54 protein-coding genes, 9 tRNA genes and 1 pseudogene (2 of these 64 running past the window's edge) are annotated in these 55699 nt (G+C 67.1%); 27 read left to right on the forward strand and 37 right to left on the reverse strand.

Annotated elements, in window-relative coordinates:
- From ACFCV3_RS35340 to ACFCV3_RS35370, 7 genes and pseudogenes are all read right to left on the reverse strand, one after another.
- Nucleotides 1-938, reverse strand: partial view of a putative PEP-binding protein gene (locus ACFCV3_RS35340; RefSeq protein ID WP_376038009.1) — the beginning only. It extends 955 nt beyond the left edge of the window; only the first 938 of its 1893 coding nucleotides appear in the window; it begins with the start codon at nt 936-938; its stop codon lies beyond the left edge, outside the window.
- A 63-nt stretch (nt 939-1001) separates the two neighbouring features.
- Nucleotides 1002-1403: pseudogene (gene dhaM, locus ACFCV3_RS35345) on the reverse strand (dihydroxyacetone kinase phosphoryl donor subunit DhaM); the annotation flags it as partial.
- Nucleotides 1400-2017, reverse strand: a complete 618-nt coding sequence (gene dhaL, locus ACFCV3_RS35350; protein WP_376037859.1) for a dihydroxyacetone kinase subunit DhaL — start codon at nt 2015-2017, stop codon at nt 1400-1402. The gene dhaL and the pseudogene dhaM, both read right to left, overlap by 4 nt.
- Nucleotides 2014-3018 (reverse strand): dihydroxyacetone kinase subunit DhaK, encoded by a 1005-nt coding sequence (gene dhaK, locus ACFCV3_RS35355; RefSeq protein WP_376037861.1) that lies wholly within the window; start codon nt 3016-3018, stop codon nt 2014-2016. Before dhaK ends, dhaL begins: the two co-directional genes overlap by 4 nt.
- Nucleotides 3019-3057: 39 nt before the next feature.
- Entirely contained in the window at nt 3058-3234 is a 177-nt protein-coding gene (locus ACFCV3_RS35360) for a hypothetical protein (protein ID WP_376037863.1), read from the reverse strand.
- Nucleotides 3231-3365 (reverse strand): hypothetical protein, encoded by a 135-nt coding sequence (locus ACFCV3_RS35365; protein ID WP_376037866.1) that lies wholly within the window; start codon nt 3363-3365, stop codon nt 3231-3233. The genes ACFCV3_RS35360 and ACFCV3_RS35365 overlap by 4 nt, the downstream gene beginning before the upstream one ends.
- 109 nt (nt 3366-3474) lie before the next feature.
- The gene (locus ACFCV3_RS35370; protein WP_376037868.1) at nt 3475-4035 is read right to left on the reverse strand and encodes an RNA polymerase sigma factor; all 561 of its coding nucleotides are present in this window, start codon (nt 4033-4035) and stop codon (nt 3475-3477) included.
- A 58-nt stretch (nt 4036-4093) separates the two neighbouring features.
- On the opposite strand from ACFCV3_RS35370, the gene ACFCV3_RS35375 reads away from it, so the two are divergent.
- Nucleotides 4094-5824 carry a serine/threonine-protein kinase gene (locus tag ACFCV3_RS35375; protein WP_376037871.1) on the forward strand — a complete coding sequence of 577 codons (1731 nt, stop codon included), beginning with the start codon at nt 4094-4096 and terminating at the stop codon, nt 5822-5824.
- A 180-nt stretch (nt 5825-6004) separates the two neighbouring features.
- Here the strand turns inward: ACFCV3_RS35375 and ACFCV3_RS35380 are convergent, their stop codons facing one another.
- The 4 genes from ACFCV3_RS35380 to ACFCV3_RS35395 form a co-directional block, all read right to left on the reverse strand.
- Nucleotides 6005-6733 (reverse strand): hypothetical protein, encoded by a 729-nt coding sequence (locus ACFCV3_RS35380; RefSeq protein WP_376037874.1) that lies wholly within the window; start codon nt 6731-6733, stop codon nt 6005-6007.
- Between the two features lie 117 nt (nt 6734-6850).
- Entirely contained in the window at nt 6851-7558 is a 708-nt protein-coding gene (locus ACFCV3_RS35385) for a hypothetical protein (RefSeq protein ID WP_376037876.1), read from the reverse strand.
- A 43-nt stretch (nt 7559-7601) separates the two neighbouring features.
- Nucleotides 7602-8015 carry an NADAR family protein gene (locus ACFCV3_RS35390; protein WP_376037879.1) on the reverse strand — a complete coding sequence of 138 codons (414 nt, stop codon included), beginning with the start codon at nt 8013-8015 and terminating at the stop codon, nt 7602-7604.
- A gap of 24 nt (nt 8016-8039) precedes the next feature.
- Entirely contained in the window at nt 8040-9467 is a 1428-nt protein-coding gene (locus ACFCV3_RS35395; RefSeq protein ID WP_376037882.1) for a family 43 glycosylhydrolase, read from the reverse strand.
- Between the two features lie 139 nt (nt 9468-9606).
- Between ACFCV3_RS35395 and ACFCV3_RS35400 the strand changes: the two genes are divergently transcribed.
- From ACFCV3_RS35400 to ACFCV3_RS35465, 14 genes are all read left to right on the forward strand, one after another.
- Nucleotides 9607-9831: a hypothetical protein gene (locus ACFCV3_RS35400; RefSeq protein WP_376037884.1), complete on the forward strand. Its 225-nt coding sequence runs from the start codon at nt 9607-9609 to the stop codon at nt 9829-9831.
- A 69-nt stretch (nt 9832-9900) separates the two neighbouring features.
- Nucleotides 9901-12588: a hypothetical protein gene (locus tag ACFCV3_RS35405; protein WP_376037886.1), complete on the forward strand. Its 2688-nt coding sequence runs from the start codon at nt 9901-9903 to the stop codon at nt 12586-12588.
- Nucleotides 12589-12852: 264 nt separating this feature from the next.
- Entirely contained in the window at nt 12853-13086 is a 234-nt protein-coding gene (locus tag ACFCV3_RS35410; RefSeq protein ID WP_376037888.1) for a hypothetical protein, read from the forward strand.
- A 119-nt stretch (nt 13087-13205) separates the two neighbouring features.
- Nucleotides 13206-14543, forward strand: a complete 1338-nt coding sequence (locus tag ACFCV3_RS35415; RefSeq protein WP_376037890.1) for an FGGY-family carbohydrate kinase — start codon at nt 13206-13208, stop codon at nt 14541-14543.
- Entirely contained in the window at nt 14540-15145 is a 606-nt protein-coding gene (locus ACFCV3_RS35420) for a histidine phosphatase family protein (RefSeq protein WP_376037892.1), read from the forward strand. The genes ACFCV3_RS35415 and ACFCV3_RS35420 overlap by 4 nt, the downstream gene beginning before the upstream one ends.
- Nucleotides 15146-15257: 112 nt before the next feature.
- On the forward strand, nt 15258-16049 hold the full coding sequence (locus ACFCV3_RS35425; protein ID WP_376037894.1) for a DeoR/GlpR family DNA-binding transcription regulator: 792 nt from the start codon (nt 15258-15260) through the stop codon (nt 16047-16049).
- A 12-nt stretch (nt 16050-16061) separates the two neighbouring features.
- Nucleotides 16062-17510 (forward strand): FGGY family carbohydrate kinase, encoded by a 1449-nt coding sequence (locus ACFCV3_RS35430; protein WP_376037896.1) that lies wholly within the window; start codon nt 16062-16064, stop codon nt 17508-17510.
- The gene (locus tag ACFCV3_RS35435; RefSeq protein ID WP_376037899.1) at nt 17510-18538 is read left to right on the forward strand and encodes a 2-hydroxyacid dehydrogenase; all 1029 of its coding nucleotides are present in this window, start codon (nt 17510-17512) and stop codon (nt 18536-18538) included. Before ACFCV3_RS35430 ends, ACFCV3_RS35435 begins: the two co-directional genes overlap by 1 nt.
- A 64-nt stretch (nt 18539-18602) precedes the next feature.
- Nucleotides 18603-19478: a carbohydrate ABC transporter permease gene (locus ACFCV3_RS35440; RefSeq protein WP_132408210.1), complete on the forward strand. Its 876-nt coding sequence runs from the start codon at nt 18603-18605 to the stop codon at nt 19476-19478.
- The gene (locus tag ACFCV3_RS35445; RefSeq protein WP_376037902.1) at nt 19475-20290 is read left to right on the forward strand and encodes a carbohydrate ABC transporter permease; all 816 of its coding nucleotides are present in this window, start codon (nt 19475-19477) and stop codon (nt 20288-20290) included. The genes ACFCV3_RS35440 and ACFCV3_RS35445 overlap by 4 nt, the downstream gene beginning before the upstream one ends.
- A gap of 2 nt (nt 20291-20292) precedes the next feature.
- The gene (locus ACFCV3_RS35450; RefSeq protein ID WP_376037904.1) at nt 20293-21597 is read left to right on the forward strand and encodes an extracellular solute-binding protein; all 1305 of its coding nucleotides are present in this window, start codon (nt 20293-20295) and stop codon (nt 21595-21597) included.
- The gene (locus tag ACFCV3_RS35455; protein ID WP_376037907.1) at nt 21594-22268 is read left to right on the forward strand and encodes a glycerophosphodiester phosphodiesterase; all 675 of its coding nucleotides are present in this window, start codon (nt 21594-21596) and stop codon (nt 22266-22268) included. The genes ACFCV3_RS35450 and ACFCV3_RS35455 overlap by 4 nt, the downstream gene beginning before the upstream one ends.
- Nucleotides 22269-22311: 43 nt before the next feature.
- Complete coding sequence (locus ACFCV3_RS35460; protein ID WP_376037908.1) at nt 22312-23505, forward strand: Gfo/Idh/MocA family protein; 1194 nt, start codon at nt 22312-22314, stop codon at nt 23503-23505.
- A gap of 107 nt (nt 23506-23612) precedes the next feature.
- Nucleotides 23613-23948 (forward strand): VOC family protein, encoded by a 336-nt coding sequence (locus ACFCV3_RS35465; protein WP_376037911.1) that lies wholly within the window; start codon nt 23613-23615, stop codon nt 23946-23948.
- Here the strand turns inward: ACFCV3_RS35465 and ACFCV3_RS35470 are convergent.
- Entirely contained in the window at nt 23945-24355 is a 411-nt protein-coding gene (locus ACFCV3_RS35470) for a hypothetical protein (protein WP_376037913.1), read from the reverse strand. The two genes, ACFCV3_RS35465 and ACFCV3_RS35470, sit on opposite strands and share 4 nt — an antisense overlap.
- Entirely contained in the window at nt 24352-25020 is a 669-nt protein-coding gene (locus tag ACFCV3_RS35475; protein ID WP_376037916.1) for a GntR family transcriptional regulator, read from the reverse strand. Before ACFCV3_RS35475 ends, ACFCV3_RS35470 begins: the two co-directional genes overlap by 4 nt.
- Nucleotides 25021-25152: 132 nt before the next feature.
- On the opposite strand from ACFCV3_RS35475, the gene ACFCV3_RS35480 reads away from it, so the two are divergent.
- The 8 genes from ACFCV3_RS35480 to ACFCV3_RS35515 are packed head-to-tail and all read left to right on the forward strand — an operon-like array spanning nt 25153 to nt 36878.
- Nucleotides 25153-27864, forward strand: coding sequence for a UxaA family hydrolase (locus tag ACFCV3_RS35480; protein ID WP_376037919.1), 2712 nt, complete (start codon nt 25153-25155; stop codon nt 27862-27864).
- Nucleotides 27865-27875: 11 nt separating this feature from the next.
- On the forward strand, nt 27876-28766 hold the full coding sequence (locus tag ACFCV3_RS35485; RefSeq protein ID WP_376037921.1) for a fumarylacetoacetate hydrolase family protein: 891 nt from the start codon (nt 27876-27878) through the stop codon (nt 28764-28766).
- Nucleotides 28763-30214 carry an aldehyde dehydrogenase (NADP(+)) gene (locus ACFCV3_RS35490; protein WP_376037924.1) on the forward strand — a complete coding sequence of 484 codons (1452 nt, stop codon included), beginning with the start codon at nt 28763-28765 and terminating at the stop codon, nt 30212-30214. The genes ACFCV3_RS35485 and ACFCV3_RS35490 overlap by 4 nt, the downstream gene beginning before the upstream one ends.
- A complete protein-coding gene (locus ACFCV3_RS35495) occupies nt 30211-32070 on the forward strand; it encodes an IlvD/Edd family dehydratase (protein ID WP_376037926.1) in 1860 nt (619 codons plus the stop codon). Before ACFCV3_RS35490 ends, ACFCV3_RS35495 begins: the two co-directional genes overlap by 4 nt.
- Complete coding sequence (locus tag ACFCV3_RS35500; RefSeq protein ID WP_376037929.1) at nt 32070-33365, forward strand: DUF2088 domain-containing protein; 1296 nt, start codon at nt 32070-32072, stop codon at nt 33363-33365. The genes ACFCV3_RS35495 and ACFCV3_RS35500 overlap by 1 nt, the downstream gene beginning before the upstream one ends.
- Nucleotides 33359-34231, forward strand: a complete 873-nt coding sequence (locus tag ACFCV3_RS35505) for a U32 family peptidase (protein WP_376037932.1) — start codon at nt 33359-33361, stop codon at nt 34229-34231. Before ACFCV3_RS35500 ends, ACFCV3_RS35505 begins: the two co-directional genes overlap by 7 nt.
- On the forward strand, nt 34228-35601 hold the full coding sequence (locus ACFCV3_RS35510; protein ID WP_376037934.1) for an FAD-binding oxidoreductase: 1374 nt from the start codon (nt 34228-34230) through the stop codon (nt 35599-35601). The genes ACFCV3_RS35505 and ACFCV3_RS35510 overlap by 4 nt, the downstream gene beginning before the upstream one ends.
- Nucleotides 35598-36878, forward strand: coding sequence for an alpha-L-fucosidase (locus ACFCV3_RS35515; RefSeq protein WP_376037936.1), 1281 nt, complete (start codon nt 35598-35600; stop codon nt 36876-36878). Before ACFCV3_RS35510 ends, ACFCV3_RS35515 begins: the two co-directional genes overlap by 4 nt.
- A gap of 361 nt (nt 36879-37239) precedes the next feature.
- Here the strand turns inward: ACFCV3_RS35515 and ACFCV3_RS35520 are convergent.
- From ACFCV3_RS35520 to ACFCV3_RS35565, 10 genes are all read right to left on the reverse strand, one after another.
- Nucleotides 37240-37323: transfer RNA gene (locus ACFCV3_RS35520), tRNA-Tyr, on the reverse strand.
- A 4-nt stretch (nt 37324-37327) separates the two neighbouring features.
- A tRNA-Ser gene (locus tag ACFCV3_RS35525) sits at nt 37328-37416 on the reverse strand.
- A gap of 39 nt (nt 37417-37455) precedes the next feature.
- Nucleotides 37456-38652: an RtcB family protein gene (locus tag ACFCV3_RS35530; RefSeq protein ID WP_376038010.1), complete on the reverse strand. Its 1197-nt coding sequence runs from the start codon at nt 38650-38652 to the stop codon at nt 37456-37458.
- Nucleotides 38653-38680: 28 nt separating this feature from the next.
- Nucleotides 38681-38773 (reverse strand) — tRNA-Ser (locus ACFCV3_RS35535).
- Nucleotides 38774-38805: 32 nt separating this feature from the next.
- Nucleotides 38806-38878: transfer RNA gene (locus ACFCV3_RS35540), tRNA-Gln, on the reverse strand.
- A 33-nt stretch (nt 38879-38911) separates the two neighbouring features.
- On the reverse strand, nt 38912-39358 hold the full coding sequence (locus ACFCV3_RS35545; protein ID WP_376037939.1) for an HNH endonuclease: 447 nt from the start codon (nt 39356-39358) through the stop codon (nt 38912-38914).
- 64 nt (nt 39359-39422) lie between these two features.
- Nucleotides 39423-39496, reverse strand: a tRNA-Leu gene (locus ACFCV3_RS35550).
- A 35-nt stretch (nt 39497-39531) separates the two neighbouring features.
- Nucleotides 39532-39605: transfer RNA gene (locus ACFCV3_RS35555), tRNA-His, on the reverse strand.
- Between the two features lie 2 nt (nt 39606-39607).
- Nucleotides 39608-39681 (reverse strand) — tRNA-Arg (locus ACFCV3_RS35560).
- A 58-nt stretch (nt 39682-39739) separates the two neighbouring features.
- A tRNA-Pro gene (locus ACFCV3_RS35565) sits at nt 39740-39815 on the reverse strand.
- A gap of 530 nt (nt 39816-40345) precedes the next feature.
- On the opposite strand from ACFCV3_RS35565, the gene ACFCV3_RS35570 reads away from it, so the two are divergent.
- Nucleotides 40346-40421 (forward strand) — tRNA-Thr (locus ACFCV3_RS35570).
- A 1200-nt stretch (nt 40422-41621) separates the two neighbouring features.
- Here the strand turns inward: ACFCV3_RS35570 and ACFCV3_RS35575 are convergent.
- The 5 genes from ACFCV3_RS35575 to ACFCV3_RS35595 all read right to left on the reverse strand — a co-directional run bounded on the left by ACFCV3_RS35575 (nt 41622) and on the right by ACFCV3_RS35595 (nt 47410).
- Nucleotides 41622-42395: a histone deacetylase gene (locus ACFCV3_RS35575; protein ID WP_376037942.1), complete on the reverse strand. Its 774-nt coding sequence runs from the start codon at nt 42393-42395 to the stop codon at nt 41622-41624.
- A 934-nt stretch (nt 42396-43329) separates the two neighbouring features.
- The gene (locus ACFCV3_RS35580) at nt 43330-44220 is read right to left on the reverse strand and encodes a hypothetical protein (RefSeq protein WP_376037944.1); all 891 of its coding nucleotides are present in this window, start codon (nt 44218-44220) and stop codon (nt 43330-43332) included.
- 125 nt (nt 44221-44345) lie between these two features.
- Entirely contained in the window at nt 44346-44870 is a 525-nt protein-coding gene (locus tag ACFCV3_RS35585) for a hypothetical protein (RefSeq protein WP_376037947.1), read from the reverse strand.
- A 568-nt stretch (nt 44871-45438) separates the two neighbouring features.
- Nucleotides 45439-46911 (reverse strand): competence protein CoiA, encoded by a 1473-nt coding sequence (locus ACFCV3_RS35590; RefSeq protein WP_376037950.1) that lies wholly within the window; start codon nt 46909-46911, stop codon nt 45439-45441.
- 223 nt (nt 46912-47134) lie between these two features.
- Nucleotides 47135-47410, reverse strand: coding sequence for a hypothetical protein (locus ACFCV3_RS35595; protein ID WP_376037952.1), 276 nt, complete (start codon nt 47408-47410; stop codon nt 47135-47137).
- Nucleotides 47411-47483: 73 nt separating this feature from the next.
- Here ACFCV3_RS35595 and ACFCV3_RS35600 point away from each other — a divergent pair, with 73 nt between their 5' ends.
- Complete coding sequence (locus ACFCV3_RS35600; protein WP_376037954.1) at nt 47484-47684, forward strand: hypothetical protein; 201 nt, start codon at nt 47484-47486, stop codon at nt 47682-47684.
- 163 nt (nt 47685-47847) lie between these two features.
- Here the strand turns inward: ACFCV3_RS35600 and ACFCV3_RS35605 are convergent, their stop codons facing one another.
- On the reverse strand, nt 47848-48432 hold the full coding sequence (locus tag ACFCV3_RS35605; RefSeq protein WP_376037957.1) for a putative glycolipid-binding domain-containing protein: 585 nt from the start codon (nt 48430-48432) through the stop codon (nt 47848-47850).
- A 118-nt stretch (nt 48433-48550) separates the two neighbouring features.
- Between ACFCV3_RS35605 and ACFCV3_RS35610 the strand changes: the two genes are divergently transcribed.
- Nucleotides 48551-48703 carry a hypothetical protein gene (locus tag ACFCV3_RS35610; protein WP_376037959.1) on the forward strand — a complete coding sequence of 51 codons (153 nt, stop codon included), beginning with the start codon at nt 48551-48553 and terminating at the stop codon, nt 48701-48703.
- Here the strand turns inward: ACFCV3_RS35610 and ACFCV3_RS35615 are convergent, their stop codons facing one another.
- Together ACFCV3_RS35615 and ACFCV3_RS35620 are read right to left on the reverse strand one after the other, a co-directional pair.
- Nucleotides 48704-49696, reverse strand: a complete 993-nt coding sequence (locus ACFCV3_RS35615; protein WP_376037962.1) for an RNA ligase family protein — start codon at nt 49694-49696, stop codon at nt 48704-48706.
- 238 nt (nt 49697-49934) lie between these two features.
- Complete coding sequence (locus ACFCV3_RS35620) at nt 49935-50945, reverse strand: hypothetical protein (protein WP_376037964.1); 1011 nt, start codon at nt 50943-50945, stop codon at nt 49935-49937.
- A gap of 243 nt (nt 50946-51188) precedes the next feature.
- Between ACFCV3_RS35620 and ACFCV3_RS35625 the strand changes: the two genes are divergently transcribed.
- Nucleotides 51189-51386: a hypothetical protein gene (locus ACFCV3_RS35625; RefSeq protein ID WP_376037967.1), complete on the forward strand. Its 198-nt coding sequence runs from the start codon at nt 51189-51191 to the stop codon at nt 51384-51386.
- A 101-nt stretch (nt 51387-51487) separates the two neighbouring features.
- Here the strand turns inward: ACFCV3_RS35625 and ACFCV3_RS35630 are convergent, their stop codons facing one another.
- The 6 genes from ACFCV3_RS35630 to ACFCV3_RS35655 form a co-directional block, all read right to left on the reverse strand.
- A complete protein-coding gene (locus ACFCV3_RS35630; RefSeq protein ID WP_376037968.1) occupies nt 51488-52330 on the reverse strand; it encodes a hypothetical protein in 843 nt (280 codons plus the stop codon).
- Between the two features lie 361 nt (nt 52331-52691).
- A complete protein-coding gene (locus ACFCV3_RS35635; RefSeq protein WP_376037970.1) occupies nt 52692-53411 on the reverse strand; it encodes a hypothetical protein in 720 nt (239 codons plus the stop codon).
- A gap of 131 nt (nt 53412-53542) precedes the next feature.
- Nucleotides 53543-53857: a tyrosine-type recombinase/integrase gene (locus ACFCV3_RS35640; RefSeq protein ID WP_376037973.1), complete on the reverse strand. Its 315-nt coding sequence runs from the start codon at nt 53855-53857 to the stop codon at nt 53543-53545.
- Entirely contained in the window at nt 53790-54365 is a 576-nt protein-coding gene (locus ACFCV3_RS35645) for an AAA family ATPase (RefSeq protein WP_376037976.1), read from the reverse strand. The genes ACFCV3_RS35640 and ACFCV3_RS35645 overlap by 68 nt, the downstream gene beginning before the upstream one ends.
- Entirely contained in the window at nt 54362-54964 is a 603-nt protein-coding gene (locus ACFCV3_RS35650) for an exonuclease domain-containing protein (RefSeq protein WP_376037979.1), read from the reverse strand. Before ACFCV3_RS35650 ends, ACFCV3_RS35645 begins: the two co-directional genes overlap by 4 nt.
- Nucleotides 54961-55699, reverse strand: the 3' portion of a protein-coding gene (locus ACFCV3_RS35655; protein WP_376037982.1) for a hypothetical protein. It continues 443 nt past the right edge of the window; the window shows 739 of its 1182 coding nt (coding positions 444-1182); the start codon falls outside the window, past its right edge; it ends in the stop codon at nt 54961-54963. The genes ACFCV3_RS35650 and ACFCV3_RS35655 overlap by 4 nt, the downstream gene beginning before the upstream one ends.

The raw sequence follows: 55699 nt of genomic DNA on the forward strand, positions 1-55699 counted from the left end.
AACGAGCCCTTGCGGGCGTCGAACGCGATCACTGCGCCGGCCGGCACGTCCACGTCACCGATCCCCGTGATCAGGGGGATCCCACGCGACCGAGCCACGATCACACCGTGCCCAGTAGCCCCGGCCGCCCGCACCGCAACACCCGCGAACCGCTGTCCGTCCAGCATCGCCGCCGTCGCCGCATCCAATTCCGGTACGACGAGGATCGCGGGCTGGTCGGTCTCGACCTCGATCGGGCTGTCCTCCGTGGTGCCCGTCAGGTGCCGCAACACCCGATCACGCACCGCCCGAACGTCCTGTGCGCGCTCCCGCTGGTACGCATCGTGCAGCGCCTCGAACCGCTCTGCGAGCCGGTCGAAAACCAGCTGCCAGACGTTCACTGCCGACGCCCCGCGATCCAGGACCTCGCGAATCTCCTTCAGTTGCTGACGATCGGTCAGCAGCGCCAGCTGTGCCTCGAAGATCCCAGCGAGGTCCGGACTCGCATCGCGCAGCCTCCGCAGCTCCTGGGCGACCGCCTCGACTGCTGCTTCCAGACGCGCCGATTCGTTGTCCCCGGCAACATACCCGCTCACGTCGACGCTGCCGCTGGCAAGCACGGCAGGACCGAACGCGACGTCCAGGCCGGACCCACCCTTGTCCCCCGCCGCGGGCGTACCCAGGCGCGTCGGGAAGCGGGCAGGCTCGTCGTCCCCGAAGTTCTCGGTGGCCAGATCCTGGATCGCGCCCAGCGCCGCATCCGCCTCCGGACCGTCGGCCGCGAACCGCAGCAGATGCCCACGGATCGCATTCAGCGTCGCGACCATGCTGAGACTGCCGGCGTCGACCGGCCCATGACCGGTGTCCACATCCGTCACCGTGACCCGAGCATCGAAGCTGTTCACCAGCCCGACGAGTCGCGCCGCCGGACGCGCGTGCAGCCCGTGCTGGTTGCTCACGACAACCTCAATGGTTTGCCCGGACTCGACCGCAGCGGCCGACTCCGGCGCGGTGCCGCCGCCAAGGTGTTCTTGCTTCCCCAGCAACCCCCGCTCGGCCTCAACCGCGACCGCGTCCAGCGACGCACCGGTCGCCGCCGTGACGACCGCCGCCACCAAACCCTCGACCAGCGGAGCACTCGTCAACCGAACCCGCGCAGCCACCTCGGGATCGACAAACTCCAGCGCCAGCTCGGCGCTCAGCACCGCACTCCCCAGATCCACCAGCACCAGTACGCCATCCGCCGAATCAGCCGCCGCGATCGCCTCGGACACGGCCACCGCGTCCGTACCGAACGTCGTCTCGTCCAGCCCAGCCGCCACGACGATCGCCGGTCGATTGCCATCGGCAACCATCTCGGACGCCAGCCCGACCGCCGCGGTCGCCAGCGCGTGACTGTGCGACACCACCACGATGCCGATCATGCGAGCGTCCGTGCGGCCGACTCGAGCAGGAGGGTGGTACTCGTCGCGCCCGGATCCTGGTGGCCGATGCTCCGCTCACCCAGATAGCTCGCCCGGCCCTTCCGAGCCTCCAGTGGCACAGTCCCATCCCGCCCCTTGGCGGCAGCCTCGGCGGCAGCGGTCAGCGCGGCCCCGAGATCACCTCCACCCGCGACGGCAGCGTCGTACGCATCGAGAGCAGGCGCCCAAGCGTCATACATGGTCTTGTCCCCCAGTTCGGCCTTGCCACGCGCCAGGATCCCGCCGACACCGGCATGCAGACCCTCGCCGATCGAAGCAGGCGTCAACTCGACACCCGCGAGCGCCGTACCAAAGCGCAGGAAGAACGTCCCGTACAACGGCCCGCTGGCTCCACCGACCTTGCTGACCAGCGTCATCCCAGCCTTCTTCAGCAACTCGTCGACCGAGGTGAACGACGTCTCGTCCAGTACGGCGACCACCGCCGCGAACCCACGATCCATATTGGCCCCGTGATCCGCATCCCCGATCGCCGAATCGAGCTCAGTCAGGTACGCCGCGTTCTCGTGCAGCACCTTCGCGGAATCCCGCAGCCAGTCGGTGAACTTGTCGATCATGTGCCCCACCGTAGACCGGGCGTGTTAACGGGAGCGTCCCAGAGCCGGACGAGCTCGTCGTCGACCTTCAGCAGCGTGACCGAGCAGCCGGCCATCTCCAGCGAGGTGATGTAGTTGCCGACCAGCGAGCGGGCCACGGTGATACCGGCGCGGTCGAGGATCTGGGCGACCTCGTTGTACATCAGGTAGAGCTCGAGCAACGGCGTACCGCCGAGTCCGTTGACGAACGCAATCACCGAATCGCCTTGGGAATAAGGGAGATCGGACAACACCGGATCGACGAGCAGGGAGGCGACCTCGCGGGCCGGGGCCAGTGGCAACCGTTGCCGGCCGGGCTCGCCGTGGATGCCGATCCCGACTTCCATCTCGTTCTCGGCGAGTTCGAACGTCGGCTTACCCGCCGCCGGGACCGTGCACGACGTCAGCGCCATCCCCATACTTCGGCCGTTGTCGTTGACCCGCTTCGCCAGGTCTGCGACCTCCTGCAGTGAGCGCCCCTCCTCGGCCGCCGCACCGACGATCTTCTCCAGCAGCACGGTCACGCCGACACCCCGGCGACCGGCCGTGTAGAGGCTGTCCTGGACGGCCACGTCGTCGTTCGTCACCACCGACAGCACCTCGGTGCCGGCGTCGGCCGCGGCCAGCTCGGCAGCCATCTCGAAGTTCATCACGTCGCCGGTGTAGTTCTTCACGATGTGCAGTACGCCGGCGCCCGCGTCGACCGCCTTCGTCGCGGCCATCATCTGGTCCGGCACCGGCGAGGTGAACACCTCACCCGCACATGCCGCGTCCAGCATCCCCAGCCCGACGAACCCGCCGTGCAGCGGCTCGTGCCCGGACCCACCCCCGGAGATCAGCCCGACCTTCCCTGGTCGCGGCGCCTCCTTGCGATAGACGATCCGGTTCTCGTGGTCCACCCGTAAGCGGTCCGGATGCGCGGCCGCCATACCGGCCAGCGCTTCACTCACAACATCGGCAGGGTCGTTGATGAGCTTCTTCATGCCACCATCTGAGCACAGGACCACCAGGAACGGGAGCCCTCATCGGGGCGGCCGGACCCGCTGCACCACCTTGACCCCGGGGGCGCCGCACCAGCACGTGTAGTTGAGTTCGTGGATCACCTCGCCGCCGAGAGCGACCCAGCGCGTCAGCCCCGTCACCATGCTCAGCGGCAGCAGGCTGCGCCGGTCGCACGCCGAGCACACGATCACGATCATCCGTGCCCCCAGTCGTAGGTGCGCGCCAGATGTAGTCGCACGACCTGCTCGTGCCGGCGCAGGACCTCGCGCGCGTCGTCCAGCCACCAGCGCCACCGCAGGGCGCGGCTCACTCGGAGTCGGTCGGGCATCGCACACCCCCAGTTCTACTGACACGATTGTTTCAGTAGAAACTGTACGGCGGTTCGCCGGAACGCAAAAGCCCCCGGCTTTCACCGGGGGCCCGAGCGGTCGGGAGGGTCAGTCCTTTGGGCGCAGGAGCGGCCGGACGACCTCGCGGGCGTCGTGGATCCGGGACTTGACCGTGCCCAGCGGCGCGCCGACCTCGGCGGCGATCTCCTCGTAGGAGAGGCCGTAGACGTCGCGGAGGACCAGGGGAGTGACCATCTGGGGACGGTCGCGTTCGAGCGTCTCCAGGGCCTCCAGGAGGTCCAGGCGGGTGCCGGCGATCACGGAGGTGGTCCGGGGGTCCGGCTTCTCCATCGTCTCCGGGTTGTGCGCCGCCTGGGCGGTGCGCTTCAGCTTGCGGTAGGTCGAGCGGGCCGAGTTGGCCGCGACCGAGTGCACCCAGGTCGAGAAGCTGCTCCGGCCCGAGAACGAACCGATCTTGGTGGCGATGTTGAGCAGCGCCTCCTGGGCCGCGTCCTCGGCATCCGCGGAATACGGCAGGACGCTGCGGCAGATCCGCAGGACGCGCGGGTGGACCAGCCGAAGGAGGTCGTCCATCGCGTTCTTGTCGCCCGCCTGGGCCTGCTCGGCCAGCTTGGCGAGGTCGTCGGACGGGCTGGTGCTCTCGCTCATCTGCGCCTTTACTGTCTCGGCCCCGGTCAGGGACTCTCTGTACTACATAATGCCTTGTATGGGGGTCCCAACCAGACTAGGCCGTTACGTCGTGCGCCGACGCCTGGGCTCAGGCGGTTTCGCTACGGTATGGCTTGCTCACGATGAGCAACTGGACGCCGAAGTGGCGATCAAGGTGCTCGCCGACAACTGGGGGCACGACGAGACCGTACGCCGCCGGTTCCTCGAAGAGGGCCGGTTCTTGCGCCGCGTCGAGTCCGAGCACGTCGTCCAGGTCCACGATGTGGGCGAGTTGGAGGACGGCAGGCCGTTCCTGGTCCTGACCTACGCCGACCGCGGCACGCTCGCCGACCGGCTCAAGAAGGAGCCGCTGGCACTCCCGGTGGCCGTCGACGTCGTCGTACAGATCGGCCGTGGGCTCCAGGCGCTGCACCGGCGCGGCCTGCTGCACCGCGACGTGAAGCCGGCGAACGTGCTGTTCCGCAGCACCGACGACGACGGCGAGCGCGCGGTCCTGTCCGACCTCGGCCTCGGCAAGTCCCTCGACGAGGTGTCGAGGATCACCCTCCCCGGCGGCACCCCGTCGTACGTCGCTCCCGAGCAGGCGATGGGTGAGCGCCTCGACCAGCGTGCCGACCAGTACTCGCTGGGCGCCGTCGCGTACGCCGCCCTCACCGGCCGCTCGCCGCACCAGGTGGACGGTCTGGGTGCCGCGGGCCGGGTGACTGCCCCGCCGCCCCCGAGCTCGCTCGGCTTCGCACTGCCGGAGCAGATCGACGCGGCGATCCTGCGCGCCCTCGACCCGGACCGGACGAAGCGCTGGCCCGACGTACCGACGTTCACCCGTGAGCTCGTCGGCGGCCTCAACGAGACCACCCACGGTTTCGTCGCGAAGACCCGCGAAACCATCACGATCGGCGAGGCGGACGACGAGGGCGAGGTCACCGCCCTCAGCGACGCCAACCAGCCGACCATAGTGAAGACCGACGCCACCGCCGAAGCGGTCGCTGCCGAGGACGAGACGGCGGTCGTCGCGACCACGGTTCCCGAGAAGCGGTCGAAATCCAAGAAGGCCCGGCCCGCCGAAGCCAAGGTCGCCGAACCGACCTCCGCGCCAGTTGTGTCCGCCGAAACTGCGACCGTCAAGGCTAGTACGACGGGATCCGACACCGCGGGTGGTGACACGGCGACCGTCGAAGCCGCATCGGTGGGTATCGCCGGTGGACTCGGCGAGACCACAGCTCCCGCGAAACCCCGGAAGCGCCGCCGCGCCCGCTGGGCGATCGCCGCCGTACTGGCCCTGCTGGTCGGCGGCGGCGCCGGCTTCTTCGGCCAGCGGTACCTGTCCGCCAACCAGTTGGTCGGCGTCAGCTACAGCAGTTTCACACTCGAGGTCCCGCGCGGATGGCTGAACTCGGTCGCCGAAGAGCCATGGCAGCCGCCCGGCGCCAAGGCGCAGTCCCCAGCGGTCCGGATCAGCCAGACCGGCGACTGGGGATCGAGCGCCGGCGTCTTCGTCGGCAAGGCCGGCGTAAAGGCCGACCAGTTCAAGCTCACCACCGACGACAGCTTCCAGTGCGAGATCAAGGAAGAGCCGACTCCGTGGGGTCAGGGCGACACCGCGTACAGCGAGCAGGTCTGGCAGAACTGCGGCCCGGGCAGGGGTATGCTCCTCCAGCGAGTCGTGGTGACGGGGACCAACGACTCGATGCTCATCCAGGTTCTGATACCGGGTGACGACCGCGAGCTGGCCCGCAAAATCGCCAGTTCGGTCAGGTTCACCGGCTGAGGCCACAGGGGGGATGAGCGCCTTGCCCCATATCGCTCGACCTGTCTGAGGAAACCCCTGTGCGTATCACCACGGAACGGCTCCGCCCGTCCCCTGCCCTGATCCAGTCCACCCGCCGCCGCTTCTACCGGCTGCGCTCCTCGATCTTCCGCACCATCTGGCCCGTCGACTGCTGAGCCGTCAGGACGGCGCGAGCGGTACGTCGCGCCGTACGACGCTCTCCGAGGCGTGGTCGATGACGTCGCGCAGCGCAGCGGCGTCCTGGGGAAGCCCGGTGACGCCCAGCTCGACGGCCACGTCGCCGCTGTCGTCCGCGACCCAGCGGACGATGACGTGGCGCAGGATCGGCAGTGGCTGCAGCTCTTTGGCCGGCACGAAGGTGTAGGTCAGCGTCGCGACGTCACCGTCGTCGACCTGGGACAGGATGGTCATGTGCTGGTTCGCCGGCAGAGCCTTGAGGTGCGCGACCTTTTCCGCCATCGAGGCGGCCGGCGGCCGGGTGAGCGGGAAGCCGCTCAGGATCCGCAGCCAGCGCTTCGTGTTGGCCTCGTTGAAGCGAGCGGTGTTCCTGTCGCTCTGCGGGCTATAGGTCCAGTCGCTCGGGACCTTCAGGGTGATCTTCGACTTGAGCGTGCCCTGCACGTCGAACGTCTGAGTCTCGTAGCTCAGGTCGTCGACGCGCAGCGGCTTGCTGTCGTCCGGCTGGGGCTTGCGGGAATCGTCCGGGGTCGGCTTCGTGGCCGGCGGCGGTGTCACTGCGGTGAGTTGGCCGAGGGGCATGGCTTTGCCGGTGGCCGAGACCGAGCGGTCCAGGGCGGTCAGCCAGCCCACGCCGTACCCGCCGGCGCCGCCGATGGCGATCATCGCCATCAACCCGGACGCCAGCACTGCAGTCCCCCGACGTGCCATGCCTGCCCCACCTCCCCAGAAACCCGTCTACTGGAGAAGACCGCGGACTCCGGCTCAAGGTTGCATCAGCCGCGTAACAATTCCGTGAAACTCCACCCAGTACGAACTGAGATTGTCTCAGTCCAGCGGCCTGACCGACGCGGCCGCCTCCTCGGCGATCCGGTCGAGAGCCTTCTGGTCCTGCGGTAGTCCGGTGATCGACATCTCGACGTTCGCGCCGGCCTGGCCGGAGGTCGCGACGTATTGAACGATCACATTCCGCGTCCACTCCTCCGGAATGTAGGAATACCTCAGCACTGAAACCCGCCGCGACTGGCCGTCGGTCCCGGTGACGGTGTCGTCGGACTGCCCGAGAAGCTTCAAGGTGTCCTCGTACGAGACGTTGGCCTGCACGCTCGGGACCAACTGGTCCCGCCGCAGCTTCGGGGACTGCTTGACCGGGTAGACGGTCGCCAACCGGATCCAGCGCACGCCCTCAGGATCGATGACCTTGATCTCGCCCTTGTTGGTCACCGACTCCTTCCATCCGACCGGCACCCGCATCCGCAACCGCGCCGGTGGCTTGTCCGGCATCTCGACGTCATAGGTCTGCCAATGAAACTTCAGGTCCTCGGGGAGGAGAGCTTCATACCCGTTGTCCTTGGGCGTCTTCCGCGGTAGCGGCGTCGTACTTGGCGAGATCGTCACGCCGCCCAGCGGAGCAGGTAGTCCGGAGGACACCGGGTGCGGCGGTTTGGTCAGCTCGCCGGCGTAGTAGCCCCCGGCAACGCCGAGCACGGTCGCCAGCAGCAACCCGCCGACCAGGACCACCCGCTTCACCCGCACCGAGCCATCTTCTCAGGCACCCCACCCACCGAACCAAACCGACTCATCCTGGGGTGTCGTCCGCCAGCTCCCGCCGTACCTCCATCAACGCAAAACCCAGCAGGTTGAGCCCCCGCCACTGCCCAGGCTGCTCCGCCCGTACGTCGTCCGCCGCCAACCCGATCCCCCAGATCCGATCCACCGGGCTGGCCTCGACCAGCACCCGATCCTTGGTCCCGAGCAAGTACGCGCGCAGCTCCTCGTCCTGGCCGAACTTCGCCCTGTTCGCCGCGACCACGATGTCGAACCGATGCTCCGCCCAGACCACTGTGTCGAAGTTCCGCACCTTGCGCCCAAGGGTCTTGGCTTGTGCGGGACTCGGTACGGCGAGGATCTCTGCGAGCGTCTGCTCATCGCCGAAGGTCCTCGCCTTATCGGCCATCATGAAGTGCTCGGTTGTCGGATACCTGATGATCACGAGGCACCCACCAAGCTTGCCAGCTCAGTAGACCTCGATGCGGTCGAGGCTGATGACGGTGCTGGAGGAGGCGGGGTTCTTGTCGCCGGTGACTCGGATCTTGAGGGTGTGGGGGCCGGGGGAGAGGGCGGGGCTGAGGTAGGTGAGGTGTTCGCCGACGCGGATGGAGCTGTAGTAGTCGACGTGTTGTTCGGGGCCGCCGTCGATGGAGATGGCGGCGATGCCGTTGCCCCGGTCGATGACGCTGAGGAGGGCGACCTGGGTGCCGGTGAAGCGGATGGTGGCGGAGGCGGCGGGGTCGTTGCTCCAGTGGTCGTCGCTCCAGAAGCACTGGTTGCCGCAGCCGGATCCGGAGCTCCAGTTACCGGCGTACTCGACCTGGTTGAGGCCGGTGCCGGTCTGGGTGTCGTTGATCCAGTAGTTGGCCGAGCCGGGGTCGCCGGAGGGCAGGGTCTGGGTGGCGCCGGCGGCCAGTGGGCTGCCGAGGTTCGGCGTACCGTCGGCGTTCCAGCTGATCTTCTGCGCGCGGGAGGTGCGGAAGGCGTAGGTGTAGGTGCTGGTGTTCTTGCCGTGGTAGGCGATCCAGTCCTCCTTGCCGTCCGGCGACTTGAAGAACGAGTGGTGGCCGGGGCCCCAGACGCCGGTGGAGTCGTTGCGGGAGAAGATCGGGCCGGGGTGCTGCTTCCAGTTCGCGGCGACCATCGGGTCGGCGTTGTTGGCCAGGCTCTTCATCCACAGCTGGTAGTCCGGCTTCCCGGTGTCGCAGCTGGAGTACGTCAGGAAGAGACGGTCCTTGCCGTACAACGGTGTCGGCCCTTCACGGACCTCGCTGCAGCCGCCGTCGGCCGGGATCGCCACGCGTTGGCCGAAGGACGTCCACGGGTTGCTCATCCGCACGATGTAGAGCTGCGCCGGTCCGCCCTGACCACGGCCAGGGCCGGTCCAGACGAAGTACTGCTGGCCGTTGACGGTGATCGGCTCACCGTCGATCGCGTACTCACCGAAGTCGGCGATCTTCGCCTTGAACGTGTACGTGCTGAGCGGGTCGTCGTTCTCGGACTCGAGCACGTACATGCGGTGGTTGGCGTCCACGCCGTCGGAGGCGGTGTAGTAGATGTACCAACGGTTCCCGACGTGGCGGAACGCCAGCGCCCACATCTGCGTGTTGCGACTGGTGTTGCTGTCGCGCCAGACCACCTTCTCCGGCTGGACCAGCAGCGTCGCGAGACTGTCCGACGACCAGATGCCGATCCGGTCGCCGCGGGTGGTCGCGACGTAGTACTTGCCGTCGTAGTACATCAGCGACGGATCCGCCGACGGGTTCACCGGGTTCCGGAACGTCTGGGACATTGCCGCGTGCTCCTGGATCTCGGCGGCAGGGGCAGTGCTCGCGACGGTCCCGATCAGGACAGCGCCGAGCAACGTGCTGAGGATGGGGCGGACGAACCTCATGGCAGGACCTCTTCCGAGCCGCTGTGCCAACGTTGTAGAGGCCTTTCTACGATGCTTCTACCAACGTTGTAAACAGTTCACACCACGATCGAACAGTCAGCGCCGGAACCACGCCCCGGCAGCGGGCGTCGAAGCTCGCATGAAGCTCAAGGTGCGGGTCGTGCACTACCGGGAGGACTCCTGGTACGCCGACATCGACGACGCCGACGACCGTCAGCCCGACGATCCCTACTGGTACGCCGACGGCTGCCGCACGCAGGCGGAGGCCATCCGGCTCGCGTGCGCCCAGCTCGCCGTACTGGATCAGGCCGTTGCCGCGGGCATTGTCCTGAACCGGGTCAGTATGTCGATGGCGGCTGCGTAGCCGGATCGATACCTGCGGATGCCCGATGAGCTCTGGTAGCGGATGGTGACTCGCCGTCATCATGGAGCGATGTTGGGGGAATCAGCAGGGACCAAGGGCGAGGCCACGATCGAGCAGATCGGCCGGCGCAGAACCTTCACCAGGACACTGCAGCTCGCGATCGTGCTGGCCGTCGTGCAGTGGCCGATGCGGCACGCGGCCCAGGCCGGCGCCGACTGTGATATCCCGGGCCGGCTGTCGTTGCTGGTCGACGGCACGTTCATCATGGCCTACGTCTATGCGGCGTACCGGGGCTACAAGTACGTCCGGTTCCTGAATCGCCAGCGCTGGCAGACGGTTGCGGCGGTCGGTTCGTGGCTGGTCTTCCTCGCCGCGGTCCTGGATGTCGTCGAGGACGTCAAGCTGTGGTCCGACTTCGGCGCCGGTGCCTGCGCGGACCTGACGACCGGCTTGCTCACCACGGTGATGCACGCGACCTTCGTGGTCGGCTGGTTGATCATTGCGCTTTGCTACTTCGCGACCAGCCGCTTCGGTCAGCAGAAGCTGCACGGTGTCGAGCTCGAGCCGCCGGCCACGTTCTCCCCGAGCCAGGATGGTGGTCCCGACGCCGGCAAGCTGGTGATCACCTGCTCGGGTGGCGGCATCCGGTCCGCGTCCTTCTGCCTCGGTGCGCTGCAACACCTGCGCGAAGAAGGCTTCTACGACAAGGCATCCACGGTCATCGGAGTGAGCGGCGGCGGCTACACCGCGGCCGCCTTTCATGTCCTTCGTCGTGCCGTCCCGGACCCGTTCGCCCAGGGCTCGCCCGAGCTCGCCCGCCTCCGCCGCCAGACGCGCTACCTCCTGCAAGGTGGCCGCGCGGTCTTCCTGGCCGGCTTGTCCGTCCTGTTCGGACTCATCGTCAACCTGCTGCTGATCGGCATCGTGCTGCGCTCGGTCGCGTGGGTGCTCGGCTGGTTCCTCGGCAACCAAGGGGTGATCAGCGAGGGTGGCACCGAGATCCTCGTGACCTGGCGACCGGACGGCTCCTGGAACTTCCTCGCGCTCGCGGTCGGCCTGCTCGGGATCAGCGCTGCCGTCTTCCTGATCGAGAAGGTCTGGGATCGGTGGGCGCGGATGCCCGACGTGGTCCGCACGGTGCTGAACTCGATCAGCAGCGTCTCCCTCCGGTACGGCGTCCCGGTCGCGGTGCTGCTCCTCGGCGTACCAGGCGGTCTCTACCTGGTCGGCCAACTCCCAGGCGACACCGGATTGCCGTCCGAGCTGCTGGCGCTGGTGGATCCGACCAAACAAGGTGTCGCGTCGTTCAGTGCCTTGGTCGTCGTGCTTATCGGTCTCGGCCGCTCGGTGTGGAACGGGTTGGCGACCGAAGGCGCAGAGTCGTCCAAGCTCAGGGACCGGTTGCTCGCGTTCGCGCGGACCAAGCTCGCACCCTGGGCCGGTACGGCGATCATCGTGCTCGCGGCAACTATCGTGCTCCTGCGCTGGACCGGCGGCTACGCGACCGACGAGGACTTCGCGAGGGACTGGAGCGTCGCGGCGATCCTGGCTGCAGTTGCCATAGGCATCAAAGTGTTCACCGACGCGAACCGCACGTCCCTGCACTCGTTCTACCGTGAACGCCTGTCCCGCGCTTTCCTGGTAGAACGCAAGCCCAACGGTTCCGCAGCCGCAATCGACTACTACAAACGCCTCCGCTACTCCGAATGGGCAACCCCCAAGGTGGAAGAGCCGAAGGAAGACGCTCAGGGCGAGCCGGCGGAGCCGAAGGTGGTTGGGCCGCGGCTGGTGATTGCGGGGGTTGCCAATGTTGAGGATGCGGATTTCGTGCCGACGCAACGGGACTGTGTGCCGTTCGTGTTCGATTCGGACTGCATCGGCATCATCGGCGACCGTTCGCTCCCGGATGGCGGCCGGCGCCGGACAGACGACTACGAGCGGGAGGCGGACGTGCTGCTGCGCGAGGTGACGGTGCCGGCCGCGATGGCGATGAGTGGGGCCGCGCTCAGTCCGCTGACCGGTCGCGTGAACGGGCGGACCCGCCCGATCCGGCTACTGCTCGCCGTACTGAATGCGCGCCTCGGTGTCTGGCTGCCCAACCCGTACTGGAACAACCATGTGGACGACGCCTTCCCGCCGGTCACCGGGTTCTTCCCCAAGCTCAGCCGGTACGTCGGCAGTGTCATCGACAAGCCTGGTCCGTACCGGCTGCTGCGGGAGGCGATCGGGTCGCCGTCGATGTACGACCGGCGGATCTACGTCACCGACGGCGGTCACTACGACAACCTCGGTCTGGTCGAGGCGCTCCGCCGCAAGCCGGCCCAGGTGATCGTGATCGATGCGTCGAACGATGCCGAGGACCGGTTCAGCGCCCTGGCCGAGGCGATCGCGACCGCCCGGATGGATCACGGCATCCAGATCGACATCGACCCGTCGCCGATGGTCCGCGGTGCCAAGGCGCGCGCGGACCGGGCCTGGGTCTACGGCATCGCGACCCATCCGCAGACCGAGGACGAGGCAGAGAACAACGAGGATCCGTACAAGACGGAGATCTTCTTCGTGAAGGCGGTGCTCGCGGGTCAGCTCGACTGGGACCTCGAGGTGTACGCCCAGCGGCACACCGACTTCCCTCGGCGCGCGACCAGCGACCAGTTCTACGACGAGTGGGACTTCGAGGCCTACCGCTCACTCGGCTTCGCGCTGGCCGAATCGCTGACCGGCCACCACCGGGTCAAGAGCCGCCTGAACTCGCCCTAGGCAACGGTCTGTTACTGAACCGGTTGGCCCTGGCCACAACCCCACAGCCTGTGGATAAAGCATCAGTTGATCCTGCGGCTGCACGTGCAGTCCGCAGGGTGAGCGATCGCTTGCCGTGCCGCGGTCCTGGTGCTTCGATGTGTGGCTGTGCCGGAAAACTTTACGAAGATTTAGTCGTGACCTCCGGCGCGCCAGGTCGTTGATCAGTCGGACAGTTTGGATCAACGGCACAGATTTGCCTGGGGAATCTGGGAAGGACCGCCCGTGTACCGATTCAATCCGCCACCCGATTGGCCCGAGCTGCCCAGTGACAGCTGGCGGCCGCCGCCAGGGTGGGAGCCGGATCCCGAGTGGCCGGACGCGCCGGACGACTGGGGTTTCTGGCTCGGCTGGACCGGCCGCCCGGCCAGTGGCCCGATCGGTGCCTTCGGATCCGTCGACGCAGGCCGCCTCGAGCTGGCCGCGGTCGACCCGTCGCTCGTCCTGATGCACGCCTGAGTCTTGTTCCAAGCCGGCTCCCGTCTTCCCCCGAGGCGACGGGAGCCGACTCATGCTGTCATCTTATCGCTATCCAGTGTTATCTTCTCAACTGACCTAACAGTGTGAGGGGAGCCCGGGTGGCCTGGATCGGCATCGACCTCGGCACGCAGAGCGTGCGGGCCGTGCTCGCCGGTCCCGACGGTGCCGTCCTGGCCCGGGCGGCCCGGCCGCTGACCAGCGTCCGCGATGGTGTCCGCCACGAGCAGGATCCGCAGCAATGGCTCGACGCCGTCGACGCCTGCCTGGCCGAGATCACGCCGTCCGCGGGCGCTCTGGAGGGCATCGCGATCTGCTCAACCTCCGGCACCTTCCTCCTGACAGACCGCGCCGGCCGCCCGACCACCCCGGCATTGATGTACGACGACGCCCGTTCAGCCGCCCGTCGTGTCCACATCGTGGACGTCGACCCGGACCGCTGGGCGACCTCGATGCAGCCCACCTGGGCCCTGCCGAAGGTCCTCGACCTGGTTGCCGACAGTGATCAACGCGTCATCCACAGTGCTGACTTCGTCGCCGCTCACCTCGTTGGGCACCCGGTCGCGACCGATACGAGCCATGCCCTGAAGACCGGCTACGACCTGGTCGCCGGCAGTTGGCCGTCCGCGGCCTTCGACAAACTCGGCCTGCCGAGCGAGATCTTTCCCGAGGTCGTCCGCCCCGGCACCGAGCTCGGCCGCACGCCGAGCGGTGTGCCCGTGTACGCCGGAATGACCGACGGCTGCGCAGCCCAGATCGCGGCCGGCGCACTGGCGCCGGGCGCCTGGAACTCGGTGCTCGGTACGACGCTCGTCCTCAAGGGCGTGAGTGAGCAGCTGCTCGACGATCCGACCGGTGCGGTCTACAGCCACCTCCACCCGGACGGCGGTTGGCTCCCCGGCGGCGCGTCCAGCAGCGGCGCCGGCGTACTGACCGAGCTCCTGCCGGGAGTCGACCTCGATGCGCTCAAAGCCCATCCTGTCGATGCGGTGATCTACCCGCTGACGAAGCCCGGTGAGCGGTTCCCCTTCGTCGCGCCCCAGGCCGAGCGCTTCACCATCGGCCACGTAGACAGCGATCTGGATATGTACGTCGCAGTCCTGCAGGGCGTGGCGTTCGTCGAACGACTCGCCTTCGAGCACCTCGTCGCGCTCGGGGCCGACCCGGTTCGCACGGTCTCCCTGACCGGTGGCGCAACCCGCAGCGGCTACTGGAACCAGCTCCGCGCCGACACCCTCGGCGTACCGCTTGAGCTCCCGGTGGCCGCAGACCCGGCGTACGGAATGGCTGTCCTTGCTGCCTCCGCTGGGGGCAGCGTCACTGAGACCGCCCGGCGGATGGTTCGCATCGACCGCGTCCTCGAGCCGCGACCGAGCCGCCTCGACGACCTGTACGCCGCCTTCGTGGCGGAGCTCGATGCGCGGGGGTACCGCGGATGAGGACCACGATCGTGCTGGCCCGGCATGGGCGGACCGCCTGGCATCACGGCAACCGCTACACCGGCTCGTCCGACCTGCCGATCGATGAGGTCGGCCGGCAGCAGGCCCAGCAACTGCGGGAGTGGGCGATCGACTTCGCGCCCGATGCCTTGTGGTGTTCGCCGATGCTGCGAGCTCGCCAGACCATCGCCCCGACCGCCGAGGCGCTCGGCCTGGAACCGACGGTGGACGCGCGGTTGCGAGAGGTCGACTTCGGATCGGCCGAAGGGAAGCGACTGGCCGAGCTGCCGCCCGCAGTGGCCGTGGCCTTCGAGCTCGACCCGGTCCGCGATCACTTCCCCGGCGGCGAGGACCCGGCCGCGGCCGCCGATCGGGTGGCCGAGGCCTTCGCCGAGATCGAGGGCGGCAAGGTCCTGGTGGTCGCCCACAACACGCTCATCCGGCTGCTGGTTTGCCGGGTGCTCGGCCTCCGTTTGAACGACTACCGCAGACTTCTTCCTGCACTCGGTCCCGCGGCGCTCGTGCGCTTCCGGCGTCAGGACGGCACAGTGGGACTCGAGGCGTACAACATCCCAGCAGGACGAATGGAGACCCCGTCATGACTGTTCACATTGCCACGCTCCGCGCGGCGGGTCCTGAGGCCTGGTTCCCTTTCTTCCCTCGTCTCTCCAGTCGCTTCGCTCCCTCCGTTCCTCAGTCCAGAAAGGGGGCCTCATGACCACAGAGCTCGACGGTGAGCTGAGTCGTCCCGCGCGCAGGCAGGCCGAGATCGCGGCGTACGTCGTGGAGCACGGCTCGGTTTCGGCCAGTGATCTGGTCGAGGCGTTCGGGGTGAGCGTGATGACTGTGCATCGTGACCTGGACGAGCTCGAGCGCCAGGGGGTGGTCCGCAAGTACCGCGGTGGGGTGAGCGCGCAGCCGACGAGCGTGTTCGAGAGCAATGTCGCGTACCGGCTGAACACCGCGCAGACCGAGAAGGCCGCGCTGGCCCGGTATGCCCGCACGCTGATCGAGCCGGGGATGTCGGTGATGCTGGACGACTCGACCAGCGCGCTCGCCCTGGTCGACCTGCTCGAGGACATCACGCCGTTGACCGTGGCAACGAACTTCCTGCCCGCGATCACCGCACTGACCGGCCGTCGGGACATCACGCTGGTTGCGCTCGGCGGGATCTACTCGGCGACCCACGACTCGTTCGGCGGGATGCCGTGTGCCGAGGCTGTCGAGGCGCTGCACACCGACCTGCTGTTCTGTTCGGTGTCGGCGGTCTCGCCGACGCACGCGTTCCACCAGGAGGAGGAGATCGTTCTGGTGAAGCGTGCGATGCTGCGGGCGGCGAAGACCAAGGTGCTGCTGGTCGACCACGCCAAGCTGCAGCGCACCGCCCTGCACCGGCTCGCGCCGCTGAGCGACTTCGATGTCGTGGTGGTCGACGAGAAGACCCCGGAAGAGCTGATCCGCCCACTGCGCGACCACGGCGTGACCGTGGAGGTCGCCACCTTCTAGAGGGGACCTGGTATGGACGTCGGAGTCGATGTCGGCACCACAGTGACGAAGGCGGTGGCGTTCTCCCCGGATGGACGGCCGCTGGCCGAGGCATCCCGGCCGACGCGGCTGGTGCGACCGTCGGCCGGGCGGTTCGAGCACGAGACAGCGGAGATCGTTGCCTCGGTCAACGAGGTGGTCGGCGAGCTGGCTGCTGCGGTGGGATCCCGGCCGGGCGTTCTCGCGATCACCGCGCAGGGTGACGGGCTTTGGCTGGTTGATGCGGCCGGTGCTGCGGTTCGGCCGGCGATCTCGTGGCTGGACGCGCGCAGTAGCGGGATCCTCGAGCAGTGGACGGCAGACGGTGTTGCCGACCACGTGTTCCGGCGCTCCGGCAACCGCATGTTCCCGGGGGCCTCCGGTCCGCTGCTGGCCGCCGTACTGGCTGAGGAGCCGTCGGTGATCGCGGCCGCCGAGACAGCGGCCTACTGCAAGGACGTGGTGATGCAGGCGCTGACCGGCGTCCGCGCGACCGATGTGTCGGATGCGTCGGCGCCGTTCCTTGATCCGCGGACGGGTTCGTACGACGAAGAAGCCTTGGCAGCAACGGGTTTGGGGGAGTTGCGCCACCTGCTGGCACCCGTGTCGGCCAGTGGACCGGTGGGCGAACTGCGCGACTCCTCGACCGGAATGGCTCCTGGGACGCGAGTCTCCGCGGGTCCTTACGACCTTCCGGCGGCCGCGGCCGGAGCTGGCGTGGAGACGCCCGGCGATGCGCTGCTGACCGTCGGTACGACGCTCGCGTGCCAGGTGGTCACCCGTTCGTTGCCGATGGCCGGCGAACCGGCCGGGTTGTTCCTCGGCACTTGGACGCCCGGGCTCTGGTTGCGCGCCATGCCGGCAATGGTCGGTACGGCGGCCCTCGACCGCATGCTCGCCCTTGTCGGCGCGACCACCGAGCAACTGCCTGCCTTCCTGGCCGAGAGTCCACCCGGCGCTCAAGGCGTGACCGTACTGCCGTATCTGTCCGAGGCCGGTGAGCGCGCGCCGTTCGTGGACACTCGGGCACGCGGCACCCTCGACGGACTCTCGCTGTCCACGACCACGGCCGACCTGATCCGGGCAACGTGCGAGGGGATCGCCTACGCCGCCCGGCATTGCCTGGAAGCGGCCGGGTGGACGGGCCGGGTGACCGTGTGCGGCGGCGGTGCGCGAAGTGCCGAATGGACGCAGATCCTGGCCGACGTACTGAACGCGCCCCTGCACACGACGGCCGCCGAGCAGGTCGCTGCGCGGGGTGCCGTGATCTGCGCCCGCCGTGCGGCGTCCGACGAGGTCGGGCCGGAGTGGATCGCGTCGACCCGGCAGGTCGACCCGGACCCGGGCCGCGCCGCCTTCTATGCCGAGGGATACGCCCACTACCTGCGCCGGATCGACAACGCGCGCGCCCGCTGGTCCGACCCTGCGCCTTTAGGAGCTTGATGAGAACCGTCACCACCTTGCTCGCCGGCGACCACTTCGTCCGGAATTCGCTGCTCTCGTCAGCGCTGCAGTCGCTGGCGGATGTGCGGTTCGACTTCCGGGAAATCACCTTGCCGTGGCCGCTGACGCCGTACGGGGCGGTGGCTGAGGTGGACGAAGCCAGTGACTCCGAGGAGCAGCTGATCGCGGCACTGCCGGGGGTCGAGTTGGCGATCACGCAGATGGGTCCGTTCACCGAGCGGGTGCTGGATGCTGCTCCGGATCTGCGCTTCCTGGTGGTCTGCCGTGGCGGCCCGGTCAACGTCAACGTGCCTGCAGCAATCAAACGCGGCATCACCGTTGCCTCCACCCCCGGACGCAACGCAGTGGCCGCTGCCGAACACGCGGTGGCCCTGATGATGGGGGCCTTGCGCAACCTTCCGCGACTGCATCGCACACTGGAGCTGGGCGAATGGCGCAGCGACCTCTACGCGTACGACGAATGCGGCGCGGAGCTGGATGGCGCAACGGTCGGCCTGGTCGGGTACGGCGCGATCGGGCAACGAGTCGCCCGGGTCATGCTCGCCTTCGGTGCGCACGTGGTGGTCGCCGACCCGTACGTCGATCCGTCGCGAGTCCTGCCCGGGATCGAGGTCGTCGAGCTGGATGAGCTGCTGCGCCGGTCGGACGTGGTCAGCCTGCATGCCCGGTTGACCGATCAGACCCGCGGCATGATCGGTGCGGCCGAAATCGCGCGGATGCCGCGCGGCGGCGTACTGGTCAATACGGCACGTGGCGGTCTGCTCGACTACGAGGCGACTGTGGATGCATTGGAGTCAGGGCAGCTGGGGGCGGCTGCGTTCGACGTCTTCCCGGTGGAGCCGCTGCCGGTCGGCTCACGGTTGCTGACCGCACCTAACGTCGTGATGACACCTCATCTGGCCGGAGCCACCCGCCAGACCGCACTGCGCGCGGGATCCATCGCCGCCGAAGCCGTGGCCGCCTACCTCGCCGGGAAGGATCCGGCAGGACTGGTCACTTCGATGTGAAATTAGCTAGAAAATCACACCGATTCTCTATACCTCACCATGAGTTGGTGATAATTTCACGGGCGTGCAGGAGAATCCGGTAGGTCTGCGGTCGCGGCGGCGACGGGAGTACTGGCTGTTCGCGGCGCTGGTCGCACCGAATCTCCTCGTGATCGCGGTCTTCGCGTACTGGCCGATCGTCTACAACGCGTTCCTGAGCCTGACGGACTGGAACATGATCGCGGCCCGGCCGGCGTTCGTCGGGCTGGCGAACTACGGGCGGACGCTGACCGATCCGGCGTTCCATCGGACGTTGTGGGTGACGGTCGTCTTCACCGGCCTGATCGTGGCCGGGAGCCTGGTGATCGGGCTGGCGCTCGCGTTCCTGTTCAACCTGCCGCTGAAGGGCCGGGGCGCGGTTCGGACGATCGCATTCGCACCCCATGTCCTGTCCGGTGCCGCGGTGGCGACGATCTGGCTGTTCATCTTCGACCCCGGTTACGGCCTGCTGCGCGGGCCGGACTGGATGAACAACTCCGACTGGGCGTTGCCCGGACTCGTCATCGTCTACCTGTGGAAGAACGCCGGCTTCGCTGCGCTGATCTATCTGGCCGGACTGCAGGGATTGCCGAAGGAGCTCGACGAGGCGGCGGTGATGGACGGCGCGAGTACGTGGCGGCGGTTCCACGCGATCAAGCTTCCGCTGCTGGCGCCGATCACGTTCTTCCTGTTGATCACCACGGTGATCGGGACGTTCCAGGCCTTTGACGTGATCGCGGTGATGACCGGCGGCGGACCGGGTGACGCGACCACGACGCTGAGCTGGGCGATCTACAACGAAGGGTTCCAGGCCTTCAACGCGGGCCGAGCCGCCACGTTGTCGATCATCATGTTCGTCATCCTTCTGGTCGTCACCACCGTCCAGGCGCGAGTGCTGGAGAGGCGGGTGCATTACCGATGAAGGTGCGCGCGCTGCAGTACGTCGTACTGGTCGGAGTGGCGGCGGTGTTCATCGGGCCGCTGTACTGGCTGGTGTCGACGGCCTTCAAGCAGCCGGCGGAGATCTACCAGTGGCCGCCTTCGTGGTGGCCCGATCACCTGACCTGGGAGAACTTCACGCTGGCATGGAAGGCCGCGCCGTTCGACCGGTTCTTCGTGAACTCGACGGTGATCACGGTGGCCGGGACTGCGCTGAAGGTGACGAACGCGGTGCTGACGGCGTACGCGTTCGCTTATCTGCGCTTCCCGGGGAAGAAGGTGCTGTTCTTCCTGGTGCTCGGCGCGATGATGGTGCCGGGACATGTGACGCTGCTGCCGAACTACTTGACGGTGGCAACGTTGGGCTGGATCAATACCTATGCAGGGTTGATCATTCCAGGGATCGGGTCGGCCTTCGCGACGTTCTTGATGCGGCAGCACTTCCTGACTCTGCCGTCCGAGGTGACGGATGCCGCGGCGGTCGACGGTGCCGGTCACCTGCGGACCTTGTGGCGGGTCGTGCTGCCGATGTCCCGGCCGATGCTCGTCACCGTCGTCGTGATCACCGCGGTCGAGGAGTGGAACAACTTCGTCTGGCCGTTGATCGTCACCAACACCGCGTCGATGCGGACGCTGCCGGTCGGCCTGCTGATCCTCAAGGACGAAGAGGGGCTGGCCAACTGGGGAACGATCATGGCCGGGACGCTGCTCGTACTCGCGCCGATGCTGGTGATCTTCCTGATCGCCCAGCGCTACATCGTCGGTGGAATCACCCAGGGTGCGTTGAAGGGATGACCATGCGACGCAGGGGATTCCTCGGGCTGACCGCTTTGTCGTTGGCCGGGTGTGGCTACCGATCGGTCGATGCGGTCTATTCGCAGCCGGCCGGGGCGGTGCCGCCGCAGTACGCCGGCCGGGTTCGGGTCGTGTTCTGGTCGTCGTACGGCGGCGTGAACGGGAAGGCCGTTGACGGACTCGTTGCCAAGTTCAACGAATCGCAGGACGACGTGTACGTCGAAGTCCAGTTCCAGGGAAGCTATGACGATGTCGCGCAGAAGGTCGCCGCGGCCCTGATCGCCAAGCAGGCGCCGGATCTCGCCGTACTGTCGGATGTGACCTGGGAGCGGTTCTTCCTGAACGAGGCGCTGGAGCCGTTGAACGGCTATCTCGCGGATCCGGCGGTGTATCAGCCGAAGCTGTTCGGTGAGTATGTGGTGAAGGGGCAGAGCTGGTGCGTGCCGTTCGCCCGCAGTACGCCGATCCTCTACTACAACCGGGATGCGTTCGCTGCCGCTGGTCTGCCAGATCGCGCGCCGCGGACCTGGAGCGAGCTGCAGTCGTGGGGACCTTCGCTGGCCAAGGTGCAGTCAGGCGGGCGTTCTTTGCGGACGCTCGCATTTGCGAAGGTTGATGGGGACTGGCAGTTCCAGGGGAACGTTTGGCAGTTCGGTGGTTCGTATTCGCGTGGGCTGGACGTCAAGATCGCCGAGGCCGGGGCAGTGGCGGCAGGTGAGTGGCAGCGGTCCATGGTCCACTCCTCGAAGCTTGCCTATATGGCGAGCAGCCCGAGTACAGACTTCGCGAACGGGCTGGTGGCAACGATCCAGGAGTCGACCGGTGGACTGAAAAGCATGACCAGTAAGGCGAGATTCCGGGTTGGTGCCGGTTTCGTGCCGGGCGAGATCGCGTCCGGGATCGCCACCGGTGGTGGTGGGATCGGGATGCTGCGCAACATCTCGGCGGAGCGGAAGCAGGCGGCCGCTGCGTTCCTGAGCTTCCTGGCACGGCCGGAGAACGCTGCGTGGTGGACGATCCAGACCGGCTACCTCCCGGTGGTGGAGGCGGCGCGCGAGGTGCCCGAGCTGAAGAAGCTCATTGCCGAACAACCCAACTACGGTGTCGCGATCGCGCAGCTCGCGAACGCGCGGCAACAGGACGCCATCCGGCTCTACGGCCGCAACGCGAACGTTGCCATCTACACCGGTCTGCAACAGATCTACGCCGACAATGCCGCACCCACGAAGGTGTTCGCCACGGTGGCCCGCCGCCTCGAAGCGATCGGAGCCGAAGTACGCCGCCTCTACGAGGAGAAGGTCCTGTGATCATCACCGGTCATCGAGGCGCCCTCGGCACCGAGCCGGAAAACACCCTCCGCTCCTTCCACCGAGCCATCGCCGACGGCTGCGACGAGATCGAACTGGACCTCCGAGTAACCGCCGACGGCCACCTCGTCATCCTCCACGACGCCACCGTCGACAGAACCACCAACGGCACCGGCGAAGTCGCCTCCCTAACCCTCGCCCAGCTACGTGCCCTGGACGCGGGCCACGGCGAGCGCATCCCAACCTGGCCCGAAACCGTCGCCGCGGTCGACGTTCGGTTCCAGGCGGAGGTGAAGGCGGAGGACGCCGTACCACTGCTCGCCGATTCGCTCCGGGCTGATCCTGCGCTGGCTGCTCGTACGCTCGTGACCTCGTTCCATCCCGAGATCCTGCTCGCCGCTCGGCGCGCGTTCCCCGGGGTGACGACCGGGCGGATCTTCGGTCGCACGACTCCCGACGTACTGGCTCTGACGCGGGAGGCCGAGGCGACCTGGGCGTTGTGCGGCATCACCGGCCTGACCTCGGCGTTCGTCGCCGAACTCCACGCCGCCGGTCTGTCCGTCACCGCCTGGCCCGTCCCCGACGCCGCGACCCTGGAACAGGCGGCCGAGCTCGGCGTCGACGGGATCACCACCGACAACCCACACCTGCTCACACGTTCCAACGTCTGAATATGTTCTTCCATGGAACATAAATGTGTGATTGCCTAGTCGCATGGGAATCAGCATCGGTGTGGTCGGAGCCGGCCAGTTCGCTCCTTCGTTCCTGCGGTTGTGGTCCGCGCACCCGGACGTGTCCGGGGTCCGGCTGACCGACGTCCTGCCGGACCGGCTGGCGGAGGTCGCGGCGAAACAAGGCGTCGCGGTCACCTACCAGTCGTTCGAGGAGATGCTCGAGTCCGACGTGGACGCGATCGCGATCTTCACCCAGCGCTGGCTGCACGGCGAGATGGCGATCAGGGCGCTCGAGGCCGGGAAGCACGTCTACTCGACCGTGCCGATGGCGATCGAGGCCGACCAGATCGCGCGCATCATCGAGCTGGTCAAGGCGACCGGCCTGACCTACATGATGGGCGAGACCAGCTTCTACTACCCGTCCTCGGTGTACTGCCGGCAGCGGCTGGCCGCCGGTGACTTCGGCCGGGTGTTCTACTCCGAGGGCGACTACGTCCACGACATGGACCTCGGGTTCTATGCCGCGTACCAGTACAGCGGCGGCGAGGACTGGAAGCAGACCGCGTCCTTCCCGCCCATGCTCTACCCGACGCACGCCGTCGGGAACGTCTTGTCGGTGACCGGTCAGCACGCCACCCACGTGTCCTGCATCGGCGTCCAGGACGACCGCGGTGACGGCGTCTTCGACAAGGAGATCAGCCAGTTCGACAACGACTTCTCGAACGCGACCGCCCTCTTCAAGCTCGCCGACGGCGGCATCATGCGGACCAACGAGATGCGCCGCGTCGGCTACCCGTCCCACATCCGTGAGTCGCGGCTGCGCGTGTTCGGTACCGAGGGCAGCTTCGAGCAGCTCGCCACCACCACGCTCTGGCAGAACAAGCAGGGCGTCGAGGACGTCACCCATCTGATGGAAACCTCAGCCGGGGATCTGACCGACGAGGACCTGGCGAACGTCGACCCGGCACTCCGCGACGCGTTCCGCTCCGGGCTCTCCCCGGTGCACGACCGCACCCGCCTGCCCGCCGAGTTCGACGGCCTGCACAACGGCCACGAAGGCTCCCACCACTTCCTCGCCGACGACTTCGTCCGCGCCGTCGCCGACAAGACCCTCCCGCCGATCAACGCCTGGGTCTCCGCCCGCTACACCCTCCCCGGCATCTACGCCCACCAGTCCGCCCTCCAAGGCGGCGTCCAGTTGGAGATCCCCGACCACGGCGACGCTCCGGCCTGACGCTAACGACACGTACTGGTCCTCCCGCCCGCCGGCGGCCACGCTCAGTCGCGTGCTCCGGAGCCGCGGGAGGCCCACTACTACGTGTTCTTCGCTACCGTTCTGCGATGGACCTGTTCGCCGGAATCTCCGTCAGCGACTACGCCACTGCCATCGCCTGGTACGAACAACTGCTGGGCGCCCCACCGGCCTTCCTCCCCAACGACATCGAAGCCGTCTGGGAACTGGCCGAACACCGCTACCTCTACATAGAGGTGGTCCCCGAACACGCCGGCCACGCCCAGCACACCCTCTTCGTCGAAGACTTCGACGCGACCCTCAACGGCATCGCCGAGCGCGGCCTCGAACCCACCACCCGCGAGACCTACGACAACGGCGTCCGCCACGCCACCTTCTTCGACCCAGACGGCAACGAAATCTCCTACGGCGGCGCCCCGCTCTAGCGGCGCACTGCGATGTCGTCGAGCTGTGGCCAGTGCAGCAGGCGTGCTGACAGTAGGGGTTGCTCGATCAGGTGTGCCTTCAGCAGGCGGTGGATGCCGTCGAGGATGGTGATTCGGCCGTCTTCCCGGCGTACGACGTCGATCGGGTGGCGGAGGTCGGCGGCTATGGTGCGGGCGAACTGCTCGTGGTACCGGTTCGGGTCAGCCGCGACCTCGTACGGCGTGACCTGGAACGGGCGGCCGCCGTACGCCCAGAAGGGAAGATCGAGGTGGTGTGCGAGTTCGGCCACCTCGAACTCGGTCCCCGGCAGGTCGAGGGCGTGCAGCTTCTCCACATCCCAGTGGAAGTCGAGGATGTACGGCCGCAGGATCGGCGGGATCGGCAGCGGGAACGGTTGCCGGTTCACTCGTAGATTTTGCGGAGGCGGGATTCCATGGAGTTCTGGATGTGCCGGGTCATCGCGGCCTCGGCGGCAGTCGGGTCGCCGGAGGTGATGGCTTCTACGAGGGTGCGGTGTTCGGTGAGGACTTCGGGGCCGATGTCGCGCTCGTAGTGCAGGCGGAAGATGTGCAGGTGGCAGTGGGTGCGCTGGAAGGCCAGGCGCACCTGTTCGCTCCCCGAGAGGGTGGCGATGAGCGTGTGGAAGCGGTTGTCGTGGACCGTGAGTGACTTGTAGCCGGCGTAGTCCACCGAGGTGGGTTCGACGGCCGTGGCCAGCTCGGCGCGGAGGCGGTCGCGGCCCTCGTCGGTGATGAGCTCGGCGGCGCGACGGGCGGCCCACGGCTCCAGCAGCAGGCGGAAGCGGTACAGGTCGTCGAACTCGGCCAGCGTGAGCAGCTGCGTCGCCCGATACCCCTTCAGTGGCTCCTTCAGCGCGAGCCCCTCGGACTCCAGCCGCGCGAGCGCCTCCCGCACCGGCGTCGACGAGACCTGGAACTCCCGCGCGAGTCCGTCGATCGAGATCCGGGCACCGGGCCGTACGACGTGGTCCATCAGCATCGTCTTGATCGCCTCGTACACGTCATCGGCCAGCATCTGCCGGCGCAAAACCCGCCGGTCAGCAGTATCCACCCCGTCTTCACCTCCGGATCCTGAGCGCGGCCTTGACCCGGCCGTCGGTCTTCGGCAGGGTGGATCATGCATCATGCACGATCTGGCCCACGGTAGCGCCGGAGTACCCACCTACGGAAGGCGGACACGACGGTGAAGTTCGAAGAGGTCGGCGTCCTACCTGAACCCGAGGACAACGCCGCCATCTGTTCCCGCCGCCTCGACGCGGGCACTCAGATCGAGCTCGACGGCACCACCGTCACCCTCCCGCACACCGTCCTCGAGGGCCACAGATTCGTCGTACGACGAATTCCGCAAGGCGAAGCGATCACCTCCTGGAACACCCCCTTCGCCCGAGCGTCCCGCGACCTCGTCCCCGGTGACTACGTCTGTACGCCGACCAGCCTCCAGGCGGTCACGGCCCGTGGCGTGGAAGGTCTCCCCGCCGAACCCTCCGCCACCAACGAACCCCTCGACCCCTTCGAACTCGACGAGAACGCCCTCCACCTCGGCCAGCAGGTCACGAGCGTCGAGCAGCCCGGCACGTTCCTCGGCTACCCCCGCGCGCAAGGCCCAGCGGGCACCCGCAACCACGTGGTCGTGATGGCGACCAGCTCCCGCAGCTCCGGCTTCGTCACCGAGCTCGCCCGCCGCTTCGACGGAGCGGCTGCCGGCGACGGCGTCGTACCGGTGGCCCACACCGAAGGCGGCGAGGACGAGGTCCCGAACAACCTGCACTTCCTGCTCGCCACCCTGGCCGGCTTCACCTTGAACCCGAACGTCGGCGCCGTGCTGATCGTCGACACCACGGACGACGTCGTCTCCGGTCGCGCGATCCAGGACTTCATGACCGAGCACGACTATCCCGGCATCAAGGTCCCGCACGCGTTCTTCACCCGCGAGGCCGGGTTCGAGCACGACCTCAGCACAGCCGGCGCCCTGCTGGAGCCGTGGCTCCCGATCGTCGACGCGCAGCAGCGGGTCGAGGTCCCGCTCGCCGACCTCAAGATCGCCCTGCAGTGCGGCGGTTCGGACGCGTTCTCCGGGATCTCCGCCAACCCGCTCGCCGGCCTGGTCGGTGCCGAGGTGATCAAGCACGGCGGCGCCGCCGTACTGGCAGAGACCGACGAGCTCATCGGCGCGGAACCGTACGTACTGAAGAACGTCCGGGATCTCGCCACCGCGCGCCGCTTCCTGACCACGATCCGCTCGTTCAAGGAGCGCGTCGGCTGGCACGGGCACACCGCCGAGGGCAACCCGTCCGGCGGCAATGTGTACCGCGGCCTCTACAACATCGTGCTCAAGTCGATCGGCGCCGCCCGCAAACTGCCGCGCGAGGTCCGCCTGGATCACGTCATCGACTACGGCGAACCGCTGCCGGGCAACGGCTACATCTTCATGGACAGTCCGGGCAACGACCTCGAGTCGGTGGCCGGCCAGATCGGCAGCGGCTGCAACCTGATCTTCTTCACCACCGGCAACGGTTCCATCACCAACTTCCCGTTCGTCCCGACGCTGAAGTTCGTCACCACCAGCCAGCGGTACGAGCATTTGCAGGCCGAGATGGACGTGGATGCGGGCCGCTACCTGACCGGTACGTCGATGGCCCAGCTGACCGCGGACACGTTCGACCTGACCGTCCGGGTCGCGTCCGGCGAACCCAGCGCGGGCGAGCGTGCCGGCCACAGCCAGGTGTCGATCTGGCGGAACTGGAAGCAGAGCGGACCGCGCGAGGGCATCTCGATCAGCACCGACGGCCGCCAGAGCCGCGCGCTGGCCGACCTCCCGGCCGACGACCGTGACGCCCCACTCGACGGTCTCCCACTGACCGGCTTGACCAGCCGCACGCGAACCCCGGCCCGGCTGCTGCGAGTCGACGATCGCGACCTACCCGAAGCGGTCGGCCTGATCCTGCCGACCAGTCTGTGCTCCGGTCAGATCGCACTCCGGCTCGCTGGACAGGCCGAGCTGGAGAAGTGGGCCGGCGACGCGGTCACCCGGATGGTCGCGCTCCCGCACACCGAGGGCTGCGGCAGCAGCGGTGGAGCTTCCGAGGAGACCTTCGCCCGGATCATGCTCGGCTATCTCCTGCACCCGAACACCCGGATGGCACTGCTTCTGGAGCACGGCTGCGAGAAGACCCACAACGACTACTTCCGGTCCCGCCTGGTCGAAGCAGGTAAGGATCCAGCGCGATTCGGCTGGGCCAGCATCCAGGCGGACGGCGGTCTCGAGGCTGTCGGCACCAAGGTCAAGGACTGGTTCGGCAGCTTCTCCCTGCCCAGTCCTGTCGAGCGTCAAGGCGATCTCGGTGCGCTGACGATCGGTCTGGAGGCGCGCGGTCCGTTGACCGCCGATACGGCCGAGGCGCTAGGCCTGCTGGGCGGCGAGATCGTTGGTTCGGGTGGCTCGGTCGTGTTGTCCTCGCGTGGCTTGTTGCTTGCCCATGAGGACTTCCGCCGTACGGCGTTCGGTTCCGCCGCCGAGGTCGGTCCGACGATTGCGCACGGTCAGCGGCCCAGCGCTCCGGGATGGCACGTGATGCGGATGCCTGGTACGGACTGGATGGAAACCGCGACCGGCTTCGGGGCATCCGGCGTACAGCAGATCCTTGCGCACGTCGCCGGCGGCACCTTGTCGGCGCAGCGGTTCGTCCCGGTCGTCGAGATCAGCCGGGACCCCGAGACGGTCGCGCGGTACGGCGACGACCTCGACGCCGTCGCCACCGGAGACGCGGCCGATCAGGCGCGGATCGGGCTGGAGACGATCGCCCTGGTCGCGAGCCGGCAGCTCGTCCCCAAGGCAGTTGCCTCCGGCAACGTCGGCTTCCAGATCACCCGCGGTTTGCTCGGCACATCTATGTGAGAGGTGGACTCATGCACTTGGTCCGTTACCAGTCGCCCGCCGGGCGGCCGGTCGTAGGCGTCCGTACCGGTGACACGGTGGCACCGGTCGAAGGAATCGCCAGCATGGCCGAGCTGCTCCGGCTCCCACTCGCAGATCTGCAGACAGCCGTCGCCAAGACCGGTACGGCGGTTCCCGTCGAAGGGCTGACGTGGTTGCCGCCGATCGATGGCCGGGGCGAGGTCTGGTGCGCGGGCGTCACGTATGAGCGATCGCGTGGCGCCCGGATGGAGGAGAGCACCGAGCAGTCCGTGTACGACAAGGTCTACACCGCGGACCGGCCGGAGCTGTTCCAGAAGGCGCCGGCCTGGCGAGTGGTGACGGACGGCGAGCCGGTGGGGATCCGCGTCGACTCGGGACACGACGTACCGGAGCCGGAGCTTGCGGTCGTCGCCAACAGTCACGGTGAGATCGTCGGCTACACGATCTGCAACGACATGAGTTCACGCTCGATCGAGGGCGTGAACCCGCTGTACGTCCCGCAGGCCAAGCTGTTCGCCGGTGGTTGCGCGCTGGCGACCGGGATCCGGCCGGTCTGGGAGGTCGCTGATCCCAAGGACCTGGCGATCGACATCACCATCAGCCGCGACGGCGACGAGGTCTTCACCGGTACGACGTCGACCGCCAAGCTGGTTCGCGAGCTGCCGGATCTGATCGACGTGCTCTTCGTGCCGAACGACTTCCCGGACGGTGTGATTCTGGCGACCGGGACCGGCATCGTGCCTGAATTTGCGTTCGCGCTACGCGAAGGTGATGTGATCAGGATCAGCATCGACCAACTGGGTACCTTGACGAATACCGTGGCCACCGGCCGGGAGCCGTTTGCCTTCCTGGCCGCACAGAACTCTGAGGAGAAGCGATGACCGCCGACACCACCCCCGCCGAGCTCGAGCAGGCCCTGGAGGACGCGGCCGGTGCCGCGGCCGCGCTCGGGTCCGCGGAGCCTGCCGTCCGGGCCGGGTGGATCCGGGCTGTGGCGGACGCACTGGACGCGGCCGCGGACGAGTTGGTGCCGATCGCGATGCGCGAGACCTCGTTGCCGGAGCCGAGGCTGCGCGGTGAGGTCGGCCGGAGCACCGGGCAGCTGCGCATGTTCGCCGATGCCCTGGAGGAAGGGTCATTGCTCGAGGTCGTCATCGACACGGCCGACGCGCAGGCCAAACCGGTGCCGCGGCCGGATCTGCGCCGGGTGCTGGTGCCACTCGGTCCGGTCCTGGTGTTTGCCGCCAGCAACTTCCCGTTCGCGTTCAGTGTCTGTGGTGGTGACACTGCTTCCGCGCTGGCAGCGGGCTGCCCGGTGATCGTCAAGGCACACCCGGGGCATCCGGAGCTCTCGGTGCGGACGGCCGCGGTCATGATCGAGGCGCTGCGGGCAGCCGGTGCGCCGGATGGTTCGCTGGGGTTGATCCAGGGCTTCGACGTCGGTGTCATCGCGCTGAAGGATCCGCGGATCACGGCGGCCGGATTCACCGGCTCGGTCCCGGCCGGCAAGGCACTGCACGAGATCGCGGTCACCCGGCCGGAGCCGATCCCGTTCTACGGCGAGCTCGGCAGCCTCAACCCCGTCTTCGTCACCCAGGCCGCGATCGATGCCCGCGGCAACGACATCGCCACCGGGTACGTCGGCTCGTTCACGCTCGGCGTCGGTCAGTTCTGCACCAAGCCCGGCCTGCTGTTCCTGCCGGCTGGTCATGGCTTGCAGGACAAGCTGGTCGAGGCGGCCGGGGGAGTGGCATCGGCAACGATGCTGAACGACCGGATCAAGGACACCTTCGACTCGGGTCTCGACCGGCTCGGCAAGGTCGACGGGGTTCGCGTCTGGTCGTCGGGCGGCGCAACGCTCTTGCAGACAACGGTTTCCGAGCTGCTGACGCGTCAGGACGAGATCCTCGAAGAGTGCTTCGGTCCCGTGTCGATCGTCGTCGAGTACGACGGTCTCGACCAGCTGCGGGCCGCGATCGCAGCCTTCGACGGCAACCTCACGGCGACCCTGCATGCAGAGGAGTCCGACAACGAGCTGGCGACCGAGCTCCTCCCGCTGCTGACCGCGAAGGCCGGGCGCGTGCTGTGGAACGGCTGGCCCACCGGGGTCGCGGTCTCCTGGGCTCAGCACCACGGCGGTCCGTTCCCGTCGACGGTTGGCTCGATCCACACCAGCGTCGGGGTGACCGCGGCCCGCCGGTTCCAGCGGCCGGTTGCCTACCAAGACGCTCCCGATCCGGTGCTCCCCGCCGTACTGCGGGATACGAATCCGCTCGGGATCACCCGCCGAATCAACGGAGTGGTCAGCAGAGACGAGGTCGAACGATGAGCGACGACACCACGGGGGACCTGCCTCCGACTGCGGATCCGCGCGACATCGACGTACCGGATCCTGCGGGCGTGCCGACACCCGAGAAGGGGGTTGGCGTTCCCTCTGGCGCGCCGAACGGGTTGCGGAGCTACGAGCACTGGTTCGGGGAGGAGGGGCGCAACGGGTTCATCCACCGGTCGTGGATGCGGGCGCAGGGCTTCTCCGAGGAGGTGTTCGACGGGCGGCCGGTGATCGGGATCTGCAACACCTGGTCCGAGCTGACCCCTTGTAACGCGCACCTGCGCCGGCTCGCCGAGTCGGTCAAGCGCGGGGTCTGGCAGGCCGGTGGGTTCCCGTTGGAGTTCCCGGTGATGTCGCTCGGCGAGACGATGCTGCGGCCGACCGCGATGCTGTTCCGCAACCTGCTCAGCATGGATGTCGAGGAGTCCCTGCGCGGGAACCCGATCGACGGCACCGTGCTGCTGACCGGCTGTGACAAGACCACACCCGGTTCGATCATGGGCGCTGCGAGTGTCGACCTGCCGACGCTGGTGGTCACCGGCGGCCCGATGCTGAACGGGAAGTTCCGCGGCTGCGACATCGGCTCCGGTACGGCGGTCTGGCGGTTCACCCAAGATCGGAACGCCGGCCGGATGACCGAGGAGGACTACGCGGCCGCCGAGTCCGGGATGTCCCGGAGCAACGGCCACTGCATGACGATGGGGACGGCGTCCACGATGGCCTGTATGGCCGAGGCGCTCGGGCTCCAGCTGACCGGTTCGGCGGCCATCCCGGCAGTCGACTCCCGGCGGTACTCGCTGGCCCAGCAGGCCGGTCGGCGGATCGTCGAGATGGTGCACGAGGACCTGAAGCCCTCCGACATCCTGACCCGCGACGCGTTCGCCAACGCGGTCAGGGCGAATGCGGCGATCGGTGGTTCGACCAACGCCGTCATCCACCTGCTCGCGATCGCGGGCCGGGTCGGCGTCGACCTCTCGCTGGACGACATGGACGAGTGGGCCCGCGGCGTACCGTGGCTGGCCGACCTGCAGCCCTCGGGGCAGTATCTGATGGAGGACTTCTACTACGCGGGCGGGCTTCCCGCCGTACTGAAGGAGATCCTGCCGCTGCTCAAGGCGGACGCGATCACCGTGACCGGCCGGACCATGGGCGAGAACGTCGCCAACGCCGAGCGCATCGACTGGGTCGGTCAGGAAGGACGGCCGGGTGCTGCGGTCATCCGCCCGGTCGGCAATCCGCTTGGGAGCGGTGCCGGGACCGCCGTACTGAAGGGCAATCTGGCGCCGGACGGGGCTGTGGTCAAGCAGTCCGCGGCATCGGAGCGACTGTTGCAGCATCGCGGGAAGGCACTGGTCTTCAGCAGCATCGAGGAGTACGACCTGGCCGTCGACGATCCCGAGCTGGACGTCGACGAGGACACCGTGCTCGTGCTGCAGAACGCGGGACCGCGCGGCTATCCGGGGATGCCGGAGGTCGGCAACATGACGATCCCGCGCAAACTCGCCGAGATCGGCGTCGACGACATGGTGCGGATCTCGGACGCGCGGATGAGCGGTACGGCGTACGGAACCGTCGTACTGCATGTCACGCCGGAAGCGGCGGTCGGCGGACCGCTGGCCCTGGTGCGGACCGGTGACTGGATCGAACTGGACGTTCCAGGCCGGCGACTGCACCTCGATGTGTCCGACGAGGAGCTCGAGAAGCGCCGTGCCGACTGGCAGCCACCCGCGCCGCCGACGGATCGCGGCTGGGCCCGGCTGTACGTCGACCATGTCACGCAGGCCAACCAGGGCTGCGATCTGGACTTCCTGGTAGGTCGCACCGGCTCCGCCGTAGCGAGACAGAGCCACTGATGGACTGGGGACCGTTCGAGGCTGTGCGTGGGCTCCGCCCAGCCGGCGTGATCCCGCAGGTCACGCCGATTCGCCGGCTGCTGCCGGACCTGCCGTCCGTAGCCGATCCGGCCGTGGCTACCCAGGCGGCACTCGAAGCTCTGCGGGCGCAGATCCAGCCCGGCGCCCGGATCGCGGTCACCGCCGGCAGTCGCGGGATCCATGACCTCGTGCCGGTGGTTCGCGCGGCCGTCGCCTGGCTGGCCGCAGCCGGGGCCGACCCTTTCGTCGTACCGGCGATGGGGTCACACGGTGGTGCGACCGCCGATGGCCAGCGTGAGATGCTCGCCGGGCTCGGGATCACTCCGGAGAGCGTGGGCTGCCCGATCGAGGCCACCATGGACACGGTTGTCATGGGTAAACTCGACGACAGTACGCCGGTCCATCACGATGCGATCGCGGCTGCCGCCGACGGCGTACTGCTGATCAACCGGATCAAGCCACACACGGATTTCCACGGCCCGATCGAGAGTGGGCTGGCGAAGATCCTCGCGATCGGTCTCGGCAATCACGCGGGTGCGGCAGCTCTTCATGCCGGTGGGATTCCTTCGCTGGGTGGCGCGATCGAAGCGGCCGCGCGAGTGGTTGTTGCGCAGGGCAAGATCCTTGGTGGGCTGGGCATTCTGGAGAATGCTCTGGAGCGTACGGCGGCGGTCGAGTTCGTTCCGGCCGACGGGATCGCGGGTGCGGCCGAGCATGCGTTGTTGCAGCGGGCAGGCAGTCTGCTGGGGCGGCTGCCGTTCGACGAGCTGGACGTGCTGGTCGTGGACGAGCTGGGCAAGGACAAGTCCGGCGCCGGGATGGACACGAATGTGATCGGGCGGTGCTGGGTGCACGGCATCCCCGAGTTCGAATCGCCGTCGATTGCGGCGATCAGCGTGCACTCGCTCTCCGAGGCCTCGCACGGGAACGCCTCCGGGCTGGGGCTGGCCGATGTGATGCCGGCCAGGATTCTCGAGCAGATCGATCTGCAGGCCAGCTACGTGAACGCGTTGACCTCCGGTGCCGGTGGAGCTCGCCGTTCGCGGCTGCCGATGGTGATGGAGGACGACGAAGCGGCCGTGCTCGCGGCCATCACGATGTGCGGCCGACGCGACTGGACCGACCTGCGGCTGGCGCGGATCAAGGACACGTTGTCCCCCCACGAGTTGCTGGTGACACCGGCGCTCCTGGACGAGGCCGCGGACCGGTTCGATCTGGAGATCACCGGGGCGGCCTGTGATCTGACCGTCGATGGGGAGCTTGCAGCATGGTGACTCTTCGCGAAGCCCACGCCTTACTCGCCGACCGCGGGTTCCACCCTGGCGGCGCATCCACAGCAACGTTTGCGGACGGTACGCCGTACAAGGTGGAGATCCCGTCGTGCGAGGGACCGCGGGTGTTGGAGGCCGTCCTCGACGAGGCCGCGACGCGTGCGGTGACCATCGATCGGGTGTCACAGGGCAGCGGGGTGATGATGCTGACCGATGCCGAGATCGAGGAGATGCTGTCGCTCGGTGATTCCGCCGGTGTCGAGGTGTGTCTCTTCCTCGGGCCCCGCGGCGCGTGGGACATCGGCGGACAGGCAAAAGTCTCGGCCGCGGTCGGAGGAGTTGCACGCGGCAACGAGATGGTTGCCGCATCGCTGTGCGATGCCTTCCGGGCGGTCGAGCTGGGCGTGCGAAGTCTGCTGGTCGGAGATATCGGCGTACTGGAACTGCTCGGTCAGTTGAAGGTCGACGGGTCGTTGCCTGCCGACCTCGTCCTCAAGACATCCGTGCTGATGCCGTTGCCCAATGCCCCGACCGCGCGGCTGTACGAGCGGTTGGGGGCCACGAGTTTGAACGTGTCGACCGACCTTCCGGTGCCGGTGCTGGCGGAGATCCGGTCGGTGACCTCAGTGCCGATCGACATGTACATCGAGGCGCCGGACGACCAAGGCGGACACGTGCGGTTCTACGACGTACCGGAGGTCGTGAGGCTGGCGGCGCCGGTCTATCTGAAGATGGGGCTGCGGAACGCGCCGAACATCTACCCGGTTGGCGCGCACCTGGCTGCCACGGCCGAGGCGTTGGGGCGCGAGCGGGTCCGCCGGGCCGAGTTGATTCTGCGTCTGCTGGCTGAACAGGATGAGGGCTTATGAGTGACCCGTTCGTTGCCCACCTCCGTTCGGTGCTCGGGGACAACGCAGTCGTGGACGATGTCGACGTACTGGACTCGCATCGCAACGATCAGGCGACCTTCTGCGTGGCCGGCGTACCGCGGGTGCTGGTGCGGCCGTCGACCACGGCCGAGGTGGCTGTCGTCTTGAAGGCCGCGTCGGAGTTCGGCGTACCGGTGGTGACGCAGGGGGCGCGGACCGGGCTGTCCGGTGCGGCGAATGCGACCGACGGGTGTTTGTTGCTGTCGACGGCACGGATGAACCGGATCCTGGAGATCTCTGCCGAGGACCAGGTCGCGGTGGTCCAGCCGGGCGTGGTGAATGCCGAGCTGTCGCGCGCTGTCCTTGAGCAAGGGCTGTTCTACCCGCCGGATCCGTCGTCGTGGGAGATGTCCACCCTGGGTGGCAACATCGCGACCAACGCCGGCGGCTTGTGCTGCGTGAAGTACGGCGTCACGGCGGACTTCGTGCTCGGGCTTGAGGTGGTGCTGGCGTCAGGTGAGGTGGTTCGGACCGGGCGGCGGTCGGCGAAGGGCGTCGCCGGGTACGACCTGACCCGGCTGATCGTGGGTTCCGAGGGGACGCTCGGCGTGGTCACCGAGGCCACGCTGTCGCTGCGGCCCGCTCCTGAGACGGCGCTGACCGCGGCGGCCACGTTCCTGTCCATCGAGGACGGGATCGCCGCGGCTGCCGCGGTGATGGCGGCCGGACTGCGGCCGTCGCTGCTCGAGTTCATCGACGGACCGACCGCACGCGCGATTCAGGACCACCGCGACATGGGCCTGCCGGCAGATGTCGGGTCCCTGCTGATCGCGCAGTCCGACCGGGGCGCGCGGGCCGCGGAGGACGTGGCCCGGATCGCCGCCATCTGCACGGCACACGGTGCAGTCGAGGTCGCCGAGGCTTCGGACGCCGAGGAGTCCCGGATGCTGCTCGAGGCACGCCGGTTGGTGCACGCGGCGCTGGAGCCACTCGGTACCTCGCTGGTCGATGACGTGGCGGTGCCGCGGTCGAAGCTGGTCGCGCTGCTGCGCGGGATCGCCGAGATCAGCACGAAGTACGACGTACCGATCTACTGCGCCGGGCATGTCGGTGACGGCAACATGCATCCGAATGTCATCTTCGAGCCCGGTAATCCGGCCGCTGAGGCACGGGCGATGGAGGCGTTCGGCGCGGTGATGGAGCTCGGACTCGCGCTCGGCGGGACCATCACCGGCGAGCACGGGATCGGCACGCTGAAGGCACGCTGGCTCGAGGACGAGCTCGGTCCGGTCGGGCTCGAGCTGCACCGGCGTGTCAAGAAGGCCTTCGACCCGGCCGGATTGCTCAACCCGGGCAAGGTGCTGCGGTGATCGACCCGTCGGCGGTCCGACCGTCGGCCCGCCAGCTCGCGTGGCAGCAGCAGGAGCTGACGGCGTTCGTGCACTTCGGTGTGAACACCTTCACGGATCTCGAGTGGGGGACCGGGCTGGACGACCCTGCCGTCTACAACCCTCAGGAGCTGTCCTGCGACCAGTGGGTGCGCGTGCTGGTGGATGCCGGGTTCAAGAGCGTGATCCTGACGGCCAAGCACCACGACGGCTTCTGCCTGTGGCCGAGCCGGTACCTGACACACACGGTCGCTGCGAGCCCCTCCGGGCGTGACGTAATGGCCGAGCTGTCTGCAGCTTGCGCCAAGCACGGGTTGGGGCTGGGCTTCTATCTGTCGCCGGCAGACCTGTACCAGGAGAAGGCGCCCGGCGGGTACTACGGGAACGGCAGCCCGGTGGTTGCTTCGGAAATCCAGCCTGGGTTCACCTACGAGGTGGACGACTACAACCGCTTCTACCTGAACCAGCTGTACGAGCTGCTGACGCAGTACGGACCGATCGCCGAGGTGTGGCTGGACGGGGCGAACCCGACGAGTACGGCACAGGAGTACGCGTTCGACGCCTGGTTCGACCTGATCCGTCGATTGGCGCCGGAGGCAACGATCGCGGTTGGTGGGCCCGACGTTCGGTGGGTCGGCAACGAAGACGGGTTCGCCCGCGAGACCGAGTGGAGCGTCGTACCGTTCGCCGGCGGTCGGATGGTGGCCGAGCAGAGCGCTCCCGAGGTGGCCGGGCCCGCGCAACTGGCCGCCGCCGACGAGCTGCGGTGGTATCCCGCCGAGGTCGACGTGTCGATCCGGCCAGGCTGGTTCTACCACGCGTCCGAAGACGACCAGGTGAAGTCGCTGCCCGCGCTCCTCGACATCTACCGCAAGTCGGTCGGGCGGAACGCCGTCCTGCTGCTGAACATCCCGCCGGACCGGCGCGGCCTATTCGCGGATGCCGACGTACAGGCGTTGTCGGCCTTCGGCGCGGCGATCCGCTCCTACTACGACACGGCCGTTGAGCTGCCAGGATCCTTCAACGTCGTGGGCCTGCGCGAGGACATCGCGGCCGGCCAACAGGTCGAGTCGTTCGCCGTCGACGCCCTGGTTGGCGGCTCGTGGACCGAGATCACCACCGGCACCACCATCGGCCACCGTCGCCTGATCCCGATCGACCATTCAGTGACGGCCGACGCCGTACGGGTCCGTCTCCTTGCGACCCGATCGGATGCTGCCGTGACGCTCACCGTCCACCACGATCCGACGCTTGCTTGAAGTCCCCCTGCCTGGAGTCGAACCAGGAACCGAGCCTTCGGAGAGCCCGGCGTACATCCGTTACCAGAGGGTCCGGCGCCACCATCCACCTGAATGACGGCGCCGTTCGCTTTACTCCTCCACCGAGACAACCCGCATCCAGTCGGAGCATTCGCCCTCACACCAGACATGATCACCACGGTGCGCCAGCCGATCCCGCTGCACGTGCCCACACGCCAGCAGAACCCGCCGCAACGCATGCCCCTGACTGACCGGAGAACCGGTCCGCCCACCAGGCACTCGCTTCCTGTTCCTGAGTCCCGCCATAGCCGGTCCTCCTCTCATCTCGTTTCTGTTGCCCCAGGCACCTTTGCCCGAGTTGTGCAGGAGGCAGGATTCGAACCTGCTCAGCCCGAAGGCACCGGGGTTACAACCCGGCCCACCTCTCCCACGGTGGCGCTCCTGCCCGGCGGTGAGAGTGAGATTCGAACTCACGGACCGGCCGAAGCCGATCGACGGTTTAGCAAACCGCTGCCCCTACCAACAGGCGAACCTCACCTCGGGAGCTGCCGTGTCCCCTGAACACGGCAGTCCCCTGTCAGCCCTTGACGCAGATGACCTGCTTGAGGTGGGCGACGACCTCGACCAGGTCGGACTGGGCGGCGATGACCGACTCGATGTCCTTGTACGCCGCCGGCAGCTCGTCGAGCACACCGGCGTCCTTGCGCGACTCGACACCCGCCGTCTGGGCGATCAGGTCGTCGACCGTGAACCGGCGCTTCGCCTCGTTGCGGCTCATCCGCCGGCCTGCCCCGTGTGAGGCCGAGTAGAAGGACCGCTCCGAGCCGAGCCCACGCACGACGTACGATCCCGTGCCCATCGATCCCGGGATCAGCCCGAGGTCACCGGCGCCGGCCCGGATCGCACCCTTACGGGTGACGAGCAGGTCCAGCCCGTCGATGGTCTCCTCGGCCACGTAGTTGTGGTGGCACGAGATCGGCTCGTCGAACCGGACCTCCTGCGGGAACGACTCCCGGATCGCCCGCATCACCAGCGCCAGCATCGTTGCGCGGTTGCGTGACGCGTACTGCTGGGCCCAGGTGAGGTCCCGCCGGTACGCCGCCATCTGCGGCGTACCGGACAGGAACACCGCCAGATCGCGGTCCGGGAGATCCGCGTTGTGCGGCAGCTCCTTGGCGATCGACATGTGCCGCTCCGCCAGTTCCTTGCCGATGTTGCGGCTCCCGGAGTGCAGCATCAGCCACACCCGGTCCTCGTCGTCGAGGCAGACCTCGATGAAGTGGTTACCCCCACCGAGCGATCCCATCTGCTTCTGGGCCTTGCTCTCACGCTGCTGCACGCCCTTGTGCAGCTCGCCGAACGACCCCCACAGCCAGTCCCACGCCCGCGGGTTCAGCCCGAGACGCCGAATACTGACCGGCTCGTCGTGAGCCCGGAACCCAACCGGTACGGCGGCCTCGATCCGGGACCGGATCCCGGACAGGTCGTCCGGCAGGTCCGCCGCCGTCAGTGACGTCAGCACACCCTCCATCCCGCACCCGATATCGACCCCGACCGCAGCCGGCGACACGGCCTGGTACATCGCGATCACAGACCCCACCGTCGCGCCCTTGCCGAGGTGCACGTCCGGCATCACCCGAACCCCGTGCACCCACGGCAGCGCAGCAATGTTCCGCAGCTGCTGCAGCGCCTGCGCACCCACCTCGTGCTCCTGAGCCCACATGAGCGTGGAGCTCTTGGCTCCGCTCAGCTCAACCGGAAACTCCACGTTCATCCCCTCACCCTTCTCGTGTGTGTACATGCGGCAAGGCAGGGACTTGAACCCTGACACCCCGTTGAGGGACAGGCCGTTTTCGAGACGGCTGCCGTTAGACCGAAACTCGGCTTACCTTGCCGGACTGACGCCGTACCGATGCGCGTCAGGACGCTGCCAGGGCAGGGCTCGAACCTGCGGGACCTCGGGTCAGAACCGAGGGTGGGTCACCGTCGCCCACCTGGCATCGCGCTCCAACGCGACACCGGGTGGTGTCACGTCAGAGCGATATCTCCGCACGCGAGGGGATCCACGGCTGCCACAACAGCGGCATACCGGCTTCCTCGGGCGTGCGTGAGCCCTTCTTCTCGTTACACGACGCGTGCGCGGCCACAGCGTTCAGCCACTCACCACGTCCACCACGAGAGCGCGGTACGACGTGGTCCATCGTGGTCGCGCCCTTCAGACCGCAGTAGGCACAGGTGTGCTTGTCACGCCGCAGTACGCCGGCCCGCGTGTACTGGAGGCGCCCGGATGCGTAACGCCACTTGGTCACGACGTAGCGCACCAGTCGCAGCACCCGGGGAAGAGGGAACGGTCCGATGCTGGCGCCGTCATGTGCTTCCTCGACGACGGCCACCTCACGGACGAGCATCCTGATGGCGTGCTGAATCGACACGACATGCAGCTGCTCGTACGACGCGTTGAGAACGATCACACCGCTCATGTGTTCCCTCCTCCCTTCCAGTGTGCCCGACCGCGCCACGCGAGGTCAGGTGTTTCGGTGTCGGTGCGGCCCCAGGGAGTCGAACCCTGAACCTCCTGGTTCTAAGCCAGGTGCCTCTGCCAGTTGGGCCAGAGCCGCAAGTACTACGGTGAGTGGCGGTACGGCGTACAGAGGGTGTCCGGCGGGACTCGAACCCGCTTCCTCCGGGGTCACATCCCGGTACCTCGACCACTTCGGCCTCGGACACAGCACGCTCGGCAGGACTCGAACCTGCAACCTCCTGCTTCGTAGGCAGGCGCTCTCTCCACTTGAGCCACGAGCGTTCGTGCAGTGCACGTTTGGGGCGCCCGCTCGGCCGGTAGCAAGCATCCTGCGGGCGCCTGGTCCAGCTGGAGGGACTCGAACCCCCGTCTCCCTCAACCCAAATGAGGTGGCCTGGCCACTGGCCCACAGCTGGCGAACAATGCAATTGTCAATTCTGCGAACGGGCATCCGTAAATACCCGAAGAATGCATCGGCGCCGGGAATCCCAAGGCACACCGAAGATTGGTCCGTATGTGGACAAAACAAAAGAGCCGCCTACGGCCGGTTGCCCGGCCCAGACGGCTCCTGAGGTGTCTCCCTCGCGGGATCACCCAGGCGGACCGCCCGAACGCAGGCTCTGCTCACTGCCGAGTTCGTGATAGAAGGCATCGATACGCACGGTTCGCAGGCACGACAGCAAAGCCATGGGGCTACGCCGCCACGCCTTCCTCGCGTTCTGCTTCCCGGTCACGATCGTCTCCTAGTCAGTAGTCCTTGCGGGGAATAGTCTCACCCAACCCACTATCCCAAGTCAACGCATTTCCCACACAATTTCTTCCCACCCATTTACCCGCCCATTCCCCACCCCGCCGCACCCCACGTGCCGCACCCCACACCCCGACCCCGGTATCCGATTCGAACTCACCCCCCACCTCCCGCTACACTCTTCCCTCGGTACCACCCGCCGCCTTAGCTCAGTCGGCAGAGCGTCTCACTCGTAATGAGAAGGTCGTCGGTTCGATTCCGACAGGCGGCTCCAGCAAGGCCCCTCTGACCAGGCAAAACGCCTCAGTCAGGGGGGCCTTCGTCATGTCCCAGAAGTGGCAGGTACACACAAAAGTACACAAAGGCGTTTGAGGCCCCGCAGGTACCGGTAGACCGGGAGACCAAAGGGGCGCCCTCGAACGGTGCACACGGAGCGCACCTCAGGACCGCGGTTGGAGTGCTCGAGGCAGGATCGCTGCAGGTATGTGGCCAGCGCCGCCGCCTCGGAAGATCAAGTCTCGGGTCCGCCCTGGAGGTTGATGGGATCCGTGGACGGTCGTGGCGGCCGTTGGCAGCCATCTGTCGAGGTTGGGATGCGCTGGATGGCCGCCGGAGGTGACAGCCTGTGCGCCTTAGGTCTCGACACCACTCCCGCGAGCGGCCGAGCGTGAGGCGAGGCAGACCAGTTCGGTGCTTCCGACGGCCACTGGGGCACAGTGACTGCCGAGGTGTTCGCCGATCGATGGGTTCCTGCCGGCGACGAGACAGACGAGATGAAGCCGTCGGTGTGGCCCGGGCTGTGAACCCTGCCAGATCTGGTCCATGTGTGGTCTCGCGGCAGACGCTCGGTGGACCCTGCCCTCACCACCCGGAGCCTCAGCGGAGCGGGGTGCGAGCATCAGAGTCGTTGGTGGTCCCGGGATGGCCCGGCAGCGGCCTTGTGAGAGTCAAGTGAAGCCGTCAGCAAGACCGCGCGGAGCCCAGGAACAGTCCTGGTCTGGAGGTGGTCTCGCGGCAGACGTTGAGAAGACCCGACAAGCGACACCGTGCGGCCGCGGCAGCGCCGCCTACAAGGTCTAGATTCCCCGGTGGGTCAGTCAGGTCGACCTGTCAGCAGAGGCAGCCGTGCTTTGCCGTACACCGCATCGCAGGTAGTGAGATCGACTGCTGCACGGCCTGCAGGCCGTTGCGCGTCCTGCGCGGACATGGCCAGGGATAGGCGCCGTGTTTCCGGCTGGCTGCGACCGGTGACTCGCTCAGCTCGACACTCAGCTACTGGCCACGTCTGCGTCTGACCTTAGTCGTCAGGCAGACGAAGAGAACTCGTTGCCAGCGGCGACCAAGTTAGTCCAGACCGTTGTGTCGAACGAGTGACTTGCGCCTTGCTGCAAGCGGCAACTGCAACTGGTGCCGTGGCGTCCAACCGCGAGCGGTCGAAGCCGGCCGCAGGCCGCGTTACGACTCGGCTCGTCGGTCACCGTGCGGGAGGATCCTGCAGGGCGGCGAGCAGGGTGTGGGATGTCCAAGTGGGTTGTACTCCGGGCCGGCCAGCGAGGTAGTCCGCGGCGCGAGCCAGTGTCCAGCCGTGGGCGTCGCACAAACCGGAGGCCAGCATGGCGAGGTAGGCCGTTGACGGGGCCAGGGGTGCGACATCGGCGGCGGTCCAAGGGGCGGTGAAGGTGAGGACGGGGTGGCCGTCGAGGTCGCCGGTGTACAGCAAGGTTTCGTAGCGGCCTGGTCCGAGCTGGGTTCTGCCGGTGGCCAGGACCATGGTGAGGTCGAGATCGTCGCCAGGCTCGCGGTACATCTCCTGGGCGACGATGTCAGCGAACTGGCCGCTGGTGATCAGATATGCACGCGCCGGTGCGGTGCCCGGCAGCGCGGGATCGTAGAAGGCTCGGCCACCGCCCCAGACCTGAGACTCGGTCGCGAAGTAGATCCCGCCAGACAACGAGTGTCCGCGCGTCGCGGCCGCGGCGCGTGGATCCCGACACCCGGGGTAGGCCCGGGATCCTCCCTCGGGGGTACCGCCCGCCAGATAACATCCGAACCGGCCGGCGTTCATGTTCGAGCCGTAACTGACGCACCAGACCCACTCCGGCCGGGAGGCAGCGAGACGACCTACTCGGTGAACGGCGGCCTCATCCTTGCAGAGGACGCGGCGCCCCTGGACCTCCTCGGCGGCCCGACCGTCACCGTCCAAGCCGGTCCGCGCCTGCTTGCCGTCGTTCTCGTCATTGGCCGTCACGAGCTCCAGTGTGAGCCATCCCGTAAGTAATGCGATGGCGGTCAGGCAGCACACGACGCGGCGACTACTGATCTCGACGATCACCGGGAGCGCAGATGCTGAGCCGGCAGCCCGGGCCATGGGGATCCGCGGAAAGAGCAGTAGATGCCTCGGCAGTTCAATCTCAGGATATCTATCCGACCTGACGGCGGCCCAGATCAGCTGCGAGTGTGGTCAGGTCTAAGCCGCAAAACGGCAGATCCACACCTGATGATGCCGGCCAAGCCGGGCTCGTCAACCGTCACTTTCACGCCTGGCAGCTGGGCGCCGGAGACTGTCAAGGCACGAGTGATCGTCTCCGGCGTCATCGGACCCCTCCAAGACAGCTTCCAGCTGTTCTCCGCCCCCGACAGTTCGAAGTCCGTCAGGTTTGCACAACAGCCATAGCTCCAGGCCGCGTGGCGAGCGAAGAAGAACTGCCCGAGATCCCAGCGGTCATCGGGCGTCCGGCCGCTGCAGCGGGCAAGGAGACCTGCGAATAGCCGTTTTGTGTCCTCGCTCATCGGAGCCGCATCCTCGAGCGCCCTTCCCGTTGGGCCGCATCGGGGGGGGCAGCACCCAGCGAAGTCGAGGATCAAACCACGATATGGAGCAGGCAATGGGGGGCGTTTCTCTTGCCAAGCCAAGCTGCTGCCGCAGGTGGCCGGGCGCGGCGAGATCGGCGGCCTCGGCGGGGCGCCGGCTCGGCGAAGTCGCCGTGCTGGAGGACTCCCCTGAAGCACCTGCTACCGCCCACCATCACCGTGAGGTGGTCGCTCTGCACGCGCCACAACTGGTCGTGGTCGCCATCGGGCGGAGGCGGCCCGTCCGGCGTCCGCGCCCAGCTGTAGACCAGCCCAGGCCGCAGCTGGACGCAGCAACGACCAGCACCCGGGCCGCCGTACGCAGCTGTTGTTCAGAACAACGTGCCCATCAGCTTCTCGACGGCCTTGACTAGGAGCCCGCCGACCTCGGAAGTAGCGCTGCTTCCGACTCCTTTGGCCAGACTCTTTAAAACCGGTACGACTTTCTTCTTCATAACGCCCGGCTTGGCGGCCAGGGCTTTGAGCTCGTCGGCCGCTGAGTCCGCAGCCCGGGCCGATTCCGGGTCCAGATTGAGCAGGGCTTTCATCTGCTCGTACGCCGCCACCAGCTGCAGCAGTTCCTGCTGCTGCGCGGCAGTGATGGTCGTTGTCACCGTCTGGGCGACATCCCCCACACCGGCGACCGCGACCTGGTTGCCGTCGCCGTTGACCACGTTGAACACCGTGCCTGTGAACGGTGACGCGGCGTCGTTGACTGAACGGCCGGACTCCACCCGGTCCTCCCCCTTGGCGGAGATGTGCGCAGCCCAGATGATGCCGCTGCCGTTCGGCTGTCCGCCGATATAGCCCCGCTTGTGGAGCCACTTCTCGGCATCTTCGCGTTCTTCTTCGGTGAACGCCGAGCCGTAGAACGTCCGTGCAGGCTGCTGGAGGGTACGGACCTTACGGTCGTACAGGTCGAGCAGTGCGACGTCGCGGGGGGCCTGCCGGCGAGCCAGAGCGTTGCCTTGCTGAGCAAGCAAGCCTGCGACCTCCGCGACCCCTTCCGGAGTCAGCTCGCAGCTGTACTGGTTGAAGTCGAGGAGCGTGACCAGGTTGCCGATCCAACCGCGATCCTCCAGCTGGATTAGCTGGTCGTGGAGATCGCTTCGGCTGGCGTCGTCAGGCTGCTGGGCGAGTAGCGGCCCGAGCGCGACGCTTGAGTACGGCTTGCCATTCGCGCCGGCTAGATCCGCGCCGCTAGGTCGAACCTGCGCAAGCACTGCTCGCCGAGCAAGTAAGGCTGTTCCATGACCGATAAGACTATCGCCGACGCCTCCCGGTTCCCGGCCTGAACAACGGAAGACCGCCGTCCTCCACAGGCGATCACCACGAGAGGTGATCCGCCTCAGGCCTGCAGCGGTGGCCAGGGCGCTGGCGTCCATGGCACCTGGTTGAGTCGCTCCAGGACGGCTTCAACGGACCGCTCGGTGGCATCGGCGTTGCCCTGCAGATCGCGTGCTGGCAGCTCGCCTCCGACCTTCTGTGCCCACCGCTCACCGCTGTCAGTGCGGTCTGGAGAGTGGCGGGTTAGGTACTTCTGCTCGAACAGCCATCGACCCAGCAAGACCGGGATGGTGTCCCCGTTCTTGTCTGGGTTCCCGCGCAGCTTATCCACCGCACCTACCGAGTGGACATCAAGGATCGGTGCAGGTGCGTCGGCCGGCCGGTGGACGCGTACGGAGACGAACATGCCAACCGGCGCGTCGCTGGGTAGCCAATCGGCGAGCACCACCCAGCAGCTGATGTCGGCCGGCACCGGCGCGAACGGCGACGACGTCCACGCGAGGGCGCAGCTTCCCTGGACGAACTCGATCGGGAGCCGCGCGGGCTCCTCCCGCACATCAATCTCGGTCGCGATCCCAAGTTTCATCGCAGCCTGGCCTTCCTCGAAAGCGTCACATGGATGCGCCGCAGTGTGCCCGCCAATGCTTGCAGCGCTATACCGCGCCGAAGCCCATCGAGCAGTGTCGCGGTGTCCTCAGCCGACCACGCCGAGCCGGCACGGCGCGGTCCTGACCCGGCGCCCTTGTTCCAACTGTCAGTGGTCACGTCATAACGTTATCGACAACCGGCGACCGAATCTGCAGGTTCCGCGAGTCCACGAGCCAGCAGCCCGCCTGGAGTCTTGTGTGTCTGCTGCCCACGACGATAGACATCGCGAAGTTCCCCCTGTCCCCCCGGGGTGCGATGAAACGATTGCGCAAAGCCGCTTATCGCCAGTGGCTCCGAACCAGCTGAGGGGGACTCGACCGGCTCCACGGCGCTTTGCGAGAAGGGTTTCCCTCCCAGGTGATCCAGGTTGGCCAGGCATCCGATCCATATCGACTGTTTGCACCCCGTTGCAGGCACTGATCTACGCGCGTCGCCGCCTATAAGTGCGGTGGCTGGATGATCTCGCATGCGCCACGAGGCTGGATCGATCGACTCGGTAGCAGCGACTAGAGCAGCGAGAGCTGTTCGTCGTCAGGGAAGTCGAAGTGGACCATCTGCTCGGTCATGACCTTCCCCGTTTCGAGAAGCAGTTGTGCTTCGCGAGCGTTGAGCACGAAGACTCGGAGCTGACCAGGTAGGCGTTGCATTGAAGTAGGACTCGGGCGGACTACTCCGTACAGCCGTGTGCCTAGTTGGATCGCTGTGCCGTAGGCGTGTTCTTTCTTCGGACCGTCCGTGTCGATGGTCGCGGTCTTGCCCATCTCGTTACGCCACACGTATTCGATGATTTTGTTGTGAAGCTCGTGGGTGCGAGTCTCGGAGACCTTCTCAATCCACCGTGAAGCGGCGTCCGCTTCGGCTTGGTCCAGACGCTGCCGCTCGTGCTCAGCCGCTTCGGCTGCGGATCGGCGTTGTTGCTCCACGGCCTCTTGACGCAGCCGGTCCTGCTCGAGCCTTGCGTGAAACCCCCGCCACCAATCTTCATCACGTTGCGCCTGCTCTTGTTGTCGCCGGGCCTGCTCTGCCGCATGTTCGGCTTCATGCCGGCGTTTGTCATCCTCGCGCTGCCTCCGCTCGGCCGCCTGCTGCGCTGCCTCGGCCTCTTGCTGACGTTGTCTCCAGGCGTCTTGCCGTTGGCGCATGAGTTCGTGCCGGCCCTCGGCCTCGACGCTTGCTGCCATGGTCCAGAGTCTGTGGCGCCAGGCGTAGCGAGTGGAGTCAACCTTGATCTGCCGGTATCGGGACAAGACATCATGGACGACGACCGAACCGTCTTGAACACCCTGCACGAACTCGGTCAATGTCAGACGATCCGGTGTTTGCCATCGGCCTCTCGTGAACTGAAAGCCCGCAGCGCCGTCGATGATCACGGCTTCGGCCGCTTGTTCGGCGACGCGAATCGCTGGGACTGATCCGAGCCAGGTAACAGAGTTCGGGGTGACCCAGCAGACCTCGATGCCGTCTGCTTCGTAGCGTGCGGTGCGGTAACGGATGTCGTCCTCGCTGATCGGCGAGAGCTGAGCCTCCCAGGCAATCGAGCGAGCCTGGTCTGGCGAGGTCGCAAGAACGTCGGCGCGCCAACTGGCGTTCGGCCCAGTGACTTCCAGTTCGGCTTGCCAGCCGGCCGACCGTGCGGCGTTGGCCAGCGCGAGCTTCAGTTGGTGATGCTCCAGGGACTCGTTGAGCCAGGCGCAATCGGGCGGCCGACCCGGGTCGTGAGCAAAGTGGCGCATGCCGCGGCTCGACACACGAGCGTGTACTCCGTGGCCGCACTCCGGGCACCGCAGCACGACACGCGGCCGTACCTTGTGCACCTGGTCCCAGGTCAGGCCGCAGCCGAGATCAGGCAAGGTCGCGTCGACGCGACCAGCATCAGCATGCATCGCGGAAAAGGCCATCACCGGCTCCAGCGGCGTGGGGACATCGGGTTTCCTCCATGGGACGGTGCGCGATGACACCATCACATACAGGTGCGACATTTCTTGGGCGTGGACGCCTCGGTCCTGGATCCTGCGGGTCGGTCCTGCCCGGCGGCTTGTGTTGAGGACAACTGATACGAGGCCCGCTTGGTCAAGGTCAGGACTCAGACGTCGGCAGGGATGGGTCGTTGCGCTGGAGCAATTGCTGAGAGGTCTGTGGCCGCGCCCCCTCGGCGTCGCTCTGCAGTGTCGGATGCAGCGCGGCGTTCTGACACTGGGCTGATCAGTCGGTCGGCAGCGTCTCGACATCGGAGACAGCAAGGTCGCTGCGATATCGCAAAAACCGCACCTGATGGCGATAGTGACCGTTCTCCTCCACCGCAGCGTCGGCTTCGACCTCGGCCACGATCTGCGGCCGGACTTTCACAATCGGGGTCTTGCTCTGTCCCCAGTGAGTGCTGAGCTGATCCGGCCATGGGTGCCTGGTCCCGGCAGGCTTCAGTAGCTTGCCGATCCCCCGTGACTGCGCGGTGGTCAGTGGCCCCGTTCGGCCCACCACCTCAAGAGTCTTGCCACGATACCGGCCTACGACGAGGACCTCGGGGTGCTGCAGCGACCTGGTAACTGCACCGATGATCGCCTCGACGACGGTCGTACAGGTCGAGCAGTGCGACGTCGCGGGGGGCCTGCCGGCGAGCCAGAGCGTTGCCTTGCTGAGCAAGCAAGCCTGCGACCTCCGCGACCCCTTCCGGAGTCAGCTCGCAGCTGTACTGGTTGAAGTCGAGGAGCGTGACCAGGTTGCCGATCCAACCGCGATCCTCCAGCTGGATTAGCTGGTCGTGGAGATCGCTTCGGCTGGCGTCGTCAGGCTGCTGGGCGAGTAGCGGCCCGAGCGCGACGCTTGAGTACGGCTTGCCATTCGCGCCGGCTAGATCCGCGCCGCTAGGTCGAACCTGCGCAAGCACTGCTCGCCGACGACTTCGCAGCGATCGCCGTCTATGCGCTGACTCGCTGAGCCAGGCCGGGGTAGTTGATAACGAGGCCGTGGGGGTCCAGTTCGAGGTCGGCCTGGAAGTCACTGTCGGTGCTCAGGTAGCGCACGCGTGACGTGTCGAGATGTTGGTAGCGCTGCGGGGAGAGGTGCACGGCGAGATCGGGGAGGGATACCCAGGCCATCAGGAAGTCGACGGTCCCGGGGTGGCGGTCGAGCTCGTGGCGGCGGACCGGCATGAGGTTGGTGAGAGGGGAGTAGGCAAGATCGCAATCGAGCGCGCCTTCGACCATGCCCAGGTCTTCGGTTGGCCTCGGCAGGTCGACGTCGCCTTCGGTTGAGGACGTGGACTCCCAATGGCCGGCGCCGTCCGACCGGAGATCGAGCCGACGGGTCCAGCCGTCACCGGTCGCGGTGAGTTGGAGTCGGCGGGTCACCCAGTGCGCACCGGTCTCGAGTTCGTAATCCACCCGGTAGGGCAGCGGATCAATCCCCAGCTGAGTCCCGCTCGCCGTCAACCGGTCAGCCCCAAACTCCACCCGAGCAACTTCCGCCCGCCACATATCCGTCCCACTCCACACCACCATCATCCGCAGGCTCCCTCCCTCGGTTGACCCGACTTTCGCCCGATGCCGCGATATAAGCCTGCCAGTGGGCGAAAACCCCGCCAGCGGCACCTCGGATTACGGCCTGGAGGACGGTCAGCAGATGGGGTGGCCTTTGCGCCAGTTGGTGATCATTTGGTTGAGGTCGTCGTGGAGGAAGTCGAAGAACTCGGCGGCCTCGGCCGGCCGGCGGCTGCGGCAGCGCCGTGACGACGTCGAGCGGCAGCTGCGCGGCTCCGGTGCCTTGCTCGGCTGATCAGGCCGGCGGAAGTGTTTCGACGTCGCCGGGGTCCATGTCGCTGCGATACCGCAGCAGCCGCATTGGGTGGCGGTAGCGGTCGCCCTGCTTTGCGGTGTCGGCCAAGACCTCGACCACCACCTTCGGGCGGACCTTGACGATCGGCGTCTTGCGCTGACCCCAATGCGTGCTGAGTTCGTCCGGCCATGGATGCCGAGCACCGGCCGGTTTCAGCAGGGCGCCGATCGTCGCCGACTGGGCCGCGGACAGTTCACCCGTCCGGCCGATCACCTCCAGCGTCTTCCCGCGGTACTGCCCCACGAACAGCGCCTCGGGGCGGGCCAGCGATCCGGCGACCGCACCCAGAATGCCCTCCACCGTGTGTCTGGTCTTCCATTTCGCCCAGCCGCGCTTCCCGGGCAGATAACGGGTGCTCGCGCCCTTCACCACCAGCCCCTCAACCCCGGTCGCCGTGGCCTGGTCCAGAAAGTCCCGCGCCTCCTCGAGATCGGTGAAGGCCGGCGGCAGCTGCAGCGGCGCCTTCCACCCGGCCCCGAGATCCTCCAGCCGGGCGCGCCGCTTCGTCCAGCGCATGACGCGGCTGTCGACGTCGTCAACGGCGAGCAGGTCGAACACCATGAACAGCGCCGGCGCCTTCGGGACCAGCTCCCGCCGCACGACCTCCGCCCGGCTGCTGTTGCGCAGCTGCAGCGCGTCGAAACTCGACCGGCCGTCGACAATCACAATCAGCTCGCCGTCCAGCACACAGTCGATGCCGATCTGCCGCGCGAGAGCGGCCTGGATCTCGGGGAACTTCGCGGTGAAGTCCTTGCCGTTGCGCGACCACAACCGCACCTGCCCGTCCCGGCACACCGCTCCAGCCCTGAATCCGTCCCACTTCATCTCATACCTCGAACCACCCGGCATGGCGTGCTCGCCGGGCACCTGCTCGACCGGTTCAGCGAGCTCGAACGCCACTGGCCCGGCCAGGCCGGGCGAAACGTTGCCCACAGCCCCAGTGTGACCTCCGTTGCCCGCCCGGCGACATATGGCAGCCACACCGATCTCACGTCGAGATTGCCTCGATCCCGTCACGTGTGGCTACGCACGGGGCTGATGCTGGACCGGGCCGCACGAGAAAGTTCCCGTTGCGTCGATCTTGAGGTTGGAGCAAGACGTGCTGGTTCGCCGCGGGAGAGTCGCCTCGAGCGAGGCTCAAGTTCGCATCACAGACGGTATCGCCATGGCTCTAACGCCGTGCCAAATCCTCTAGCCCGACCACGCCGTCCTTCGTGACTGCTACTGCGTTAAGCGCCTGGCGCAGGGCGTTCTGCCGCAGTCCCTCATCGGTGACCTGGAAGAGGGTGCCCTCGCGACGTGCCGGGCCATCCTCGTCCGCGGGTAGGTACGGCGACGAGTGCGACGTCATCAGGCCCATCCGGGAGAGCATCGCGTGGGTATCCCAGACTTCCTTGCTTTGGTCGTACCAACTCAGCCGGTCGTGGGCGAGCAGCCTGAAACTGTCCGAGGTCTCCTGAAGGCCTATCTGCCCGTAGTCGCGGAACATCAGCCATGCCGCGATCTCTGAATTGGTCAGCACATGCACCCAGCCCATCGAGAAGAACTCGATCGGGATCGCGATGAACGCCTCCTTGCCGGGCCGCTTCCAGGGTTGCGGGTCCTGGTCCGGCCGAGGCCCGACCTCGAGGTTCAGCCGGACTGGCGGGCCAGGTGGAGCCAACCGCTCGAGCAGGACGTGCGCGGGGTCGGCGAGCAGGTCGAGCGCGTTGTACACCTGTTCCGTGCGCATCTGCCGGTACCCCTTCCTGTAGGCGGTGCCGGGACGAGGGTTGCTGCCGGGTGCGATCAGGTTGATCAGCGCGATGTCCTCGTCACCGTCACTTCTGATCGGGTAGTTCAGCCGCGAACTGAATCTGCCACCGGGCTGGCACTGCGCGGCCGCGAGCAAGACAAGGTACAGCCGGTATGCGACGCCGCGCGAACGGATCAGCGTCTGCGCCGGCGGCTTGAGCCGGGGCCGCCGATCGTGATCGCTCTCGATCTCGATCGCGACAGACCTGCGGACGAACCGGCGCCGCACCAGGATGTGTGACGGCTGATTGCTCTGGTCGTAGATCCGCCTGAAGGTGGCCACGGCCTTCACGAAGGTCTGGCCTGGCTGCTCCTTCCGGAGTCGCTCGAGGTGGTCGAGACGGCTCTGCAGCCGAGAGGCCGTCGTCCGTGGAGTCGATGTAGACATTACGACCCCCCGGTTTTGACCCACATAATGACCCGTTACCTCGGATGTCCTGATCAATCTCCAACCACTGTGGGTCAGAACCGGAATCATACCGGCGCTTCTCGACGCGACACAACGCCACCGTCTCCTGCATGGTGTGTCTCGGCACCGCGAGCAGCGGGGCCGACGAAAGAGCGGCGGGTCACCTCGCACAAGGTGCCCGCCGCAGAACGAACCCCCACCGAGAAACAAGAGGAGTTCCCGATGATGGTAACGATGTCCGGCCGCGGGCCGGAAGACCGTCCGCCGCGACTGCCGCTGCTCAGCGACCGCGGACTGCTGATCCTGCTGGCAGCGGTCCTGATCGGCCTGGCCGCGTCCAGCTCTCCGAGATGGACCGTCGCAGTGTCAGTTGCGATCGGTGCCGCTGGCGTCCTGGTCACGCTGCTCCGCGACCGGTAGACGACGCCGCCGGGCCTCGGAGAGTGACAGCTCCCGGGCTGCGCTCTCCGAGCCCGGGAGCTGGCCCAAGGCCCGGCCGCCAGCGACAGCATGCCAGATCGTTACGGAATTTCGGCGGGGATCGTGGCGGCGGCCCTCAGACGCAGTTCGGCCGAGCCCAGGCGGATCGTGCTCGCGATCCTGGGCTGTTCGGTGCTCACGATCACGTCAGCCAGATCGATGCCCGGCGTCAGGAGGGGCCGGAGCAGGGTCTCGGGCGCCAACGCGTGGCCCCAGGTCAGTTCCCAGCTATCCCCTGCTCCGTGCAGGTCGAAGCCGCCCCTCCAGCGGTTGCCGGGCAGATCGGGAAAGTCCTCGTCATCGGCGAACAAGAACTGGCCGATGTTCCAGCGGCCGTCACGGCTGCGGCACGAGGAACGCGCTAACAGCGCCGCGAACAGCCGCTTGATGTCGTGGCTCATCGACGATGCTTCCCTGAGAGCGGCTATCTCCTCGGCGTCCAGTGACCCGCGCGCGGTCTCGTCTGCGATTTTGCGGTACCAGCCGGGCCCGGTCCCGGTCACCGTGATCCGGCCACCGGTAGGCAGGTGCACGAACTCGTAGCCCTTCGGGCCAGAGGGCAGGATCCGCAGACCCGGCAGCTGCGGTCGGCCGGTTCCTTGCGGGCCGAACGAGCAGGCCAGGTTGTCCGCGGCGTCTGCGTTGGCCATCACGAAGATGTCGTACTGCGCGCTGGCATCCCAGTCGTAGCACAGCATCCGCGAGATGTTGCGTGGTCCGGGCGTGAACGCGAAGTAGAAGAGCAGCGACCGTAGGTCCAGCTGGCCTGGTGTGCAGGTGTCCAGACCGTGGGTGCCGTCGCGGCTGATGCCGCGGCGTGCCATCTGCGGGGTCTCGCCGGTGTAGCGGCGGCGTCCGCGCGCCAGCCGTCCGCGATCGGGCATGAGCACAGTCCTCTCCCACCAGCCCGGCCAGGCGAGACGTTGCGAGGGCTTGTATGCCGTACTGACTGGACTGGGTGACCACACCCTTTGGCCGTCCTATGGGTCAGTGCTCGCCGGGGAGCGTTGCCCGAGGGCCTTACGGGCGTCCAGCACCCGCCAGCGAGGACACTAAGCCCTTCCGGCGATTCATCCCAGTAGGTCGCAGTACTCGGCGCGTCGGTAGCAGGCGACTGCAGATCCCGTACGTTGCACTCCGGATCGGTCTGAGACGAGCAGTACAAGTCCGCCTGGTGGGATCGGCGATCGAGTGACCGTAGTCAGGTCACGGTATGGAGTTGGCCGTCGCAGCGCTGCTTGTCGTTCAGGTCTCCGGCTCCCTCCCGGCTGTGTGCCAGCGATCGTTCAGGTCCTTCTTCCATCCCTTGGGAGGTGGCCATGTCACTCCCCATGCGGCGAGCTGTGCCCGGGTGAAACCGCCGGCGGCGGTACGCGCGGCTTCGGTGTCGTCCGGGGAGGGCAGATTCGGCAACCGTTCCCGCTCTGGTGCGCTCAGCAGGGAACCAGGTGTCGAAGGTGAGTGACGCCGATCGGCCGGCGAATCGGCACTGAGGCGAGAGTGGGGTGCTCGCTCGCTCGGCCCGTAGTCTGCGCCCTCGTGAATATCGACCAAGCCGACTGACTCGGGTATCTCGACCTCCGTGCGGCCGTTCCAACGTACCCACAGCGCCACCCGTCCGGCCTGGGCTTCGGCCTGCAGTTTCTGCAGCGACCACACCTTCCCGTGCTTGTCTATCTCGATTGCGACCGCAGGCTGTTGTGCGGGTCGAGTGCAGACCAGATCCAGCCGTGCGCGCCGAGGCCCGGCTTGTGTCATGCGGGTGAGCTGTCCCCATGCCTCGTAGGCGACCATCCATCCTTGCGCGGTGGCCCAGCGCGCCGTTTCGCTGGTCACTAGCCTTGTTGCCTGCACCGCGGTCAATCCGCTCAGCCGCAGCGGGTGAAGGTGCCGGTACAGCGAAGCCGCCAACGTCGTCGTCTCATCGCGCGGTGAAGCCATGTGTCCGCGATAGAGCTGCGACACCGTGCGTCGCAGGTTCGAATCCTGCGGGGGGCGGGGGCATCAATATGGCCCTGACCTGCATCAGAGCAGATCAGGGCCTTCGTCGTTCGGGGTAGTTACCGGTCAAGTTACGGTAATGGATTCATTACCGGCTATAGCGCATCAGCGACACGAGCGTCACCGCGTCCCATGAGGTCGCGATCGAGGTATGTCGATTGGGTCATCGACGCGTCGACATGACCGAGCTGGTCGGCGATGTCGGACGGCGCCCGCCCTGCCTTCTCCATCTTGGTCGCGACGTATCGCCGCCAGGTGTGCGGGATCGCCCATCGCATCCCGGCGAGGTCGAGAATCTCACGCACGGCGTCGCTGCAGCTCGTTGTGAGTTGCAGAGTTCTCTTAGAGAGCGACTCGGCTCTTGATGAGGGCGATCGCCTGGTCGCGGCTGTCGTCGGTGTTCGTGACAAGTTGGTGGGTCGAGCTGGTCTTGAAGAGCCAGTCGTGGATGTGACGGTCGACGAGGCGGCGGTACCGGGGGTCGTAGTCGTGTGTAGCAACGACCGGTTCGGCGGGATCAAGTTCGGTGGCAAGCAGAAGCTCGTAGCGTGGCGCTTGGCTGGCTACCAGCTGCTCAAGTCGCTCAATGGTCGACGGACTGCCGGACTCGCTGCGAAACTCTAGAGCCGCCGTGTAGTACGCGATGGCGTCGATGGGAGCACGGTCTGTGAGCACTACATCGGAGTCAGTCGTGTGGGCTAGTTCGTCTGCGATGCCTGCTGCGATGACCCATTCGGTCGAAATTGCAGTGTGGCGTTGCATTTTGGGGAGCCCGATTGCGGCTGCGCGTTTGCCGAGTCCGTGGACGCGAGCTACGCGGAGGCCGGTGGCGCGCAGTTCCATCTCTGCGCGCCGCATAAGGACGGTCTTTCCGGTCGAGTGGGTTCCGGTGATGGCGATGTGGATGGGAGTGTTCAAAAGAGTGTGTCCTCAGGTTCTGGTTCGGGTGCGCCCGGCAGGCCCGGTGGGATCGCGGCGGTGATCAGCGCTTCCCAGGTCGGGTAGTTGCCGGCGAGCGCAAGGAACAGGCAGCTGGTGGCGTAGGCGTCGAAGGTCGCCCGGTGCCGCTGTGCTGGTGCCTGGGTAAGGTCGAGTTCGGCGTGAGCGATGAGCGCGTCGAGGGTGTACGACGGCAGGCCCGGCCAGGTCGCTTTGGCCAATCGGAGTGTGTCGATGACTCCAGCTGGCCGCCACAACGGTAGGTGCTGGCCCAGGACGCGATAGTCAACGTGGGCGTTATGGGCACAGATCCACGATTCGCCAAGCAATTTGGCCACGTCAGGAGCAACGACGTCCCAGGTGCGTTCATCTGCAAGCACGGCATTGGTGAGTCCGTGGATCCGGGCGGCGAACGGGGTCACCGGAACCGGCGGGCGGATGAGCCAGGCGCCGGCAGTGCTCGTGTCAGGTTGGCCCTGCCGTATCGGCAGGGCCGCGACCTCGACGAGGTCGGGCGGGTTAGCTCCGTTGCCCTCCACGTCGACGACCAGCAGTTCGGGCCAGGTGCTCGTGTTCACTGTTCCTCTTTCGCCTCGCGCCAGCCGATGTCGGCTCGTCCGTGGCGCCGGTGATGGTGCGGCTTGGCAGCGTCGTGGACCTGATAGCCATGGGTATGTTGCAGCCAATACCTCGGTGGCTCGTTCAGTCCCTCAACGATGACGGCCCGATCTGTGATGACCGGATCGCTGGTTGCGCCCAGCAGACGAGCTTGTGAGGTCACGGTATCGAGGTCCGGCTTGACCCAGGCTGCCTTGCAGATGGCGAGTTGCGACATCGGGCAGATATCGCAAAGCTCGCGGATCCCATAGTGCCCGTTGTAGTCAGCCTCGCCGTGCGCATAGGTGACGGCACAACTTGTTTTGCGAAACAAGGCCCCGTACGGCGCTTCGCTGTCGGTTGAGCGATGGAAGCGTTCGAGGATTCGCCGTTCGGAGATCTCGGGCATGATCTTGCGTCGTGCGGTTTCGTCGTAGGGCAGCGGGATGTCGTGGCTTGCGTAGTAGGCCGCGATCTCGTCGCGGAAGAACAGCCCGGTGAACACTGTGGCGTGTGCGTGCTTGGAAAGCTCCAGCGCCCGCTCGATGTCGGCATCGCTGTCGTTGAGGCCCGGAACGATGGGACGCCAGTACAGGATCGTTCGATACCGCTCGGCATTGTCGTGGAGAGTTCGGAGGCTGGTGGCAGCGATCCGGGAGTCGACCGGCTCGATCCGCGGATCGCTGATCCCGGAATGCGTCACGAGGATGGTGAGC

The organism is Kribbella sp. NPDC056345 (assembly GCF_042262745.1).
Lineage (GTDB): Bacteria > Actinomycetota > Actinomycetes > Propionibacteriales > Kribbellaceae > Kribbella.

Bases quoted from the DNA above. Each gene is read 5' to 3' on its own strand.
- ACFCV3_RS35545 (WP_376037939.1), bottom strand. From the start codon at position 39,358: ATGAGCGGTGTGATCGTTCTCAACGCGTCGTACGAGCAGCTGCATGTC.
- ACFCV3_RS35490 (WP_376037924.1), top strand. From the start codon at position 28,763: ATGACCGCCGACACCACCCCCGCCGAGCTCGAGCAGGCCCTGGAGGAC.
- ACFCV3_RS35600 (WP_376037954.1), top strand. From the start codon at position 47,484: ATGATCGCCTCGACGACGGTCGTACAGGTCGAGCAGTGCGACGTCGCG.
- ACFCV3_RS35420 (WP_376037892.1), top strand. From the start codon at position 14,540: ATGAGGACCACGATCGTGCTGGCCCGGCATGGGCGGACCGCCTGGCAT.
- ACFCV3_RS35370 (WP_376037868.1), bottom strand. From the start codon at position 4,035: ATGAGCGAGAGCACCAGCCCGTCCGACGACCTCGCCAAGCTGGCCGAG.
- ACFCV3_RS35610 (WP_376037959.1), top strand. From the start codon at position 48,551: ATGGGGTGGCCTTTGCGCCAGTTGGTGATCATTTGGTTGAGGTCGTCG.
- ACFCV3_RS35405 (WP_376037886.1), top strand. From the start codon at position 9,901: ATGTTGGGGGAATCAGCAGGGACCAAGGGCGAGGCCACGATCGAGCAG.
- ACFCV3_RS35430 (WP_376037896.1), top strand. From the start codon at position 16,062: ATGGACGTCGGAGTCGATGTCGGCACCACAGTGACGAAGGCGGTGGCG.
- ACFCV3_RS35590 (WP_376037950.1), bottom strand. From the start codon at position 46,911: ATGTCGCACCTGTATGTGATGGTGTCATCGCGCACCGTCCCATGGAGG.
- dhaK (WP_376037861.1), bottom strand. From the start codon at position 3,018: ATGAAGAAGCTCATCAACGACCCTGCCGATGTTGTGAGTGAAGCGCTG.
- ACFCV3_RS35510 (WP_376037934.1), top strand. From the start codon at position 34,228: ATGAGTGACCCGTTCGTTGCCCACCTCCGTTCGGTGCTCGGGGACAAC.
- ACFCV3_RS35605 (WP_376037957.1), bottom strand. From the start codon at position 48,432: ATGATGGTGGTGTGGAGTGGGACGGATATGTGGCGGGCGGAAGTTGCT.
- ACFCV3_RS35400 (WP_376037884.1), top strand. From the start codon at position 9,607: ATGAAGCTCAAGGTGCGGGTCGTGCACTACCGGGAGGACTCCTGGTAC.
- ACFCV3_RS35360 (WP_376037863.1), bottom strand. From the start codon at position 3,234: ATGATCGTGATCGTGTGCTCGGCGTGCGACCGGCGCAGCCTGCTGCCG.
- ACFCV3_RS35375 (WP_376037871.1), top strand. From the start codon at position 4,094: ATGGGGGTCCCAACCAGACTAGGCCGTTACGTCGTGCGCCGACGCCTG.
- ACFCV3_RS35450 (WP_376037904.1), top strand. From the start codon at position 20,293: ATGCGACGCAGGGGATTCCTCGGGCTGACCGCTTTGTCGTTGGCCGGG.
- ACFCV3_RS35585 (WP_376037947.1), bottom strand. From the start codon at position 44,870: ATGAAACTTGGGATCGCGACCGAGATTGATGTGCGGGAGGAGCCCGCG.
- ACFCV3_RS35445 (WP_376037902.1), top strand. From the start codon at position 19,475: ATGAAGGTGCGCGCGCTGCAGTACGTCGTACTGGTCGGAGTGGCGGCG.
- ACFCV3_RS35465 (WP_376037911.1), top strand. From the start codon at position 23,613: ATGGACCTGTTCGCCGGAATCTCCGTCAGCGACTACGCCACTGCCATC.
- ACFCV3_RS35395 (WP_376037882.1), bottom strand. From the start codon at position 9,467: ATGAGGTTCGTCCGCCCCATCCTCAGCACGTTGCTCGGCGCTGTCCTG.
- ACFCV3_RS35365 (WP_376037866.1), bottom strand. From the start codon at position 3,365: ATGCCCGACCGACTCCGAGTGAGCCGCGCCCTGCGGTGGCGCTGGTGG.
- ACFCV3_RS35530 (WP_376038010.1), bottom strand. From the start codon at position 38,652: ATGAACGTGGAGTTTCCGGTTGAGCTGAGCGGAGCCAAGAGCTCCACG.
- ACFCV3_RS35500 (WP_376037929.1), top strand. From the start codon at position 32,070: ATGGACTGGGGACCGTTCGAGGCTGTGCGTGGGCTCCGCCCAGCCGGC.
- ACFCV3_RS35630 (WP_376037968.1), bottom strand. From the start codon at position 52,330: ATGCCCGATCGCGGACGGCTGGCGCGCGGACGCCGCCGCTACACCGGC.
- ACFCV3_RS35435 (WP_376037899.1), top strand. From the start codon at position 17,510: ATGAGAACCGTCACCACCTTGCTCGCCGGCGACCACTTCGTCCGGAAT.
- dhaL (WP_376037859.1), bottom strand. From the start codon at position 2,017: ATGATCGACAAGTTCACCGACTGGCTGCGGGATTCCGCGAAGGTGCTG.
- ACFCV3_RS35425 (WP_376037894.1), top strand. From the start codon at position 15,258: ATGACCACAGAGCTCGACGGTGAGCTGAGTCGTCCCGCGCGCAGGCAG.
- ACFCV3_RS35380 (WP_376037874.1), bottom strand. From the start codon at position 6,733: ATGGCACGTCGGGGGACTGCAGTGCTGGCGTCCGGGTTGATGGCGATG.
- ACFCV3_RS35495 (WP_376037926.1), top strand. From the start codon at position 30,211: ATGAGCGACGACACCACGGGGGACCTGCCTCCGACTGCGGATCCGCGC.
- ACFCV3_RS35460 (WP_376037908.1), top strand. From the start codon at position 22,312: ATGGGAATCAGCATCGGTGTGGTCGGAGCCGGCCAGTTCGCTCCTTCG.
- ACFCV3_RS35505 (WP_376037932.1), top strand. From the start codon at position 33,359: ATGGTGACTCTTCGCGAAGCCCACGCCTTACTCGCCGACCGCGGGTTC.
- ACFCV3_RS35485 (WP_376037921.1), top strand. From the start codon at position 27,876: ATGCACTTGGTCCGTTACCAGTCGCCCGCCGGGCGGCCGGTCGTAGGC.
- ACFCV3_RS35625 (WP_376037967.1), top strand. From the start codon at position 51,189: ATGATGGTAACGATGTCCGGCCGCGGGCCGGAAGACCGTCCGCCGCGA.
- ACFCV3_RS35620 (WP_376037964.1), bottom strand. From the start codon at position 50,945: ATGTCTACATCGACTCCACGGACGACGGCCTCTCGGCTGCAGAGCCGT.